Source organism: Alkalibacterium olivapovliticus, from assembly GCF_003003275.1.
Taxonomy (GTDB): domain Bacteria; phylum Bacillota; class Bacilli; order Lactobacillales; family Carnobacteriaceae_A; genus Alkalibacterium; species Alkalibacterium olivapovliticum.
In genome coordinates, this window is the sequence record NZ_PVTO01000011.1 from 1 (window position 1) to 57,671 (window position 57,671).

General features: G+C 37.3%; 47 protein-coding genes (1 of these 47 running past the window's edge). 45 read left to right on the forward strand and 2 right to left on the reverse strand.

The genetic code is table 11. The features are described 5' to 3' along the window. Window positions 1-374: 374 nt before the first annotated feature. The 30 genes from CLV38_RS06775 (at window position 375) to CLV38_RS06915 (ending at window position 33,773) form a co-directional block, all read left to right on the forward strand. Complete coding sequence (locus CLV38_RS06775) at window positions 375-1,268, forward strand: DUF7916 family protein (protein ID WP_106193186.1); 894 nt, start codon at window positions 375-377, stop codon at window positions 1,266-1,268. A gap of 320 nt (window positions 1,269-1,588) precedes the next feature. Next, window positions 1,589-2,443, forward strand: a complete 855-nt coding sequence (locus CLV38_RS06780; protein WP_170068838.1) for a metallophosphoesterase — start codon at window positions 1,589-1,591, stop codon at window positions 2,441-2,443. Between the two features lie 125 nt (window positions 2,444-2,568). Next, window positions 2,569-4,833, forward strand: a complete 2,265-nt coding sequence (locus CLV38_RS06785) for a hypothetical protein (protein ID WP_146129000.1) — start codon at window positions 2,569-2,571, stop codon at window positions 4,831-4,833. A 408-nt stretch (window positions 4,834-5,241) separates the two neighbouring features. Next, window positions 5,242-6,096 (forward strand): metallophosphoesterase, encoded by an 855-nt coding sequence (locus CLV38_RS06790; protein WP_106193194.1) that lies wholly within the window; start codon window positions 5,242-5,244, stop codon window positions 6,094-6,096. A 388-nt stretch (window positions 6,097-6,484) separates the two neighbouring features. Then, window positions 6,485-7,477 carry a glycosyltransferase family 2 protein gene (locus tag CLV38_RS06795; protein WP_106193197.1) on the forward strand — a complete coding sequence of 331 codons (993 nt, stop codon included), beginning with the start codon at window positions 6,485-6,487 and terminating at the stop codon, window positions 7,475-7,477. Between the two features lie 1,264 nt (window positions 7,478-8,741). Further along, the gene (locus CLV38_RS06800) at window positions 8,742-9,485 is read left to right on the forward strand and encodes a YveK family protein (protein WP_106193200.1); all 744 of its coding nucleotides are present in this window, start codon (window positions 8,742-8,744) and stop codon (window positions 9,483-9,485) included. 17 nt (window positions 9,486-9,502) lie between these two features. Beyond that, window positions 9,503-10,192 carry a CpsD/CapB family tyrosine-protein kinase gene (locus tag CLV38_RS06805; protein ID WP_106193204.1) on the forward strand — a complete coding sequence of 230 codons (690 nt, stop codon included), beginning with the start codon at window positions 9,503-9,505 and terminating at the stop codon, window positions 10,190-10,192. Window positions 10,193-10,280: 88 nt separating this feature from the next. Beyond that, window positions 10,281-11,678: an O-antigen polymerase gene (locus CLV38_RS06810; protein ID WP_106193207.1), complete on the forward strand. Its 1,398-nt coding sequence runs from the start codon at window positions 10,281-10,283 to the stop codon at window positions 11,676-11,678. Window positions 11,679-11,722: 44 nt separating this feature from the next. Continuing rightward, the gene (locus CLV38_RS06815) at window positions 11,723-13,129 is read left to right on the forward strand and encodes a lipopolysaccharide biosynthesis protein (protein WP_146129001.1); all 1,407 of its coding nucleotides are present in this window, start codon (window positions 11,723-11,725) and stop codon (window positions 13,127-13,129) included. A gap of 81 nt (window positions 13,130-13,210) precedes the next feature. After that, on the forward strand, window positions 13,211-14,341 hold the full coding sequence (locus CLV38_RS06820) for a glycosyltransferase family 1 protein (protein WP_106193212.1): 1,131 nt from the start codon (window positions 13,211-13,213) through the stop codon (window positions 14,339-14,341). A 1-nt stretch (window position 14,342) separates the two neighbouring features. After that, window positions 14,343-15,461, forward strand: a complete 1,119-nt coding sequence (locus CLV38_RS06825; RefSeq protein WP_106193214.1) for a glycosyltransferase — start codon at window positions 14,343-14,345, stop codon at window positions 15,459-15,461. A gap of 119 nt (window positions 15,462-15,580) precedes the next feature. Beyond that, window positions 15,581-16,357 (forward strand): glycosyltransferase family 32 protein, encoded by a 777-nt coding sequence (locus CLV38_RS06830; protein WP_106193217.1) that lies wholly within the window; start codon window positions 15,581-15,583, stop codon window positions 16,355-16,357. A gap of 124 nt (window positions 16,358-16,481) precedes the next feature. Continuing rightward, window positions 16,482-17,492 carry a glycosyltransferase family 2 protein gene (locus CLV38_RS06835; RefSeq protein ID WP_170068839.1) on the forward strand — a complete coding sequence of 337 codons (1,011 nt, stop codon included), beginning with the start codon at window positions 16,482-16,484 and terminating at the stop codon, window positions 17,490-17,492. A 402-nt stretch (window positions 17,493-17,894) separates the two neighbouring features. Continuing rightward, entirely contained in the window at window positions 17,895-18,974 is a 1,080-nt protein-coding gene (locus CLV38_RS06840; RefSeq protein ID WP_106193222.1) for a glycosyltransferase family 2 protein, read from the forward strand. Further along, the gene (locus CLV38_RS06845; RefSeq protein WP_106193225.1) at window positions 18,971-19,972 is read left to right on the forward strand and encodes a glycosyltransferase family 2 protein; all 1,002 of its coding nucleotides are present in this window, start codon (window positions 18,971-18,973) and stop codon (window positions 19,970-19,972) included. The genes CLV38_RS06840 and CLV38_RS06845 overlap by 4 nt, the downstream gene beginning before the upstream one ends. A 135-nt stretch (window positions 19,973-20,107) precedes the next feature. After that, window positions 20,108-21,583, forward strand: a complete 1,476-nt coding sequence (locus CLV38_RS06850; protein ID WP_106193228.1) for a lipopolysaccharide biosynthesis protein — start codon at window positions 20,108-20,110, stop codon at window positions 21,581-21,583. Between the two features lie 347 nt (window positions 21,584-21,930). Next, window positions 21,931-22,599: a sugar transferase gene (locus CLV38_RS06855; RefSeq protein WP_106193231.1), complete on the forward strand. Its 669-nt coding sequence runs from the start codon at window positions 21,931-21,933 to the stop codon at window positions 22,597-22,599. Window positions 22,600-22,825: 226 nt separating this feature from the next. Continuing rightward, window positions 22,826-23,722, forward strand: coding sequence for a LicD family protein (locus CLV38_RS06860; RefSeq protein ID WP_106193233.1), 897 nt, complete (start codon window positions 22,826-22,828; stop codon window positions 23,720-23,722). Next, window positions 23,661-24,377: an IspD/TarI family cytidylyltransferase gene (locus tag CLV38_RS06865; protein WP_106193235.1), complete on the forward strand. Its 717-nt coding sequence runs from the start codon at window positions 23,661-23,663 to the stop codon at window positions 24,375-24,377. Before CLV38_RS06860 ends, CLV38_RS06865 begins: the two co-directional genes overlap by 62 nt. Before the next feature lie 139 nt (window positions 24,378-24,516). Beyond that, window positions 24,517-24,810, forward strand: coding sequence for a transposase (locus CLV38_RS06870; protein ID WP_106193238.1), 294 nt, complete (start codon window positions 24,517-24,519; stop codon window positions 24,808-24,810). A 393-nt stretch (window positions 24,811-25,203) separates the two neighbouring features. Further along, a complete protein-coding gene (locus CLV38_RS06875) occupies window positions 25,204-26,238 on the forward strand; it encodes a hypothetical protein (protein WP_106193240.1) in 1,035 nt (344 codons plus the stop codon). Window positions 26,239-26,300: 62 nt separating this feature from the next. Beyond that, the gene (locus CLV38_RS06880) at window positions 26,301-26,858 is read left to right on the forward strand and encodes an ATP-grasp domain-containing protein (protein ID WP_106193242.1); all 558 of its coding nucleotides are present in this window, start codon (window positions 26,301-26,303) and stop codon (window positions 26,856-26,858) included. Next, the gene (locus CLV38_RS06885; RefSeq protein ID WP_106193244.1) at window positions 26,845-27,312 is read left to right on the forward strand and encodes a hypothetical protein; all 468 of its coding nucleotides are present in this window, start codon (window positions 26,845-26,847) and stop codon (window positions 27,310-27,312) included. Before CLV38_RS06880 ends, CLV38_RS06885 begins: the two co-directional genes overlap by 14 nt. A gap of 263 nt (window positions 27,313-27,575) precedes the next feature. Continuing rightward, a complete protein-coding gene (locus CLV38_RS06890) occupies window positions 27,576-28,802 on the forward strand; it encodes an MFS transporter (RefSeq protein ID WP_106193246.1) in 1,227 nt (408 codons plus the stop codon). A gap of 37 nt (window positions 28,803-28,839) precedes the next feature. Then, on the forward strand, window positions 28,840-29,940 hold the full coding sequence (locus CLV38_RS06895; protein ID WP_106193249.1) for a lactate oxidase: 1,101 nt from the start codon (window positions 28,840-28,842) through the stop codon (window positions 29,938-29,940). A gap of 392 nt (window positions 29,941-30,332) precedes the next feature. Continuing rightward, a complete protein-coding gene (locus CLV38_RS06900; RefSeq protein WP_106193252.1) occupies window positions 30,333-31,163 on the forward strand; it encodes a sugar phosphate isomerase/epimerase family protein in 831 nt (276 codons plus the stop codon). Between the two features lie 31 nt (window positions 31,164-31,194). Next, window positions 31,195-31,827: a dihydroxyacetone kinase subunit DhaK gene (locus CLV38_RS14045; protein ID WP_281260046.1), complete on the forward strand. Its 633-nt coding sequence runs from the start codon at window positions 31,195-31,197 to the stop codon at window positions 31,825-31,827. Between the two features lie 83 nt (window positions 31,828-31,910). Beyond that, window positions 31,911-32,189, forward strand: coding sequence for a dihydroxyacetone kinase subunit DhaK (locus CLV38_RS14050; RefSeq protein ID WP_281260047.1), 279 nt, complete (start codon window positions 31,911-31,913; stop codon window positions 32,187-32,189). 12 nt (window positions 32,190-32,201) lie between these two features. Then, window positions 32,202-32,837, forward strand: a complete 636-nt coding sequence (gene dhaL, locus CLV38_RS06910) for a dihydroxyacetone kinase subunit DhaL (protein WP_106193254.1) — start codon at window positions 32,202-32,204, stop codon at window positions 32,835-32,837. A 48-nt stretch (window positions 32,838-32,885) separates the two neighbouring features. After that, the gene (locus CLV38_RS06915) at window positions 32,886-33,773 is read left to right on the forward strand and encodes an NAD(P)-binding domain-containing protein (protein ID WP_106193257.1); all 888 of its coding nucleotides are present in this window, start codon (window positions 32,886-32,888) and stop codon (window positions 33,771-33,773) included. A 68-nt stretch (window positions 33,774-33,841) separates the two neighbouring features. On the opposite strand, the gene CLV38_RS06920 is transcribed toward CLV38_RS06915, so the two are convergent. Beyond that, window positions 33,842-34,615 (reverse strand): DeoR/GlpR family DNA-binding transcription regulator, encoded by a 774-nt coding sequence (locus CLV38_RS06920; RefSeq protein WP_106193259.1) that lies wholly within the window; start codon window positions 34,613-34,615, stop codon window positions 33,842-33,844. A 164-nt stretch (window positions 34,616-34,779) separates the two neighbouring features. On the opposite strand from CLV38_RS06920, the gene CLV38_RS06925 reads away from it, so the two are divergent. Beyond that, on the forward strand, window positions 34,780-35,247 hold the full coding sequence (locus tag CLV38_RS06925; protein ID WP_106193262.1) for an RpiB/LacA/LacB family sugar-phosphate isomerase: 468 nt from the start codon (window positions 34,780-34,782) through the stop codon (window positions 35,245-35,247). 759 nt (window positions 35,248-36,006) lie between these two features. Here the strand turns inward: CLV38_RS06925 and CLV38_RS06930 are convergent. Further along, entirely contained in the window at window positions 36,007-36,933 is a 927-nt protein-coding gene (locus CLV38_RS06930) for an ArsR/SmtB family transcription factor (RefSeq protein WP_106193264.1), read from the reverse strand. Between the two features lie 219 nt (window positions 36,934-37,152). Here CLV38_RS06930 and CLV38_RS06935 point away from each other — a divergent pair, with 219 nt between their 5' ends. From CLV38_RS06935 to CLV38_RS07005, 14 genes are all read left to right on the forward strand, one after another. Then, window positions 37,153-38,451 (forward strand): ABC transporter substrate-binding protein, encoded by a 1,299-nt coding sequence (locus CLV38_RS06935; protein ID WP_106193267.1) that lies wholly within the window; start codon window positions 37,153-37,155, stop codon window positions 38,449-38,451. Between the two features lie 68 nt (window positions 38,452-38,519). After that, complete coding sequence (locus tag CLV38_RS06940) at window positions 38,520-39,407, forward strand: carbohydrate ABC transporter permease (protein ID WP_211295433.1); 888 nt, start codon at window positions 38,520-38,522, stop codon at window positions 39,405-39,407. Then, complete coding sequence (locus CLV38_RS06945) at window positions 39,407-40,240, forward strand: carbohydrate ABC transporter permease (protein ID WP_106193270.1); 834 nt, start codon at window positions 39,407-39,409, stop codon at window positions 40,238-40,240. Before CLV38_RS06940 ends, CLV38_RS06945 begins: the two co-directional genes overlap by 1 nt. 24 nt (window positions 40,241-40,264) lie before the next feature. Then, window positions 40,265-42,046: a glycoside hydrolase family 2 protein gene (locus CLV38_RS06950; protein ID WP_106193272.1), complete on the forward strand. Its 1,782-nt coding sequence runs from the start codon at window positions 40,265-40,267 to the stop codon at window positions 42,044-42,046. 11 nt (window positions 42,047-42,057) lie between these two features. Next, on the forward strand, window positions 42,058-43,290 hold the full coding sequence (locus CLV38_RS06955) for a family 1 glycosylhydrolase (protein ID WP_106193274.1): 1,233 nt from the start codon (window positions 42,058-42,060) through the stop codon (window positions 43,288-43,290). Further along, the gene (locus CLV38_RS06960; protein ID WP_106193277.1) at window positions 43,287-44,300 is read left to right on the forward strand and encodes a glycoside hydrolase family 43 protein; all 1,014 of its coding nucleotides are present in this window, start codon (window positions 43,287-43,289) and stop codon (window positions 44,298-44,300) included. Before CLV38_RS06955 ends, CLV38_RS06960 begins: the two co-directional genes overlap by 4 nt. Before the next feature lie 152 nt (window positions 44,301-44,452). Then, window positions 44,453-45,346, forward strand: coding sequence for a DUF7916 family protein (locus tag CLV38_RS06965; protein WP_106193280.1), 894 nt, complete (start codon window positions 44,453-44,455; stop codon window positions 45,344-45,346). Between the two features lie 270 nt (window positions 45,347-45,616). Next, window positions 45,617-47,845 carry an alpha-galactosidase gene (locus tag CLV38_RS06970; RefSeq protein WP_106193283.1) on the forward strand — a complete coding sequence of 743 codons (2,229 nt, stop codon included), beginning with the start codon at window positions 45,617-45,619 and terminating at the stop codon, window positions 47,843-47,845. A 221-nt stretch (window positions 47,846-48,066) separates the two neighbouring features. Next, window positions 48,067-51,150, forward strand: a complete 3,084-nt coding sequence (locus CLV38_RS06975) for a glycoside hydrolase family 2 TIM barrel-domain containing protein (protein ID WP_106193286.1) — start codon at window positions 48,067-48,069, stop codon at window positions 51,148-51,150. A gap of 440 nt (window positions 51,151-51,590) precedes the next feature. Further along, window positions 51,591-52,922 carry an ABC transporter substrate-binding protein gene (locus CLV38_RS06985; RefSeq protein WP_106193288.1) on the forward strand — a complete coding sequence of 444 codons (1,332 nt, stop codon included), beginning with the start codon at window positions 51,591-51,593 and terminating at the stop codon, window positions 52,920-52,922. Between the two features lie 109 nt (window positions 52,923-53,031). Further along, on the forward strand, window positions 53,032-53,892 hold the full coding sequence (locus CLV38_RS06990) for a carbohydrate ABC transporter permease (RefSeq protein ID WP_106193291.1): 861 nt from the start codon (window positions 53,032-53,034) through the stop codon (window positions 53,890-53,892). Beyond that, window positions 53,892-54,761, forward strand: coding sequence for a carbohydrate ABC transporter permease (locus tag CLV38_RS06995; RefSeq protein ID WP_106193294.1), 870 nt, complete (start codon window positions 53,892-53,894; stop codon window positions 54,759-54,761). The genes CLV38_RS06990 and CLV38_RS06995 overlap by 1 nt, the downstream gene beginning before the upstream one ends. A 107-nt stretch (window positions 54,762-54,868) precedes the next feature. Beyond that, window positions 54,869-55,543 (forward strand): DUF624 domain-containing protein, encoded by a 675-nt coding sequence (locus CLV38_RS07000; protein ID WP_106193299.1) that lies wholly within the window; start codon window positions 54,869-54,871, stop codon window positions 55,541-55,543. 30 nt (window positions 55,544-55,573) lie between these two features. After that, a protein-coding gene (locus tag CLV38_RS07005; protein WP_245920559.1) for a glycoside hydrolase family 31 protein crosses the window boundary here: on the forward strand, window positions 55,574-57,671 show its 5' portion. Its footprint extends 242 nt past the window's final position; 2,098 of the gene's 2,340 nt are visible here — the first part of the coding sequence; the start codon lies at window positions 55,574-55,576; the stop codon falls past the right edge of the window.

The following is a 57,671-nucleotide window of genomic DNA, read 5'->3' on the forward strand; positions in this document are numbered from 1 at the left end:
AACAAACAAGAGAATCGTAAGAAGGTTCATTTAGTTAAAATCTACTTCGAGAACGCACTATTTTGTAGAAAAATTCCCAATTTTTCCAAGAACGATTAATTTATTCAAGAAACCAGCTTAAATTATAGAGGTATGAATTATTCAGGAGATTTCAGGTGTAAAAAAATATAGAAAACCAACTAAACAAGATAACTAAGTCAAAAAGCAGTTAAACTTCTTAAGGACTGTTCTATTCGTTAGAAGTTTTAAAAACTGGTGCATACTTGCTTAGATTAAGCTAATCTAAGCAAAAAAACATTTCATTTTTTATCATTTGAGTATGATATAGCAAAAAGACTATAATGGAATGAGAACATACATCAGGGGGTAATCATATGGTCAAACGACTGTTAAACTGCTACGCAAGTGATTTTGAGAAAATGTCAAAGGAAGATTTGAAACAATCAATTAAAGCAAGTGAAGGCAGAACGATTTTATCGGAGAACGTAGTCAGTGTCTCAGCTTCACCTGGTCTGACGAATTCAGAAATTGCACGAGCATTTGGAGCAGATCTAATTTTGTTAAATGGATTGGATTTGATGCATCCAGAGATAAGTGGGATTGAAAATCAGTCACAGCCTATTAGCTATCTTAAAAAACTAATCGGCAGGCCTGTAGGTGTGAATCTGGAACCAGTGGATGAGTCTGCAGCAATGGCTGAGGATAAACTTGAAATTTCAAAAGGGAGGCAAGCTTTTCAGGAAACATTTGAGAAAGCTAATGAACTGGGATTCGATTTTATTTGTCTGACTGGAAACCCCGGCACAGGTGTCAGCAACACTGAAATTAATAAAGCATTAAAAGTAGCCAAAGAAACATTCAAGGGTCTGATCATCGCGGGGAAAATGCATGGGGCAGGAGTAAGTGAGTCCGTTGTTGACCTGAAAGCTATTGAAGAGTTTATCTCTAATGGAGCTGACATCATTTTACTTCCGGCAGTTGGAACCGTTCCAGGAGTTACATCAGATATGATTATAAAAGCTGTACAGTTAGCTAAAGCTAACAATGTGCTGACACTTTCTGCAATTGGGACTAGTCAGGAAACTTCGGATCCATCTACGATAAGAGACATTGCACTTATGAATAAAATCGCAGGTGTTGACATTCAACATATTGGAGATGCAGGATATGGAGGCATTGCTCCATATCAGAATATTATTGAAATGTCCAAAACCATTCGTGGTGAAAGACACACACTTGCACGTATAGCTGGGTCTAATGAAAGGTAAAAGATGAAGCCAGTAAAATAAAAAAATGCTTTTTCAATGATGGTTTATCCAAAGAAGATTTTACCAAATCAGATTGAAAAGCTAATAAATGTTTTACTTAGCTGTAAGTTTTAAATTCTCTGATTAGGAAGGAAAGAGCGCAAGTAGGGACACAAACTTTCTTGCAATCTCTTCTATAAAATTATTATTAAATGCTATGGAACTTTTTCTATTATCTAGATCAAAAAAAGAGTATAGTAGTATGCATACCGTCAATAGTAGTAAATATAGTTGGCTAGAATTACATTGACAAATAAGTTTTTAGAATTAGGGGTTTAGAATTGAAGAAGTCGAAAAAAAAGGTTTTATTTATTATTCTATTTCTAATAGTGATTATTGCAGGTTATTTATATTGGCAGAATAACTCTATTGAGGTCTCTTACTACAACTTTTCAGATACATCTATTCCAGCAGAATTTGATGATTATAAAATTGTTCAAGTTTCCGATCTTCATAATAAGGACTTTAAAAATCAGTTAACAGAAAAGGCAGAGAATGAAAGGCCTGATATAATAGTTGTTACCGGAGATGTGATTGATCGCAATCGAACGGATATCCCAATAGCAGTAGAAGCACTCGAAGATTTAATTGAAATCGCACCCGTCTATTTTGTAACAGGAAATCACGAAGTAGCATCTGGTGTGTATGATGATTTGAAAATTGAGATGGATCGAATTGGTGTAATCAATCTGGATAATGCTCATGACACTATTAGGATTAATGAGGCAGAACTTGGATTGATTGGAATAGAAGATCCGCTTCTATTACTGTTAGAAGACGTTGAGGCAGCCGGTTCTGCGGATGTTCTTTTACATCAAAATATCGAACAACTCTACGAAGACGTCGATACGGATTATACTATGTTAATGTCTCATCGCGCAGAACTCATGGATATTTATTCTGAGACACCTGTAGATTTGGTACTAACCGGTCATGCACACGGGGGGCAGATCCGATTGCCATTAATAGAAGGGGTGTTTTCTCCTTCTCAAGGATTTTTCCCACAATATACTAATGGTGTATATGAGCAGAGAGAGACTCATATGGTTGTCAGCCGTGGGTTAGGGAATAGTATATTTCCTTTTAGAATTAACAACCGTCCGGAGTTAGTTGTCATTATACTTGAATCAGAATAGCACTGTATTATTTATGAAAGTTCAATATATTATAAATTTGTATATAAAGGATACTGCCAGTCATAATACTAATAAAAATTTAAAATTTTTTAAAGTTAGAGCCACTATTACTTATGGAACGAAAAATGTCATTACAGCGACAGTCCATGTTTTATGATAATGAATCAAACTCTTTCATAGGGGAATGGAAAATTTCCCGCAGTGACTTAAGTGGGGAATGGATACCGGAATACATTGAACATTGGTCAAGCCAGAGTTGGTTTTATCATCAATTTGTTACAGATATAGTGATGGATTCACATATGGTGAATGTTACAGCTGATAGTACTGAAATAGAACAACCTGATATCAAATTGAATAATATTAGAGCAGAAAAAAATGAAGCCCCTATTAATTCTTCTAATACTATTTTTATGGATATTGAAAGTGCTGTTTCAATTGACTATTTTCTATTAACGTTATATGGAACGCATGTAGATCATCCTGTAACTTATAATCACGAAACGGGAGAGTTCCAAGCAGTTATTCACTTGCATGAAACGTATACTGATACTATAGAGTTTAGTCAACTGACGGCTGTTATAGGTAATGACTATTATATTATTGATACAAAAGATGTTGATTTAAGCAATGTCAGTATTAAGCTTTTAGATGCTGAAGATACGTCAGATGATGAAGATGGTTCAGAAGAATATATCGCTCCAGTAATGGATACAGACTCTTTAACTATTCTTGACTCAATTGTAAAAGCCGGAGAGCCTGTAACAATAACTGTTCCGATCAGTGAGTATCATAAGGTTTCTAATGCAAGTATCATGTATGTAACACCACTATCGAACGGATACGTTTCTGTCGACTTTATTTATAATACAGATACAGAATTATTTGAAGCAGTCATAGAAACAAATGAAACGTTAGAAAGTGGATTGTGGAGAGTTGAGAGTATATCTATGTGGGATACTGATTATAACTACTCAGGTATTGATCCTTGGGATGGGGATAGTTATGATATTTTGAAGAAGCTCAGTTTTATTTTAGAGGGTGGAGTTAAATCTGGATACAGACCTTCTCTAGAGTTGGCAGCGATTGATATTGAAGGGTCTAATTATACCCCTGGTGAAACTGTATCGATTAGTGTAGAGACTACTGAAAGCACATATGAGTTCATTACACTTTATTATCGCTTACCAGTCAGCGGTATCTTAATGCCAGTGAACCTTATGTATAATCAAAACTCAGGTAATTATGAAGGACAGGTAGCTATTTCTGAGAATTCAGAGTCAGGTAGATGGTTAATAGAAAAAGTAGGGGCAGATGGTAATGAAGACAGTTTCAAATCAGATATTCGACTATTAGCTGATGGTGGTTTTAGAGTACTAAATACCAGTGTAACTTATCAGATGCCTACCGTCAATCAAGAGAGCTATACAGCTTCTTTTGATGAGAAAACAGGTAGCTTGAGAATTGAAACTGAAGCTACAGATTCTAATTTGGTTAGAACAATGTATGCAACTTATGCTGATCTTAATAATGATGAAATTTATGTTATCCAGTTAGAAAAAAATGGAAACTCTTCTACTTATGTCGGTCAGATTGATTTACCACATGAAGTTGATATCAATTCGTTGATGATGACGAGTATTGAAATAATAGGGTACGAAGGATATGTTATGCGAAGAGTAGTCAGTGATTTTGTTAATCCCTTTGGAGGAGTCGATACTGCCTTTGCAAGTGTTAGCCTAATCGTTAATGAAGAAGACGAGGTAGTTGAGGACGGTGAAGATGTAGAAGATTCTGAAGTGATTGATGAGACAGATGATTCTGAAGAATCTAATGATACATCTGAGCCAGTAGATTCTGAAAATGGAATTCCTGCGGAGGAAGAGACTGATGAATCAGTAGAAACAGATACACCGATTGACGAAGGTGTAGAGGATGTCGATGAACTTGAGAATTCTGAAGAAGAATCAGATTCTTCCGTTGAGACAGACAATGAAGAAGGTACCATTGAAAATGAAACACCTGGAAATGATGGCAACTCTGACACTATTGTTACTGATGAAAATAATAGTGAGAATAATAATGAAACCACACAGCCATCAATTGAAAATAATCAAGATACATCAGTTGAAGAAGAAACTACTGATGAGTCAGCAGCTGAAGAAGGTATGACTGATTCTGGAAATGACGAAGAGAATCAATCGACTGATAAAAGTTCGGTAGACGCTTCTGTAGATACTCCATTGCCCGCTAATACAGATGCTGAAAAGGTCGCATCCAGTGGAATGACTTTACCTAGCACTGCAACTGCAACATGGAGTATCGGATTAATGGGTCTTTTATCCGCTGCAGCAGGTACTGTATTAAAGGTTTCAAAGAAAAAACAATAGATTAGTAAAAACGATAAACTACAATTTGCTGAAAAGACACAGACGAGCTTTACGCTTATCTGTGTCTTTTTCACTTCATCAATGTAAGACGCCATGTCAAATGATGTTCTACCCAAAAATAGAGTATAATAAACCTAATAATACTACGGTCTGTTCAGTATAAATGATATATAAAATTAGGAACTGTAAAACTGTAGATTAGAACGAATTAATACAATTATGAATTTAAACTGAGCGCTGTACTTAATAAAGTATCTTTTCAGCAAATTCATCACCTTTACAATAGTGGTTCATGACGTATATTCTTAGTAAAACTAGGTGGGTAAAAGTCTATTATTTTTGTCGAAAATACAGTATAGTAGTAATATGAAATGAACAATATATCAAACTACTTAGGAGCTACAACTAGTGACAAGAAAACGTATCATATATTTAACTGCAGTTTTTCTGCTTATGATCACAACAGCAGGCTACCTCGTCTGGCAGAATAATGCAATCCAAGTATCTTATTTTGACTATTCAGATTCAACTCTTCCTTCCACGTTTGACGGGTTCAAAGTTGTTCAGGTATCGGACCTTCATAATAAAGATTTTGGAAACCAGCTGATAGATAAAGTCTATGACGAAAATCCTGACATTATAGTCGTGACTGGAGATGTCATTGACAGGACACGTACTGATGTACCAATAGCAGTAAATGCGATGGAAGAAATGGTTGAAATAGCACCTGTTTATTTTGTATCAGGGAATCATGAAGTGACATCTGAAGAATTTGATTTTCTGCAGTTAGAAATGGAGAGAATCGGTGTAATAAACCTCGATAATTCACATGAAGTTTTAGAAATTGATGGTAGTGAAATTGGACTGATTGGAATGGAAGATCCTCTCCTATTGTTGTACGAGGACATCGAAAGAGTTGGATCTGCAGAACTCTTACTTCAGTCAAGACTCGAACAATTATTAGAGGAGTCAGGAACAGAATTCAATCTTTTATTATCTCACCGTGCCGAATTAATGGAAGTGTACGCGGATTCAGCTGTAAATATAGTTTTAACTGGTCACGCTCACGGAGGGCAAATTCGAATTCCTTTTATTAATGGCATTTATGCTCCTTCTCAAGGGTTCCTTCCAGAGTATACTAGTGGGATGTACGAGCAGGGGGGAACATCAATGATTGTAAGTAGAGGACTAGGAAACAGTGTCTTCCCTTTGAGAATCAATAACCGTCCGGAACTTGTTGTTTTGACTTTAGAAGCTAGCTAATGAGTAAGTCTCAAAATAGCAATAGAGTAAAAAGTATTAAGGCATAATTGCCTTGATACTTTTTTTTGCAGTAAAGAGAAGAGGGGATGTGAATCGGAAAAAGGTAATGTTTTAAAGCACTATAATATAATGTCGATTTTAAATGTACGGGTTTTTTAACCATTTTAGTTGTGAAGTTTCTTAATTTGTTGTAGGCTGAATCACTTCAAAGGTTGCACTTAGGTCCTTATAGTAATATAGTTAATTCCAATAAGAGTAGGCATTATTAAATCTTTTTAAGTAAATTTGTCAACAGAAATACTATTACTCCATTTATATGATGAATAAAAGCTGAAAGTCAACGGAACATTACCGGGTGCGTTGAAATACTAAAAAGGAGAGGGACAGTATGAAAATTAGCGTAATACTTCCAATCTATAATGTGGCGGCATTTTTGCCTAAAAGTATTGATAGTCTGGTGAACCAGAACTACGACGATTATGAAATTATACTCGTAAATGATGGGTCAACGGATAGAAGTCGGGAAATATGTGAACGGTATCAAAAAAAATATGATAAAATCATTTTGGTTAATCAGGAGAATCAGGGTTCTGGAATTGCTAGAAATACTGGGTTGCAATTAGCGTCAGGAGAATACATATTTTTCTGCGATCCAGATGATTATATAACGGGAGAATTTTTTCAAAAAGTAGAGGATGTTACGGCCGATTATCCTGATTTGGTAGTATTTGGTTACTGGGATGAATTTACGAACAAAAAGAGAGTGGAGAAAGCATCCCTAACTTTTGACAAAGAAAAGAAAATGAATCAGAAGGAATTTAGAAAAGCCTTTAGTGAATTGTTTAAGATGAAAGTGATGTATACTTTGTGGAATAAAGTATATAAAAAAACGTTTCTTGAAGACTACAACATTTCTTTTGGAAACGCACCAATGGGACAAGACACACGGTTTAATCTGGATGTGTATAAAACAGTACAAGACGTTAAAATCGTACCGGATCAATTTTATCATTATGTACTTGAAAGACCAGGTTCTTCTACTCATAAATACAGAGATAACCTATTAATTCTTAAACTAGAAGAGCTGAAAAAATTGGAAGAATTATTAGTAATTTTCGATAAAGAAGATAAAGATTTAATAAAAATGGTGAAAAGCGATATCTTAGTAAGTAGTTGTAACAATATAGTGAACAGTGAATTACCTTTAAAGAGTAAACAGGAGATAATAGTCAAACTACTGAGTCTAAAAGAGTTTGATAACATATATGACACTAATCATTACATGAATTCTGTAAATAAATTTTTCCTGAGTAGAAAGTATATCAGGCCTTACATTATTTTTAAACAAGTGTATACTTATTCCCAGAATAGAAAAGGGTAATCTTTTTCGGATTATCTGCTATCCTGAATTTAAGCAGATTGCTGAATAGAAATAAAAAAACCAGAAGAAGAAAGACACCATAAGATTTATATACTCTTATGGTGTCTTTTCATTATAGGATTAGCAATGATAGTGGTCACATTTATTTATATATTCACTTGTCACAAATTGTATAAAATCTATCGCAATGCTGCTTCTAAATGTGTGGTATAAATAAAAGGATCAGGAGCAGTTTAAGGAAAGTTAGTCGTTGAAGTTTTCAAACGTTTTTCATTGCGACCCGGCTCACATTACTTATTAAGGAGGGGCTAGAATGCCCATTGTCATTATCTGGTTTTTTCTCAATATAATTATTCTTATATTCAATCATGGTGCTCAAGAAGACCGAAAATCAGGAAATAAATAACCTGATCACTATAATAAAGAGTTTAATACAGAAGCTCCATTTTTTCATTGAGGGTTTTGCTTGCAATTGTTTAAATGAAAAGTATAATGAACTCTATTAATAAGATTGAGTGTTCTAAATATTTAATTGTGATTAATTTATTAGAATGTTCATACTTGACAATTTAAAAGTTTATGAGTAAACTCTTAATTATATTAACCTCACTATAAGAAATCATCTTAGAACACCACATCCTACACTCTATTATATAGGCTAATTCTCAGATTAGTATATATACTTCTCTTAGTTGGATTCCCAACACAGTACACTTTTTCTTTTTTACACAATTATTTATAATAATTATAATCTATTTGTCATCAATTTTATTGTTTTTGTCTTACTTGTCGTACATCCCTCGTTTTTCTTTAATGGATAGTCCACCCTATATCCCAATATATTATCCTACCTAATTCATTGTATAGTCCTATATACAATCTTACCTTAATGTTTCTCATAACATCTCTATTAACACCCTTAATCCTCAAAATTCATCTGAATTTATTTAGTATATCCTTCTAGCTGTATCCTCATTTTTTATCTTCCTTAACTTCTTTTCAAAAATCCTACAGATTTTCACTCTAACATTATTCTTTACACTAAAAGATAGTTGAACCGTTATATCAAATCAGTAAAGTCATACCTTATCTTATAATCTAGTATTTTACGGGGTGATGCTATTTTACTATTCCAGTAATCCAGCATCTTTGTATTTAATGTTAAAATTTAAAGGATCTCGTTTAAACTTTTTGTATTTAGCTAATTTTATATTTAAAAATGTGATATAAGAAGATAGCTTTCCACAGTATAGGAGGAAATGATATGGATGAAGAAATCAGTTTATTAGAGTTTCTAAGTGTTTTAAGAAAGCGGCTTGGATTAATCGTAATAGGTACCTTAATGGGGATTCTTATTTTTACAGTTTATACCTTTTATATTGCGGTCCCTCAATATAGCTCAACGACTCAGTTACTGGTAAATCGTTCTCAGGAAACTAATGTAATTCAAAGAGCGGATATTGAAACTAATGTTCAACTGATAAATACTTACAGAGACATGCTGAGAAGTCCAGCAATATTAGATGGAGTGAGAGAAGAATTAAATTTATCCTATTCTAACCAGCAGTTGTTAAGTCAACTAAATATATCTAGTGAAAATAATTCTCAAGTCTTTTCCATTCAAATAATGGATCCTAACCCAACTAATGCAGCAATCATAGCTAATACAACGGCAAATGTCTTTCAGGATAAACTGAATGAAATTGCAAGTATGGACAATGTGACAGTTTTTTCTGAAGCCAATGCAAGTTCACAGCCTGTAAGTCCTAATCATATTTTAAACGTGTTAATAGGTTTAATCATTGGTGGAGTTTTATCTACAGTTTCTGCACTTTTGATAGAGTTCGCGGATAAAACAGTAAGAGAAGAGTCATTTATTACAGATAAATTAGGATTGATAAATTTAGGCAGTGTATCAGAATTAGTACCAGAAAAAGTAGAAAAGGACACACAGAAGAACAAGCCAGAGAGACTTCCAGACTCTTTAAGTGCACGAACAAAAATTTGATAGGGGATGTAATCATTATGAAGTTTAATAAAAAATCGGGCGAATTGAAAGAAAGGCCCAGATTAGTAGTAAATAATGAAGCAAATTCAGCCACATCAGAACAATTTCGCTCGATTCGGACGAACTTAAAATTTGCTGTAGTGGATAAAGATCTTCAAACCATTGTGGTTACATCAGCTACACCTTCTTCTGGGAAATCTACTATCTCAGCAAACTTAGCGGCAACTTTTGCTTCGGGAGATAAAAAAGTATTGCTGGTGGATGCTGATTTAAGGAAACCAACCGTACACACTACCTTTAATCTGAGTAATCAATATGGACTGACAACGTTATTGTCAGATCGAGAATCTGGATTAAACTCATTTGTTCAAAGCTCACAGATTAACGGATTATATGTTTTAACGAGTGGAATTATTCCACCAAATCCGTCTGAACTGCTTGCATCAAAAAAGATGTCTGAACTGTTATACGAAATGAAGTCCTACTATGACCTTATTATATTTGATACCCCTCCAGTGCTGTCTGTGACTGATTCTCAAATATTAGCCTCAGAAACTGATGGCGTTATCCTGGTTATTCCTATGGGTCAAGTGAAATCTGATGAAGTGTTTAAGGCGAAAACGTCCCTTGAGATGGTCAAATCGACTATACTTGGTGCCATTATGAATCGTGTCGAACTAAATCAAGATACCTATTACTATAGTTGAGCTCAGTAAGCGGGCTTCCAATATTTTAAGTGTCTTTTTAAACTAATAAATTATACGACTAAAAGTTTACAAAGAGGGGGGGATACTATTGAATCAATTGAGTATGAACAGGAAAATACTGATTCCAAATATTCTGCTTGCTGGAGTGCTATTGATTTATGTTCTAACATTCTTTAATAACCTTTCTTCACTATCAATAAATGTATATCTTACTTTTTTTATTAACTTTATAGTTGTTGTAGCAGGCATTTTGAAATGTGAGTTACCGATTTCTTTAAATAAAATTAATTGGTATTTTCTTTTAATATTTTTAGTGATCATTCCCTTCTATCAGTTAACTTCTGGATACGCTCCTCGAAATATGTTTTTAACTGAATACGAAATTATGTTTACTAACGTTTTAATACTGATATGGTGTATTGGCTATTATCTTAGCTATAATATGAAAAATGCCGAAATAAAAGTAATGACAGGCGATAGTTTAGTCTTACCACAATCAAAGTCGTTTTATTTGTTTTTAGTGGTCATTTCTATTGTCTGTCTTGCTTACGAATCTGCAACAACTGGCTTTGCTAATTTATTTATCAGAGGAACATCTGATTTTGACGATGATACATTTGGAATATTAATTTATTTTCTTACACGATCGATCCCTGCTATTAGTTTAGCCATCTATTTATGGACAATAAAAAAGAAAATAAGAATCTTTCCAAAATATCATATGGTTATTATAAGTCTCATTTTATTTGTTGTTACATTTATATTGAATAATCCGGTGACTCTATCCCGTTTTTTGATCGGAGCTATATATATGGGGTTATTGATTAGCCTATTTAATATATCTATTTTCAAAGGGAAACGATTTGATATCTTACTAATCTTTAGTATTGTTATCATTTTTCCTCTTATGTATGCATTGAAATTTTACACATTGGAACAGATGTTTTCTCCAGAATATACTCTTGAAATCAATAATTATAATTCTGTTGACTTTGACGCTTTTCAGATGATAGGCAGGACTATACGATTTGTTGAGACCTATGGTTATCAGTACGGAAGACAATTAAGAAGTGTCTTATTCTTCTTTATGCCTAGAGACATCCTGGATATTAAAGGTATACCTTCCGGACAGCTCGTAGCAACCATTCAAAATGTCTCATACACCAATTTATCCTCACCAATTGTGGCTGAAGGATTCATTGATTTTGGTATAGTCGGAGTCATTTTATACTCATTTGTATGTGGGAAAATAACTAAATTTTTTGATTATAAGACTTACACATTAAAAAAAGATTCGAACAATATTTATTTTATTGAAATTGCCTTTTCCTTTTTGATTGGGTACCTTGTCTATATTTATAGAGGGGCTTTGCAGCCAACATTCTTAAGACTAATGGGTTTTTTCCTTTTCTTAATCGTAATATATGCAGTTAATAAGACCATTCACTTTAAGAAAATTAAACCAATTAAAAATCTGATCAGGTAGTCTATTACTAATCATGATGACTAATTTTGAAAGAAGATGTTGACGTGATAAATACAGTGAAGAAAGATAATTATCTAAAGGCAGGAAGCTTATATTTAATAGGGAGTATCTTCAATAAAGGGATGGTTTTTCTGACTATACCCATCTTCACAAGAATACTGACTATTCATGAGTATGGTGTTATCAACACTTATCTGTCATGGGTTACTATTTTTGTCAGTATATTAGGACTGTCTCTGGATAAAGGCGTTATGATTGGATTCAGTGAATATGAGGAAGACATAGATGATTTCATGTCGACTATAACCATAATTACGTTACTCAACTCAGTGCTTATTTCTTTTTTGATTATAGCCGTTTTTTATTATTCCAATATTAATATTGGATTTAGTCTTATGATATTAGTTATTGCATTGTTCCAGGCAAGTTCCACTGCTGTTCTTAGAAATTATGACATATATTTAAAGTTTAGGTACGAGTATATTAAAAAATCAGCTCTTGAAATATTACCCAATCTGCTTACATTAGTCAGCGCAATTCTAATCATTGTTTATTTTTTAAATAATGAAAAACATTTAGGTAAAATCATTCCTCACTCAAGTTTTACGGTTATTTTTTCTATACTGGTCTTGAATCAGATTTTTAAAAAGAGTAAGGCATTCAACAAGACACATGCGAAGATTGCCTTGAGTGTTTCTATTCCTTTCATATTTCACGGTATGTCGATGACACTGTTGAATCAATCGGATCGAATCATGATCACATCACTAGTCAATGCCTCTGAAACGGGCATTTACAGTCTAATATATAATTTTAGTATGGCGGGTACAGTTATATTTCTATCTTTAAACAATGTCTGGCTACCATGGTTTACAAAAAATATGAAGGACAGAGCAATCGATAATATTAACGAGAAGGCAGCGGTCTTCCTTCTACTTATGACTCTGCCGACAGTAGGATTAATTCTCACAGCACCTGAGTTGTTAAGGATCATAGCCCCAGAAGAGTATTGGGGGGCAGATGTCAGTATACCTCTAATCATCTTATCCAGTTATCTAATATTTATATATTCTTTGTATATAAACATCGAACATATCCATAAAAAATCCAAATCCGTAGCGGTCAATACAATTGTAGCGACGGTCATCAATATAGGACTGAATTATTACATTATTCAACTATATGGTTACCACGGTGCGGCGGCTACAACATTTGTGTCATACCTGATCCTGTTCTATCTGCATTATCGCGGAGCTAGAAAGCTTGAGAGCGAGTTACTTCCATTAAAACTTTTAATTAAGCCTCTATTCCTTATCACCCTTAACGTACTGATTTATTATCTTTTTCTAGATGCATTTAGTGTAAGATGGTATCTGTTAATTTTACAAATGGGATATATTGCACTTTCGAATTTTGATAAACTAACAATTTTCTTCAAGAGAAAAGACTAAAGCACATCAAGTAGAATGGTCGTTGATTGGTCTCTAATTATGTTAATAGTCATGAAATGCTAAGGTGAGGAGATAGGAGAAATGGAGAATCTAAAAGTTGAGTTCCCTGTGCGTATTGGTCATGTTTTAGGAAAAATGAATGGTGCCGGGGTTGAAGCGATAGTAATGAATTATTATCGGCACATCGATAAAAGTAAAATACAATTTGACTTTATTGTAGATAGTGATTCTACTATGATTCCTCACGAAGAAATAAAAGCCTTAGGAGGAAAAATATTTATTGTACCCCCTTATCAGCAGCTTGTTAAGTATAATCATGAACTGATGACTATTTTTTTAAGAAACGATTATACAATTGTTCATTCGCATATCAATGCCTTGAGTGTTTTTCCAATGAAAGTGGCAAAAAAAGCGGGTATTCCTATACGGATTGCCCATAGTCACAGTACTTCAGCTCCAGGAGAAACTAAAAAAAATATCATAAAGAATATACTCAGACCTTTATCTAAAACTTACCCGACGCATTATTGTTCCTGTTCAAAGGGTGCCGGAGAATGGCTTTTTGGTAAAAAAGTGTATCAAAGTAGGAAATTGAATATAGTTAATAACGGAATTGAAATCAAAAAGTTTTTATATAACAGACAAGAAAGGGAAATCTTAAGAGAAGAGTTGGAACTAGACGATAAGTTCGTGATCGGTCATACTGGGCGGTTAATTTTCCAAAAAAATCAGTCATTTCTGATTAAGATATTATCTGAAATCATAACATCTATTCCGAATGCGGTGCTCTTGTTGCTGGGGGATGGAGACGATTATAATAAGCTGTTTAGATTGGCTGAAGATTTAGGCGTCAGAGATAAGATTCTTTTTCTGGGAAATAAGACAGATGTTCACCGTTACTATAATGCCATGGATATCTTCGCCTTTCCATCTCGTTATGAAGGGTTCGGCGTTTCTGCAATAGAAGCACAGGCTTCAGGTATGCCTGTAGTGTTATCTAATAAAGTACCAGAGGAAGCATGTCTCACAGATAACTGTTCAGTTCTCTCTATTGAAGAAGGCGTAAAGCCCTGGGTAGATTTAATTGTTCATTTAAAAGAGAATACAGATAGAAACCAAGACATACACTTTGAGGAGTTTGATATTTCTATTAATGCAGGAATGCTGACAGACTATTATTTCAATATCTCAAAAGAGAGAGTGATGAAATAAAATGAAAAAAATAGGCGTATTTGTCGATCGATGGATGTCTGGGGGAATCGAATCGTATCTCGTTTCAAACTATGAATCAATGGATTTGACACACTTGGATATCAAAATCATCACCACACGAAAATTTAGTGATATTTATGATGAAAGACTAAAAGAAATGAATATTGAAATTATTGAATTACTCAAAGAGGGAAAAGATTCAGAACTGAACAGAACATTCAAAAGTCGCGCATCATTTAAGCAAGTAATGGCTGAAGAAAATTTTGATGTGGTTCACTTAAATATTTATAACGGTGTCTCATTAAGTTATTCTAAACTAGCCTATAAATTAGGTGTGAAGCGTATTATCGCTCATTCTCACAACTCAATGATTGGTAACGTTCGTCTAAAACAGCTGAAAATGGCAGCTCATACAATTGGTAAAGTGAGGTACCAAAAATATATAACAGATTTTTGGGCATGTTCTGATCTAGCCGGGAAATGGCTCTTTTCTTCCCACCACGAAAAAAATATTCGATTGATGAAAAATGGTATCAATGCTGAAAAGTTCACCTTTGACAAAAATAAACGAAACTTGTTTAGAAAAAAGTATGCTCTTGAAGATGATGCACTTGTAGTAGGTAATATAGGAAGACTCAACAATCAGAAAAATCAGATATTTTTGATTGATTTAGCCGATAATCTACGCAATAAAAATATTCAGTTTAAAATGATGATTGCTGGAGAAGGAGAACTTAAAGAGGAACTCGAACAACAAATTAAAGACAGGAACCTGGAAAACAATGTGTGTTTAATCGGAACAATAACCGACACACCAACTTTTTATTCAGGAATTGATTTGTTTCTTCTGCCTTCTTTGTTCGAAGGCAATCCCATAGTCGGGATTGAAGCTCAATGTTCAGGATTGAGATGCTACTTTTCTGACAAAATAACTAAACAATTAAAAATAGTGGAATCTTCTGAATTTTTACCAATTGACTCAACAGATCACTGGGTAGAAGCAATAAGTCGGACTGCCTATATAAAATGTGATAGACCTAAAATGGTTAAGGCAGTAAAAGACAAAAAATATGATATTAAAGATACTTCTTATGAAATGAACAGAGAACTTCTAGTATAAAGCTCATTCTGGAGGGTTGTCATTAACTAACAGGTATTCATCTTATTAATTTTAAATTGATCGATATATTTAGTAATCCTAGTAACAAACAGTATGTTTAAAGGAGGGAGTACAACTTTATGATTCCTAAGGTTATACACTATATTTGGTTGGGTGATACAATGCCAAATGAGTTACAAAATTATGTCAATAGTTGGGAAAAAGCGTTACCTGATTATACATTTATTAAATGGTCCATGTCTAATTGGAATAACGAATCCAAGTATCCGATTGTAAGGGATTGTTTGGCTAATAAAATGTACGCTCATGCTTCTGATATCATCAGACTAGACGTTTTGTTATCGTATGGCGGTATTTATTTAGATACTGATGTCAGTATTCATAAATCATTTGACTCACTTCTTGATACGCCTTTATTTTTGGGAAGGATTTATAGGAATCTTCTAGGATCTGCAGTAATTGGTTCAGAAAAAAATAACCAGTTACTCAAAACTATTCTTAAAGAGTACGAGAATATAACATTAAACGAAATTAAGTATGGAAATAGATTCGATACTAACAATTCTACATTAACTTATTTCTTTTTAGATAATTACAACGATTTTAAACTAGATAATGTTAATCAGACAATGAACGATGGGACGAAAATTTTTAAAAAAGAGTATTTTGAACAACCCTCAGTTAACAGTCATATAAATTATGCTGTTCACCATTACATGGGGAGCTGGAGGAACAAGACAAATAGTGCTTTCGAGAAATTCAAAGTGATTTCCAGGTTTTTGATTCCCCCTTATATTTATGGACAGATCAGTTCAAGTAGAGGGGCGAAAAAAAATAACCGGTTTGATGTCTACAAAAAATCAGCTACAAATCTCAGTCGTGATTTTAAAGAATGAAGACGGAGAAATTGTAAATAACTCTTTTACTATTAACAATTTTCAATATGAAGTAGTTAATCTTGATCCGTTTTCCACTTGATTTTTGCTTAATTATATAATACTGAAGGAAGGTGTCTCTATTGTGATAACTATTAGTTATGTCATTCCTACGTATAACAATCTAACATTATTAAAAAGATGCCTTTCATCTATTCTTCCTCAGCTAGAAAATGGAGATAAGATTATCATTGTCGATGATGGCAGTGAAGATGGAACGTTTGAATTCGTTAAAGATAATTACAAAAAAGATAATATTGTGATTGTGCAACAGAAAAATGCTGGATCGGGAGCAGCTCGAAATAGAGGAATCGCAATGAGTGATACTAAATTCATTTGGTTTATTGATTCTGATGATTATATACTGGAGAGTTCTTCTAATAAAGCAAAGAACATCTTAAAAAAAGAAGGATACGATCTATTGTTTTTTGATTATGTCATCAAAGAAAATAATGATGAAATTGTTAGAAAAATAAACTTGAATCCTAAAATCAAAACAGAGTTGCTTTTAACCATTCACTATCCGTGGAATAAAATAATAAACAAGCAATTATTTGAATCAGTTGAGTTTCCAAAAGACAGAATAAATTATGAAGATCATGGGACAATACCGATAATAATCAGTAGAGCACAGCATATAGGATATGAAAATGACACTTATTATTACTATGATTATAATCACCCAAATAACATTTCAAAGCAAAAAGAGAAAAACGATGATATGTATCTAGCCTTTGCTAACTTAATCAGATACTATAACGAAGGCTTTTTGAAGAACGAAGATATGGATCTTCTGTTTATTCAAACATTCATATTCACTCAATTATTTAACACTCCCAGCTATAAGTTTAAGGATGTTTATCTCAATTCATCTAAAGTTAAACATTATTTATCAGATGCCTTTCCTGGCTGGAAGCAGTCCCCCTATATTAATTTTAACTTTGCTGATCAACATCGTCACGTTATTAATAACTTGAAAATCAAAGTAGGGGTTGGCATTCTATTTAAGTACAACATATTTGGAAGCTCAGTCTTAATATATGCATTAAGACTATATAAAAATGTGTCAAAGAAAATGGGGATAATCTTACACTAAAATAGATTTGACTAAGTCAAGTTGCGTGCATTCAGTATTGATCACCTTCAACTACTCTTCCACATTCTCAACTAAATTTAACCCTACGCAAAATATAAACCTCAAAACAGTTATGTCATTATAATTCCTCCACTCTTTTTTTAGTCTTTCTTCGAAGTATAACCTTCATCTACCTTATTTCATCCACTTTAAACGTATAATCCAATTCTTCTTCTCATTCATTAATCTGAAATTTCAAGCATGATAGTTGTGTGGGAAATAGTCAAATTTAAGTTGTTCAGACCTTCTTTAGTAAGTATATTGCGATAGACCTAACGATAGGTAATTCTATAAACATATTAAGAGAACTCAGTATTATTAATTTCTTTTGAGAAGAATAATTAATAGGTAAGGAGACTTTATATGACAGCAATCAGTATTATCATGCCAGTTTATGATGTAGAAAAATATGTTAAAAAAGCGATAGACACTATCCTTAACCAGACTTATGATGATTTCGAGCTGATAATCGTTAACGATGGAACTAGAGACAATTCCATGATGATAGTTGATACTTTTGCAAAATCGGATAATAGAATAAAAATTATAAATCAAGAAAACAGAGGACTATCTGCTGCAAGAAATGCTGGGATTAAAGTAGCTCGTGGTGACTATATCTGTTTTATTGATAGTGATGATGAAGTAAATAATCAGATGTTAATGATTGTAATGAACGAGCTATTAACTAAGCAACCTGACGTATTAATGTTTGGTATGTATATTGAGAAAATAATAGCCAACGAAAAAAAAATTGATACACTGAAATTGAATAGTCCTAGGAAGGAATGTACTAGGAAAAGCATGAAAGACATTGTACTTGATGATACGCTCATTGAATTAATTGGTTATTCAACTAACAAAATGTACAAGCGAAAGACTATAACAACTCACAATATTCTCTTCAATGAAAAAATTGAGTTGTTAGAAGATATAAACTTTAATGAAAAGATTTTTAGAGTGACTGATAAGTTTATGATTATAGAAGATTGTTTGTATCATTATAAGCGAAGGAATCGAAATTCGTTAGTTAATACCTTTCAACTCCATTATTATGATTTGCAAATGGCCGGAATTCACTCTCGAAGACAAATTTTTGAGAGTTGGGGAATTGATGAGCAGACAATTGAATCACTCATTGCAAAACTTCATATTCGGGCGATAAGAGGCTCCTGTTCAAATCTATTTGTTAATTTAAACAGGCTTTCATTCAAAGAAAAATGTCTCATCATAGATTTAATTCTCCATTGCCCGTTAACCATTGCTCGGATTAAACAGTTCCCCACAGCAAGTTTCCACGATATAGCTTTAAAACTCATTATTAAGAGGAAAAAAAGTCTCACATTAGCGATTATCAGCTTCTTATATTCTTTTAATACTAAAAATAAAAGAGGACTCAAGGGAAACCATTTATCTAAACTGATAAAAAAAGGAGAATTAATATGAGTGTGAAAGTGAGTATAAGTGTAACAACATATAATCAGGAAAAATATATTGAGCAGACTTTGGAGAGTCTATTGATGCAAATAGCTAACTTTGATTTTGAAATTTTAATTAATGATGATGCTTCTTCAGATAAATCTCAAGATATCATAAGGCAATATGAAGAGAAGTATCCGGCTATCATCAAACCTATTTATCAGAGAGAAAATCAATATTCACAAGGGAAAGAAGTCCATTATACGTTCAATTACACTCGTGCACAGGGTAAATATATTGCATACTGCGACGGAGATGATTATTGGACTGATCCTTTAAAACTTCAGAAACAATTTGATTTTATGGAATCTCACTCGCATGTCAGCGCATGTGTTCACGCGGGTAAAGCCGTTAACGAGAAAGGAACCAGGATTCTTTGGACACAACGTGCTGATCAGAAAAACACTTACTTGAATACCGGAAAGGTCATTTCTTCTCAGGGAATGTTTGCTTCGAACTCGCTTTTTATGAGAAATTATTTTACTGGTGACTATAAGGTGCCTGATTGGTTTCACGAAGCTAAAATAACTGACTACCCCTTATATCTTATTTTATCAACTAAAGGAGACCTATATTACATGGATGATATTATGTGCTCCTTCCGTGTTGCATCTAACGGGTCCTTTACTCAAGTTGTTCTAAATGATCCTAATCGGAAAAAAACTCATTTGTATGAAATGATAGATTTACTCGAATCTTTTAACCAAGCTACAAACTCACTTTATGAAAAAGAAATTTCCGATCAGATCAAGCATAACCTATATGATTATGTATCAACTGATATAAACGTGATTAAATCTAATCCAGAGGAGTTTCAGCAGTTATATGATTTAGTGCCTTTAAAAATGAAAATGAAATTAAATGCTAGATATTATGTGCCAGGGGCGGTTAGGTTTTTAAAAAAAGTGAAAGAACCTATTGTAATGGTTTTTAAGCCTAAAGAAGAGTTTTTTATCGAAAGTTAAAAATGAATCTAGAGGGATTGAACCGATATTGAAAAACTATAAAAGTCAGAAATGAGAGCAATCACTTTAAATCAAAAGAGTAACGACACTATATTAACAGTTTAATAAAATCGATTGAAGAATAGAGGAGTTTTTATGAAAAAAGTTGACTCTTCGAAAGAGACGACATTAAGAAAAATGGTTTGGAGTTTTATGGATACTTTCGGATCTAAAGGAATCTATTTAATCATTCAATTAATTCTAGCCAGAATTTTAACACCATCAGATTTTGGTGTAATAGGAATCGTCAGTATATTTATAGTTTTATCCACTGTACTTTACGATAGTGGATTTGCGAATGCATTACTTCGAGAAAAAGAGTCGACGCAAAGTGATTATTCTACTGTATTTCTCTATAATTTAATGGTTTCGACTAGTCTTTATTTTATATTAGTGATCTCATCAGGCATTATAAGTCGTTATTTTGATACACCGCAAATGGGAAATATTATTCGAGTCCTGGGCATAGTCTTAATTATTGATTCAGTTGGGTTTGTCCAGAGAATTCAATTGACAAAAAAACTGGAATTTAACCTATTGATGAAAATCAATATTAGTTGCCCTATAATTTCTGGTGTTGTTGGCATTGCGTTGGCCTTAAACGGTTTTGGAATATGGAGTCTGGTTTTTAAATTGCTTATGACACAAGCACTGCTGGCACTTCTTTATACCATTACGAACCGATGGAAACCATCTTTAGTATTTAGTAAGACGTCGTTTAAGCGTCTTTTCAATTTTGGGTGGAAACTGTTAGCAGCAAAATTGATATCACAGTTTTACGAAAATTTATATGCACTCATTATCGGTAGTGGGTTTTCAATGTCAACATTGGGCTTTTATACTGAAGCACAAAAGTTAAGTACAAGTGCTTCATATTCCATTGAGTCTTCTGTAGAACAAGTCAGTTATCCTGTGTTGAGTAAGTTTCAGGACGATGAGCCGAGACTAAAAGATGCTTTTCAGAAAACGTTTAGAAACACAGTATTTATTATATTTCCTGTGATGTTAGTACTGGCTGCTATAGCCCCAGCCATGTTCAGATTATTATTAGGGGACAATTGGTTACCAGCGATACCCTATTTTCAAATCATGTGTTTTGCCGGGATATTTACGCCACTTCACTCCTTGAATTTAAATATACTTCAAGTAAAAGGACGGTCTGACTTATACCTAAGAAAATCTATAATAGGAAACTTAATTGCAACGATTGTTGTAGGTTCTGTTCTTATATTTAACTTAGGAATTTATGGTCTGCTATGGGGACTTGTCGTTGACTACTTTATTTCTTATTTTAATAATGCTTCACATACTAAACTATTAATCGGTTATTCAATAGTGGATCAGTTAAAAGATATCAGAATAGTTTTTGCAATCTCACTGTTTACTGCTGTTGTTGCCTATTCATTTAATACTATGAACTTTATTAATGACTTTATTTTGATATCAACCCAATTAATGACTAGTGCTTTCATATACCTCGCTCTTTCATATGTATTCAAAATAAAGGAATTAAGTACCGTGTATCTACTTACACAACCCATTCAGAAAAAGATCTGGTTAAAGAGAATTTAACTGATGTACGTCAATCCACTTCGAATTTTTGTTTTATCCACGCCTCCACTAATCATAACCTCAAGCTATATAAGTCATAACCTTTCCTTAAAACAACTCCAATTCAATCAATCCGAGCTCCTATCGAACCCTACCTAAAGATTTGACAGGCTGATACTAATTTTAATGTCACCAACCTCAATAGATTTAGCTTTTGCTCAATGTTCTCTATTTAGCACTATTAAAAAATATACTAATAAGTTTATTTTTTAGAAAATTTCAGCTATCAATGCATCTTTTTTTATCCTTGTTGATTCATCCAAACCAGCTATCATTTTATTTAGATTAAAAGAGAGAAGGGTAACGATATGGAAAAAGAATTTGATAAAAGTTATATGAAAAGAAAGCTCTATTATGATAATCTTGTCTACCTGCCATTTAAAAGATTAATTGATATCACTGCTGCTTTTACAGCACTATTCATTCTATTACCTTTATTGCTTATTATTTCATCATTTTACTTATATGGGGAAAATAAAGGAAATATATTATTTAAGCAAAAAAGAATTGGGTTGAATGGTGATGAATTTTATATTTACAAATTTCGCTCTATGATCGTTGATGCTGAAGAGTGCTTGAAAAGAGACGCCCTTCTATACACTAAATACGTTGAAAATAACTATAAATTAGATCCTGAAGAAGATCCTCGAATAACTAAGTTGGGCTGTTTTTTGAGAAAAACGAGTTTAGATGAATTACCTCAATTTTTCAATGTGATGATAGGGAATATGAGTCTAGTTGGCCCACGACCTGTTGTAAATGAAGAACTTCTTGAATACAAAGATAGAAAAGATGCATTTCTATCAGTTAAACCTGGCATTACAGGGTATTGGCAAGCGAATGGAAGAAGTAATGTTGGTTATCCAGAACGAGTAGACATTGAACTGTATTACGTAGAAAATAAATGTTTAAAGTTAGATATATATATTTTATTTCAAACTTTTTTCAAGGTCCTTTTGAGATCAGGAGCCTATTGATTGAAAGAGGTACAGCGCTATAGAGTGGATTCTAAAGCACTCTTAACTGGAACTGATTACATCTTATGAGTGTAGGCTAATAGCTAATTAGTTATCAAAATGGTATAGAATACTAGTGTTTCAAGCTGTCATGAAAAGGTTGAGAAAAAAAGAAACCACATCAAATAAGCTGAACGAATGGCTATAATATGTTTCTATTTTGTGTAAACATTAAGGAGGAAGCCCCTTGAGAAAGGTCACACTTGATGAACAGAAAACGATCATGTTGGAAATTTTACTTTATATTGATCAAATTGCATCCTTTCATAATCTTAGGTATTCGCTGTGGGGAGGGACTATGTTGGGTGCGGTTCGACACAAAGGATTTATTCCCTGGGATGATGATATAGATATTAGTCTTCCCAGAGAAGACTATGAAAAGTTACTGAGTATTTTAAAAAGTAATAGCAGATATAGTTTATATGAGTATTCATTACAAACTGACTATACATGGGGATGGGCTAAGTTAACCCACACAAGGACTATTGACAATAAGAAAAAGTATTTTAACACAGCTTCTTCCCATGGTATTTTTGTTGATATCGTACCTATAGACGGTTTGCCTAATAAAAACAAAGATATTAAGGTATTAAAAAGAAAACTCCATAGATTGAACTTATTAGTGAAGACTTCCCAATTTCCTTCCTATGCTTCTTCGATACATCTTAAAAGGTCAATTGAAAAACTCCTTTTATTGTTCCCACTGTGTGCTTATTCCAAAGTAACAGGTGGAAAGAAAAAACATATTAAAGAATTAAACAGACTATCTAAATCTTTTACAATAAGAGATTCAAACAAATGTGGACATCTCTTATCTAGATATAAAAAAAACTTAGGATACCCTTCCAGCATTTGGGATAAGATTGATGACTATGAGTTTGAAGGCCATCTTTTCAAAGGAATCTCTGATTCCCACACCTATCTATCATTACTTTATGGGGAGGATTACATGGAAATCCCTTCAAAAGACAAACAAATTATACATGAAGAACATGCATTTTACAGAGTGGATGGTGAGGCAGATGAATATTGCTATGATAATGGCAAGTGGTCAGGGTCAGCGAATGGGCCAGAATATTCCTAAACAGTTTATAAACGTAGAGGATAAACCAATAATAGTCTACACAATAGAAAAATTTCAGAAGCATCCCCAAATTGATAAGATACTGGTAGTTTGTTTAGAAGGGTGGGAAAGTGTTTTAAATGCATATGCACTTCAATTTAATTTGACGAAACTGGAGTGGATAGTGAGTGGCAGCATGGAGAGACAGAAGTCTATCTTAAATGGCTTACAGAAATTAAAAGAAGTGGCAGGTTCGGACGACTTTATCATATTGCATGATGGTGTAAGACCCTTAGTATCTTTAGATATTATTTCTGACCTAATAGTGACTGCTACTAAATACGGAAACGCAATTTCTTCCTTACCTGTGGTAGATCAGATAGTCGTACGAAATGATGATAAGACAACGTCCAAATCTATTCCGAGAGACAAATTGAGAATTGTGACAACGCCACAAGCCTATATGTTGGGAGACATATTGAGAACTTATGAGAAAGCGTACAGTGACGGTAAAGCAATGGCAGGCAATCATTCAATTAATACGCTTATGCATGAATATGGAGAAAAATTATATTTTTCAAAAGGCAGTGAACTTAACTTCAAGTTAACATCTATAGATGATATTTACCGTTTTAAAGCCATTCTGAAAACTGAGAAGGTAGAATGGATTAAATAAAAAAGTATAAGTGATTAAATTAAGCAGTCATTATATTGCAACACTTACTCATGTGACTACTAAAGCACTCTGTTTTTCCTACTTTTCAGATTCAAGACTGATGCATTTGACATGTTTACCACTCTAGGAGGAAATCGCAATGCAAAATCGAAAAAAAAGACGCGTATTTTCATTAGAATTTAAGAAGGAAGTAGTTAAACTGTATAAATCGGGCAAATCAAGAAAAGAAATTATAAATAGTTATAATTTAAGCCCGTCTACTTTTGACAAATGGGTCCAGCAATTTAAGAATGCTGATTTAGAACTAGATACTGAAGAATTTGATTTTTGTGAAGGTGAAGTCAAGGAATTACAAAAGAAAATTATTCAGTTACAAAATGAAAATAAAGTTCTAAGAGAAGCTGCTATGATTTTTGCTCGAAAGACTTATTAAATGTAGAAAAGATACTTCTTTTCAAAGAGCTTACTTGAATATCATCGTATATAAGCTCTTTTTATATCACATATGATTATTTCCTAATGGGTCGTTCAGAAGAATATAAGTGAATATAGTAACATTTGGTTTTAGCACCTCGGTCAATCTTATAACCGTGTACAAACTAATCAGCAATAATTGCGTATTCAAAACTAGTAGAAAATAACTTCTCAATAATCTAATTAACTTCTATATTTTACATGAAAATTATCTGTAGATTATAGCACGTGTTTAAGGCATATAATTTGATATGCCTTAATTTTTTTCTCATGACGTAAAGTCTTCTCCAATAAGAGTTTTATAAAAATATGATAGTATAAGGATAGAACTTCTATTAGGAGGATTTATTACATGACGCAAGAGCAACCAACTCTAACAAGATCTGAACAAAAACAAGCTGAACTAGAAGAACGCGAAGGGCTAAAATCCCGATTACTTGAAGAAGAAGCGCTGCGCCGCGGCCACCAGACAAGACGACTGACGTACGATACAGCCATCATTACGATTAATTCCCAAGACTGTCTGTTTAAAGATATGAATGGACCTCTTTCGTCTGCAGCAAATATGGAGATATGTGATAACAAACATGTCGCTCGGTCACTCCTCAAAGCAAATGGATTGACGGTACCGGCTTCCACTTATGTGAGATTAACTGAGAAAGACAAAATAGAGGACTTTGCCCAAGAGATCGGGTTCCCAGTTGTTATCAAGCCAAACAACTTAGCGAGAGGGGAAGGCGTTTTTACTCATATCGACAGTGTTGACTCCCTTCATACACACCTTGAAAAGTTATCCAAATTAATTAAAGACGAAACGGAGAAAATTCTGATTGAGAAACAGTTTATCGGAGATGATTTCCGGTTCTTCGTTGTTGATGGAGAAGTGCTGGCAACGACTAAACGTGCACGGTCAAATGTCACTGGAGACGGGATTCATACGGTCCTGAAGCTGATTGAGGCTAAGAACAAGCTGCGTCTTGAAAATAGAGACTTAAAGAACTTTCTAATCCCGACTGACCCGGCTAAATTGGGCCGGTTGTTCAGACAAGGAAAAACGCTGGATTCTGTTTTAGACGATGGAGAGTATATTGAAGTAAGGGATGAATCAAACATTGCTAGTGGAGGAGACGGTATCGATTTTCACGAAACAGTCCATCCGACTTTCAAGGAAATTGCTGTCCAGGCAATCCAGTCCGTACCTGGTCTGCATTACGGAGGAGTGGATGTGATTGCTGAGGATATCACGGTAGAGCCAACGGAAGATAACCATGTTGTGACGGAGGTCGAGTTCAGTCCAGGACCATTAAGTATGTTCCCATGGGAAGGACCACCCCGTGATATGGCAGGTCCAATATTGGACTTTTATGAAAAGACACTTAATAGCTAAAAATTAAATAAGAACTAGGAAAATTTTCGAGACTTCTTATACTGAATGAGGAGGGTCATTTCATGTCCAGCAATTATTATGAGCCTGCTTCTATAGATGATGCACAACAGAAACAGGCAGATTATGAACGGAAAGAAGGCTTTAAATCCGTCTTGCTTGAAGAAGAAGCGTTGAGAAGAGGGTACCCTGTCAGACGGCTCATGTTCGATACGATGATCATCACAATAGGAAACAGCGACCTGTTGTTTAAGGATATGAATGGCCCATCTTCGTCAGCTGCTATTCAGGAGATCTGTGATAACAAGTATGTAGCGCGTTCGATTGTATCTGAATCAGGTGTCAATGTGCCGAAGTCTGCCTATATTCGCTTGAATCAGACAGAAGTTTTTATCCAGTTTGCCAGACAGATAGAGTACCCGGTCGTCTTTAAACCCAACAATCTGTCGCGTGGAGAGGGTGTCTTCCTTAATATTGATTCAGACGAGGCTTTGGAGCATCATCTTGCAAAGATAGCTGATTTAGTTCCAGAACCTCAAGAGAATATTTTAATTGAAAAGCAATATATGGGAGATGACTTCCGTTACCAAAAGAGCACGTGCCAGTGTAGTGGGAGACGGTAGACATACAATTCATGAGCTGATCAAACTGAAAAATGAGGTTAGAAAACAAAATAGAAACCTCAAAGAATGTCTGTTTCCAACGGACTGTGACGTATTTAATCGATTAATTAGAGAAGGCAAGTCGCTCGACGCTATTCCTTCTGATAAGGAAGTGGTGATCTTGAGGGATGAATCTAACATTTCTCACGGAGGAGACAGTATCGATTACACAGATGCTGTTCACCCAGATTATCACGAGATTGCACTCAGAACGATCCAGTCCATACCGGGTTTACACTATGCTGGTCTGGATATTATCGCAAAGGATATTACTGAAGCGCCTACGAAAGACAATTATGTCGTAACTCAAGTGGAATTTAGCCCGGGTCCAATCAGTATGTACCCGTGGGAAGGTGAAGCCAGAGAGATGGCTGCTCCAATTTTGGATTATTATGAGACAGTTTATAGTTTCTGACAGGAAAAATAAATTATTGAGCAAGTCTGTAAAGAAACATCAGCGTAACTAGCGGATGTTTCTTTTTTTAGGAATAGTTTAAATGCACCTCTAAATCAGTCTTTAAGAATATAAATTGAGGGAGTTTAGAATACAGATTTTATGCTGACCAAGAATTTGATTGAAGTAAAGCGTTATCTTTATAAACCGACCTGTAAAACACCCTGACAAGAGCGTATACTAGAAGTATTATAAAAAATTTCAAAAGGAGAGGAGTCAGGAATGTGAAGAATAAGAGTATGAAACACTGGATCGTGATGCTGACTCTGTGTGGGATTACGATAAGTGCGATTGGGCTTCCGGTAATGACAAATGGTGTCTTTATCACGCCAATTGCAGACAGTCTGGGTGTGTACCGCGGATCAGTTGCGATGCACAACACGCTGACATTATTTATGAAAGCTATTATGTCATTATATGCAGGCATTCTGATCAAAAAGTACCCATTTAAATTAGTCATCCTGTTCGGGGTTCTCCTGGCAGGTATTTCAAATATCTTACTGGGATTCGCAAATTCTATCCTTATATTTAATATACTGGGAATTGTCAGAGGAATTGGGTCAGGATTACTGGCGTGGGTCCCCGTGACAATCGTCGTAAATGAATGGTTCGAAGAAAAGCACGGGTTAGTGATGAGTATTGTTTTGAGTTTCAGTAGTGTAACGGGTGCTGTATTTTCACCTATTTTCACTAATCTAATTGACACGATCGGCTGGGAACAGTCTTACCAGATCATGGGGCTGTTGATTATTGCCTTTACTATTCCAGCTATAGTCATTCCGTACACCCTTGATCCAAGAGATTCTGGTTACTTACCATACGGTTATGTGGAAGTAGACGAAGAAACAGTCAATAAAAAAGGACGGACGATTAAACGGGAAGATCAGAGAGGCGTTAGTGGGCTGTTATTCGGGCTGATGTTTGCCTTTACGTTGCTTCAAACCATGCTCATTGGCGTTCCTCAGCATTTCCCTGGATTCGCTCAGACGGTCAATCTGACCAGTGGAGTAGGCGCCACCATGCTGTCTTTAGCTATGATCAGCAGTATCGGATTCAAGCTTGGAATGGGCTATATCAGTGATTTTGTCGGGCCCATTAAAAGTACGCTAAGTATGATTTTCCTAGTTGCTGTAGCAAGTTTACTGTTCATCTTTTTCCATACAGAAGGCACCTTATACGCCTCCTCTTTATTATACGGGGCCGTATTCTCGATACCATCAGTTAGTGTCACGTTACTGACAAAAGAATTTTTTGGTCGTTATCATTTTGTCAGGCTGTATCCGATCCTGGCTTTTGCTACCAGTTTAGGTGGGGCTTTATCGATTTCCCTTGTAGGGTATATATTCGACTTCACAGGCTCATACATTCCTGCCTTTATCTTCTCGCTGGCGGTCAATCTTGTGAACTTTGGGATTTTATGGGGTATGGTTAGATTATACAAAAACAAATAAGTGAATGCTTAGTCAATAAGAATTAAGGAGCTGTCATATGAGTCAGAATCAGGCAACTTACACTGCACCTTCAAAAAACCAGTCACTGGACATCGTTAATGTTTACGACCTAGAGCAGCAAGCCAGTCAGATCATTCCAAAAGGAGGGTTTGACTACATTGCCGGCGGAGCAGGGGATGAATATACTTTAGATCAGAATATTACGTCATTTAACCAAAAACGTATTCTGCCACGTGTTCTCGCAGATGTCGAAAACCCTGATACACGAACGACCCTATTTGGAAGTGAACTCCCCTCGCCGATTATCATGGCGCCTATTGCAGCTCATGGTCTCGCTCATGAAAGTAGAGAAGTGGGAACTGCTAAAGGCGTATCTGATTATGGAACGATACTGTCTATCAGCACCTATACGGGATCTGAGCTTTCAGAAACCTCTAAAGTCATGGGGGACACACCCAAATGGTTTCAACTATACATGAGTAAGGATAACGAAGTGAATAAAGCCATCATTGATGATGCGAAAGCAGACGGCGCTACAGCAATTGTGTTGACCGCAGATGCGACTGTTATGGGCAACAGAGAAAAGGACAAGCTGAACCAATTTGTGTTCCCATTTGATATGCCGATTGTGTCGCGTTATTTGAGAGGCTTTATCGAAGACAGGGCGCTCAATAATATTTATCTGGAATCCAAACAGAAAATCAATACAGACGATGTCAGATTTATTGCGGAGTATTCCGACATGCCGGTGATTGTTAAAGGCATTCAGGCGCCGGAAGATGCTATAAAAGCAATCGATGCTGGTGCGGCAGGGATTTGGGTGTCGAACCACGGGGGACGTCAACTAGACGGGGCGCCAGGCTCTTTTGAGACATTGGCTTTGATTTCTGAAGCTGTATCAAAACGCGTACCTATCATATTTGACAGTGGGATAAGACGGGGTGAACACATTTTTAAAGCACTGGCCATGGGAGCGGACTGTGTCGCGATAGGCCGGCCAGTATTATATGGACTGGCGCTTGGAGGAGCAAAAGGCGTCACGTCCGTTTTTGAGTATTTTGAGAATGATTTAAAACGAGTCATGCAGTTGGCTGGAACGCAGACAGTTGAAGATATTAAGAAAACCGCTTTAGTTTAAATATAAAGCTAGCCTTTACCGCAGAATCTGTAAAAAGATTCGCTGGTGAAGGCTTTTTTTAATTAACTGGACATCATTCGTCACAAAGGACTTCTGCTGATTCCTAAGCGTAATACTGTTTTGGTCTTTTAATAATTTTCTTCTTCCATAACTAGGGAGATAGATCTTCAAGGGTTACGTTTCCTCTATTTGCATAATAACAAAACCGTCGATGTGTTTTATTATTATTTGTTGTCGTTTGTTGTCGTTTGTATTGACAGCGATTTCAATAATCGGTATGATAGAGCTAAGATAAACGGGCTGTTAGAACTGCTTTTTTCATAAAATGTAAGCCGTTTAATTGTGATTTTATTACCACTACTTTTTTAATAGAGTGTATAGGAGGATGAAGAATGACCATAAAATTTGGATGCCAGGGATCGACATGGGTGCTCAATTATGATATTGAAGCGGACGTGATCGACCAGTTAATGGATGACGTACAAAATGCGGGGTTTGAAGGAATCGATATTCAAGTTGCTTTGCTGGGGAAATACAGAGAACACCCTGAAAAACTGAAAAAAGAACTGGACAACAGAGGGTTGGAACTGGCTGCCTTGACTTTACCGACGAGCTTTAAAGGTGGAGAAGAAAGTGATGCCGAGCGTAAAGATTCAGAATACTATATGGATTACTTAAAGCATTTCCCTGGAGCGCTCTTAAACGTTCCATCTCGAGTAGAAGAAAGTCGAGATAATCTGGAACAGAGACAAAAAGAGATTATAGAAGGTGCTAACAAGCTGGGAAAACGGGCTAAAGCGAAAGGGATCATAACCTCTATCCACCCGATTTCCTATGAAACATCTTATTTCAGGTTCAAGGATGATTACGACAGACTTCTTCAGGGATTGAATCCTGACGATATGGGTTACACACCTGACGTTGGCCATTTAACCTTTGGTGATATCGATGCTGTTGAACTGATCAAGGAATATCGTCCACTCATCAGACACGTCCACTTCAAAGACGCGACTTATTCTAAAGAGTGGAAAAAAATGGGGACTGGCGATATCGATTTCAAGGGCTGCGTTCAGGCATTAGTTGATACAGATTATGACGGATGGATCATGGTGGAAGAAGAAACAGAACTGGCTCAGAAAGAAACGCGTAAAGTGATTAAAGATATCAGTGATTACGTCAATAGAGAATTGAAACCGATTATTGAAGCTGGTAAGCAAACATAAGTATTTCGAAACTATATGAAGAGGTGATTCGATGAAAAAGTTAATTAATAATCCTGATCAGGTCGTTGAAGAAATGATCGAAGGGTATGCTTTAGCTCATAAAGATTCAGTAAAAGTGCTGGAAAATAAACGGTCGATCGTATCTACTAAAGAGACGATCGATAAGAAAGTCGGTATTCTGATTGGAGGCGGATCCGGACATGAGCCTGCATTCTTAGGTTATATTGGCGAGGGAATGGCTGATGGCGTAGCAGTGGGAAATATATTTGCTTCTCCACCTCCCTCACCCATACTGGAAACGACAAAAGCCATTGATAAAGGTGCTGGAGTCGTTTATTTGTATGGGAATTATGCTGGAGACGTTATGAACTTTGGAATGGCAGCTGAATTGGCTGACATGGAAGGGATTACTGTCAAGTCTGCCTTAACTTCGGATGATGTGGCTTCAGCTCCACTTGAAGAAAAAGAAAAACGCAGAGGGATCGCAGGCGAATTTTTCGTGTTTAAAACAGCCGGAGCAGCTGCAGACAAAGGATATGATATCGACGGGGTCGTGCGTATTGCTGAACTGACAAACAACAATACACGCTCGATGGGTGTTGGATTATCACCGTGCTATCTTCCTCAAACGGGCGAACCAAGTTTCGAGCTGGGTGAAGATTAAATGGAACTGGGCTTGGGACATCACGGTGAACCAGGAATTAAAAAAGTCCACTGGGTACGGCCGACGAAGTAGCGGACGAACTAATGACACGTATTATGGAAGAACTGAATGTGGTAGATGAAGAAGTAGCCGTTCTAGTGAACGGACTGGGATCAACGCCACAAATGGATCTGTACATTTTATTCAGACGAGTAGAGCAGATTTTAAGCGAAAAAGGGATTACAATTTACCGTTCTTATGTGGGAGACTACATTACCTCTCTTGAAATGGGTGGCGCATCGATCACTGTAACGAAACTGACGGACGAGTTGAAAGAGCTGATCGATCATCCAGTTGATTGTCCGGCATTTACACAAAAATAAGGGGGAGACCAATTGAAACTTAAAGCAGATGATATAAATGCATACCTTAAAGCCGTTACGAAAAAAGTTGAAGAAGAAAAGAATTACCTGAGTGAACTGGACCGAAAATTGGGGGATGGGGATCATGGCGTCACGATGTCGATCGGATTCACTGCAGTTGACAAGAAAATGGATGAACTGAAGGATGAACAGAAAATCAAACCGATTCTGACCAGTGCCGGCATGAGTTTTCTCGATGCAGTCGGCTCATCAGTTGGGCCACTTTATGCCAGCGGCTTGTTAAAAGCAGGAAACAGCGTCGGCGACAAGGAAGAGCTATCTGATGAAGACATCGTTACATTGTGGAGCAGTTTTGTTGATGGCGTTGAACACCGTAGCGGGGCTAAAGTTGGCGACAAGACGATTCTGGACACCCTTATTCCTTTCAGAGACAGCCTGACTGACTCGACAGACACTACAGACGTTTTAGAGCAATTCAAGGAAGCAGTAGAAGCAGGAAAAAAAGGGATGGAAGAGACTGAACAAATGCAGTCAAGTATCGGTCGATCCAGTCGATTAGGTGAACGGTCGATCGGGACTAAAGATCCTGGTGCAACCTCAGCGTATTTGATCATTCAGGCATTTTTGGATTACATGCAATCTGTTTAATCAACAGGGACGTATAAAACTCAGGAAGACTAATATGGAGGCTAATGAATGAATACAATCGGATTTATCGGGTTAGGTATCATGGGGAAACCAATGACTTTGAATTTAATCAAAGCGGGCTATTCCCTGTATGTGGCTGATCTCAATGAACGTGCAGTAAATGAAGTCTGTAAAAAAGGAGCCATCAGTTCTTCTTATGCAGAAATGACTGAAAAGTGTGAGGTTATTATCCTGATGCTGCCTCATGGGAAAATCGTGATGGATGTATTGTTTGGACCAGAAGGATTGTCCAGTCACTTGAAGGCGGGATCTTTAGTGATCGACATGAGTTCCATTTCACCGGTCGAAACCAAATTGTTTGCAGAAAAACTGGCCCTACAGAATGTGTCGTTAGTGGATGCACCGGTCAGTGGTGGAGAACCTAAAGCAATAGATGGATCGATGGCTATCATGGCAGGTGGAACTGACCAGGACTTTTCAAGAGCTTTGCCTTATTTTGAAGTAATGGGCGGAAACGTCGTACACATGGGAGACGTCGGGACAGGATCAGCAACCAAACTAGTCAATCAGATTATGGTCAGTATCCATTTAGGCGCATTGTCTGAAGCGGCGATCTTTGCCAGCAAATCAGGCATTGATTTAAACAAAATGTATGAAGCCATCAGCAATGGACTGGCCGGAAGTGCTGTCATGGATGCCAAGATTCCGATGATCGTAAACCGGGACTTTGAACCAGGTGGAAAGATGGCCACCAATTTCAAAGATTTAAGGAACATTAAAGATGCTGCTAATGCACTGAACGTTCCATTGCCATTGACTTCAATGGTAGAGGATATTTTTAGAGGACAGATAGCGAATGGCAATGGAAATAAAGATCATTCCTATATTTTAAATTATTATGAACAGACAGCCAACCACACGATCAGACATGATTAAACCTTAAGATAAAAAAAGAAGACAGCATTAGTCAGCTGTCTTTTCTTTTATAACGGCGACTAATCTTTTTAAACTAAGTGTATAGAACTGTCCGTATACTGTTGTTTTAAAGAAGGGTCAATGGTCTTTAAATTTGTAATGAACAAATCGACGTCTTTAGAAGAGGCAAAAGAGGCGATTGAACTTTTTTCCAGTTTTGAACTATCGATCAGAGCATAGACTTGTTTAGCTTCTTCAACCATTTTACGTTTCAACTCGACTTCATATAAGTTGAAATCGGTCAGGCCGTCAGCCAGACTGAATGCGTGAGCAGATAAGAATGCCATATCGATATTGACTGATTTGAGGATATGGCTGCCTAACACACCCTCTATAGCATTGGACGTACCTTTGACGACTCCGCCTATAATGATTGTGGTGATGTTGGGATTGGTCTTCAGTAAGTTCACATTATTTAAACCATTTGTCAGGATCATTAAGCGTAAAGAGGAGTCATTGATTAAAAGAGCGAGCTCATAAGCTGTGGAGCTGGCATCAAGAACGATGCAGCTGTCGTTTTGTATATAATCAAACGCTTTTTTCGCAATCTCAACTTTATATTTGTGATTCTCTTTCTTTCTAGACTGGAAATTTTCTTCTATTTTAGCTTTAGATGGGGAAGATTGAATAGTTGTAGCGCCACCGTGCGTTCGAATCAACTGTTTGTTTTCATTTAAATAGTTCAAGTCCGACCGAATAGTGGCAGGAGAGAACTTTAACAGGGAAGTCAGTTCATTGACCGTTACTGAACCCTGATCATTTAATACCTCGATTATTTTTTTGTGTCTGTCTTCAGTAAACATGTCGGTTGACCTCCTAGAGAAGTGTAGCAGTTAGTATATTCATTATAATGTATTTACGAAGGAAAATAAACGAAGGTGACAATAAGATTAAAAAAAACGACTAAACTCAATAAGAAAAGTGAAGTTTCGACAAAACTAAACAATAAAAGAAAAGGATGATAAACATGTTAATCGGTATTGGTGCGGATCATAATGCTTTTGACGCTAAAGAAGAATTGAAAACATATATTGAAGAACTGGGCCATGAAGTAAAAGACTACGGCTGTTATTCTGCTGATGATGTGGATTACCCCGGGATCGCTTTTAAAACGGCTGAAGGCGTCATAAACGAAGAAGTGGAAAGAGGGATTCTTATTTGTGGTACTGGAGTCGGAATGGCTATCTCAGCCAACAAAATTAAAGGCATCCGTGCAGCACAAGTCCATGACCCTTATTCCGCAGAGCGTGCGCAGTTAAGCAATAACGCTCAGATCATAACGTTCGGATCAAAAGTCATTGGGGTGGAAGTCATGAAGCTCTTGACGAAAGAGTATTTGTCTCACACATTCCAGGGAGGAAACTCAGGCAGAAAAGTGCAGCAGATCATTGATAAGGAGCAAGATAATGATTTAGGTTCCGGCTCGTCATGTTAAACTGAGAAAGTTTAATAGCAATATCTTAGAACACCCATGCGTTTCTTTTTGAAACTTATGGGTGTTTTAATTTGAAACAGAAATACATTTTACTGTTTCAAATTAAAACAGTATTTGGATAGTGATTAACTGATTTCACGCTTAAAGTTAATTAAGATATTACATATACAAAGCACTATCTGTATATAATAGTTTGCAGATTATAAACAGATAGTTTTCAAATCTGGTTGTGATGAAAGAAATGGAAGGAATTGAACTTTAATGAAGACAGCTACGATTTATCAGATTTAAAATTAAATTCTAATTGAGCGTTTGTGTATAAAAATTAAATATGAATTAAGAAGAGCCTGGACTATCGATCCAGGCTCAATGGGACTAGTTCATACTGCTATCGACATAAGAACTAGTCACTAAAGCGCTATTGAGACCAGTTAATATTACTAAATTGAAGGAAGTGGTTCCAAAAGACGTATTGAAACTAGTTCTTTAACGATATCCTAATTAACTGGTCACTAAATGAGTTTTGTGACTACTTCTGTCAAAATCCATTTAGGAACTCACCTCAAAATCACTATAGTGACTAGTTAAAGAGTGTTAGAGTCTGCAACTAGTCTCAATAGTCTAAAGATAGTAAATGTAACGAGTACTAAAGTGTTAAATGTAAAATCAAGCGAACTATATGTTTCATTAAACTCCTAAAAAATACACTCCCACAAAATATTCTAGTGAGAGTGTATTTTTTAGGAGATGGTATTTTTTTCAGACAGTCATACTCTCATCAGTCTGAGAATAATAAACTGTACTGATAATATCTTGATTATGATTTCCAAAATTTTTCCCGAATAGTGTCAATCCACCAGCATATTTGGCGTCATCATCAACAGCTATTTTCAGTTTCATTAAGGGCTGAGTGAAATCAATGTCCTTAAGTGTCACATCAGATATAGAATCACCATCAATCAACGTTTCATTCTTGTTGATGCGTAATATTTTCAGCAGACCATATTGACTATTCTCTTTGGGCCACCAGGCAGGGGTCATGCGACCGCGAACATCCGAAAAATTACCGGGCACAGTCCATGTACCGATGAGCGTATCATTCAGGTAAAAAGAGATGTCTGAAGGCCAATTATTATTAGATACAGGAAATTCAGATGATAATTCAAGACTGATTTCCAGAAGTTCCGGTTTTTCAGTTTCAGATAGTAAGTTCGGAAATTTGTATTCCACAAATCCTTTTGAGAACCACAGCATGTCGGCATTCATTCGTTCCGCATTCATAAAGTGTTTGGGATCATCTAAATTCCCCACATAATGATCTTTAGTAGCTAAACCACAGGTGGGCTCAACATTAAAATCGGTAAAATGGCCCACTCTGATATTAGTTTTATGCTGTTCGAAATGGGGATATAATACCCGTGGAAAGCGAATGAAGAGCTGATCTATAGCTAATGAACACATTTTCTGACTTCCGGCTTTCCCTGGTATGCGTTCAGTTTTTATTATATTTGCTTTCTCAAGCTGTTTAATATGACGGGTAACTATAGCGCTTGACATATAGAGTTCATTTGCCAGTTCCTTTATGTTCCGTTCACGATCAGCAAGCAGATTGACGATTTTCAAACGTGTATCGCTGGCTAATGCCTCAAAAATTGCCAGGGACTCAGTTGTTGTGCTGACTTCCATTGTATTCCTCCCATTAGTAACCTTTTAGTTAAGTAAATAACCTCTCAGTCTAACTAACTCACTCTAACCTGTACTCTTTGGTAAATCCATTATATAAAAGAAAGAAAAGGCTTGCAAGGTTTATTTAAAAGATATATTCTGAGTTTGTAAACGAAAGCCAAATATAAAATGGCATTTAATTAACTGATTAGTTAATTAATAAGATCAGGAGGAAACAACATGAAAAAACTATTAATGGGCACACTTTTATCAACTGCAGTACTATTGGCGGCATGTGGAAATGGAGATGCAGATACAACTGGGGATCCGGAAGAAGTACCAGAAGAAGCGGCAGATGCGACCGTTATTCGTTTCTTAAATGGGTTCACCGGTGGGGACGGAGCATTCATGAAAGAGATCGTTGACAATTTTAACGATTCGCAAGAGGCGTATTTTGTTAATGAATTTCAGGAACCGGAACATTATACTCAATTTAGAACAGGTGATTACGAGTTAGTCGTTATGCATGGTGTGAATTTGGAAACCTATAGTGCTGATGGACTAATCCAGCCCATTGATGGGATATTAGAAGATGTTGGTATGAGTATGGACGATTTTCATCCAGCTGCTGAGGATTTAGTTGGTCTGGAAGAGGGTCATTACGGTATTCCTTTAGACATTCACCCGTTAACAACCTTTTACAATAAAAACGTAACAGAAGAAGCACCGGAGACATATGAAGACCTTGTAGCTTTAAGTGCAGAATTGCAGGCAGAAAATGAAAATATGTATGCAATGGGTATTCCGGATTCTGGTTTGATTGAATTTTATACTTTAACATTGGCAGCACAAAATAATGTAGATTTGCTGTCTGAAGATGGACGCTATCTTGATTTCGCTCAAGAGGATCTGGCAGATGCTTTGTGGATCTTACACAACATGATTTATGAAGACAATATTTCACCGGCAGGGCTGGGTATTGATGGCGAGTTCCACGCTTTCATGCAGGATACTGAAGGCGATTCAGGCGGTAACCAGACTGCAGTGGCATTGACTGGTCCGTGGTATTATCAGGCTGTAAGTGATGCCTATGGTGATGATCTAGGTATTGCCTCCATCCCTCAATTAGGTGATCAGGTAGCCGTATACGGAAATTCACATGTTATCAGTCTAGCAGCAAGTGTTGAAGATGAAACGATGCTGGAAGGTATCTCAGCCTTTATGGAATTCCTGTATCAGCCGGAAAACTTATCTAACTGGGCAGCGTCTGGACAAGCTCCGCTTCATACGGAAACAATGAATTATATTGAAGAAAATGTAGACGAGTACCCACTACCTTACCAGAACCAGCAGATGTTTGATGATTATGTCGCTGCACCGGCTGTCTATCAGTTCGGAGAACAAATCAGATACATGAACGAGACCGTCATTGGACGTATTGTACGAGAAGAAAATCTAACACGTGAAGAATTAATGGAAGAACTGGAAAACGCTACAGGTGTAGCTCAGGAAATAGCTGATACAGCGCCTGATCAATAGAAAGTAGAGTGGGTCTTTCAGTTAAGTCTTGGACTGACTGAAAGACCTTTTTCTTAGGAGGAAAAATCTTGAAAATTTCTAAAACAGTATCATCGCTTATGTTTTTACCCTTTTTACTCTTTTTTATTCTTTTCTGGATGATCCCATTCCTTTACGGACTTTATGTCAGTTTTCACAGCTGGACAGTTTCTGGAGGAAACGGTGGATTTGTTGGATTGGATAATTATATTCGTATTTTAAGTCCTGGCAATATGTACCATGATTCGTTCATGAATGCCTTGGGGAATACATTATACTTTGTAGTCATCAGTTTAGTACCATTAGTAGTCTTTGCATTACTGCTGGCATTGCTGATTGAGAACATTCCTGGAAAACTAAAAGTGTTCTTCAGAACAGTTTTCTTCATATCTTATGCCGTTTCTGTAACGGCCGTATCTGCTATTTTTAAATGGTTGTTTACAGGGAATGGCGGGTATATCAATAATGTACTGCAGGGATTTGGACTTGATTCTATTGGATGGCTGAATAATCAGCCCTATGCATGGATAGCTGTACTAGCAGCGACAGTCTGGTGGACAATCGGTTATAACATGATACTGTTCGTTAATGCACTGGATGAAGTGGATGACAGCTTATACGAAGCGGCTTCTCTTGATGGTGCTAACGCATGGCAGCGATTCTGGAATGTCACTTTTCCATCAATTAAAGGGGTATTCGTGTTTGTCACGATCATAACCGTCATTGCGTCATTCAACTTATATGGTCAGACGTTACTTATTACTGAAGGTGGGCCGGCCAGAAGCACGATGTCATTGACGATGATTATTCAAAACACGATATTTAGTCAGAATAATCTCGGAATGGGATCGGCAATGGCTATATTAATGGGAATTATTATGGTGTTTATTACACTGGTTCAATTTTTGATCGGATTCAGAAAGGATGACAATGCATAATGAAACAGACAAAAAAAGTAAAAGTCATATTAGTTATCATCGCATCCATTATTTCTCTTATATTTATATTCCCATTGTTCTGGATGTTTTTCACCTCGTTTAAAGGCATGGCCGAGTCTATCAGCAGTGCCCGTTTACTGCCTCGAAACTGGACGACTGGAAACTTTGTGGAACTCTTTACTGTTGATGCGGCCAGTGCTCCTATTATGAGATGGTTATTTAATACAGCTTTTATCAGTATAGGGGGAACTGCACTGGTAATCATAACGAATACGCTGGCTGCTTATTCCATAGCTAGACTGAATTTACCGGCTAAGCGCTTGTTCATGTTTATTATCGTTGCTTCCATGACCGTTCCCGGAATAGTTATTGTCTTCCCTCGTTATTTCAATTTTAGAGATATGGGACTGCTGGACACATTTGCTCCGCTCATACTTCCTTATGCAGCGAGTACGCTTGGTGTCTTTTTAATCTACAGCTTCCTTCGCAATTTCCCGAGGGATTTAGAAGAAGCGGCTTATATTGATGGAGCAAATCAGCTTCAAATATTAAGGCATGTGGTCTTTCCTTCTATAAAACCAGTGGTAGCGACCTTATCTGTCATTACATTCATACTGATTTATAATGATTTCCTTTGGCCATTACTGGTTACGAATTCAGCTGAAATGAGAACAGTAACTGTTGGAATTGCCAATCTCGTTCAGGGTGCGAATTTTGTGAACCCCGGGAAAATGATGGCATCGACCTTAATTGCAACAGTACCAGCTCTGCTGATATTTATATTTGCAAACCGGTACTTTGTTAAAGGAGTCAATTCTACAGGACTAAAATAAGATAATTGAATGAGGAGAGACATTATGAATAGAACAGAATACCCTAGACCCCAGATGGTTAGAGATAAATGGACAAATCTTAATGGCGAATGGCAATTTGCTTTTGACGATGAAAATAAAGGGTTGTCAGAAGAATGGTTCAAACTCGATCAGATAGCTGATCAAACTATACAAGTTCCTTTTGTGTATCAATCAGAATTGAGTGGTATAAATAATCAGGATAATCATGAAATCGTCTGGTATCAGAAGAAAGTGACTATTCCAGAAGAGTATAAAAACAAGGAACTGATTTTACATTTTGGAGCTGTTGACTATGTTAGTACTGTCTTTGTAAATGGTCATAAAGTAGGTGAACACAAAGGAGGACATACGTCGTTTTCATTTAATATCACTCCGTTTTTGACTGAGGAATCTGCGACCATCGCTTTACGCGTATTCGATCCCAGAAAAGAAGAGTCGATTCCCAGAGGAAAACAAACGTGGGAGGATGAACCGAACTCTATCTGGTATACCAACTCGACTGGTATATGGCAGACAGTCTGGATCGAAGCAGTCAGCAGTCAGCATATACAGTCACTTCGATTTACTTCAGATATTGATAAAGGACAGATCAACTGTAAAACGATTTTCAATCAATACTTAAGTGATGTTGAACTGGAATATATGATTTCATACAAAGGAGAACAAGTACTGAAAAGCCGGTTTGAGGTATCTTCTTCCTCTCACAATGTAACGTTTGATTTACATCAGGGATCAATATTCAGAACATCTCATCACGACAATGGCTGGCATTGGACGCCGGAAGATCCTAATCTTTTTGATATTGAAATCAAACTGATTCATGGGGGAAATATAATCGATAAAGTATTGTCTTATTTCGGTATGCGAAAAGTCCATACTGAAAATGGTCAGATATATTTAAATAATAAGCCTTATTATCAGAAACTGGTATTAGATCAGGGCTACTGGCCGAAATCATTAATGACAGCACCAAGTGACGAAGCGCTCAAGAGAGACATTGCCGTAGCAAAAGAAATGGGCTTCAATGGCTGTAGAAAACACCAGAAAGTAGAAGACCCTCGTTTTTTATATTGGGCAGATCAGATAGGCTACCTCGTATGGGGTGAATCAGCTTCAGCACATTACTTTGATGAGACAGCGGTACCTTTGATCACTAATGAATGGCTAGAGGTAATGGAACGAGATTACAATCATCCTTCAATCGTTGCATGGGTGCCATTTAATGAAAGCTGGGGTATAAATGATATTGGAAGAGACAGGCAGCAGCAGCATTATACTCAGGCCTTATACCATCTGATTCATTCAATAGATACGACAAGACCCGTAATCTCAAATGACGGATGGGAAATGACAGAATCTGATATTGGCGCCATTCATCACTACGGACACGGGGAAATGAACGATACAGATAAATACGCCAGATTTAAGCAGGATCTGAAAACCAAAGACGCTATATTGCAATCTAAACCTGCTGACCGGGCTATATACGCTGACGGCTTTGAACACCAGGGAGAGCCTATTCTGCTGACGGAGTTTGGAGGAATTGGGTATAAAAAAGATGATCAGGATGGCTGGGGCTATTCTTCAGTTGATAACGATGATGCGTTTATTTCTGAATATAAACGCGTTCTGGAGGCCGTTTATGAATCAGAAGCACTAGCCGGTTTCTGTTATACCCAACTCTATGATGTTGAACAAGAAATCAATGGGTTGTTGACCTATCATCGCGAACCAAAAGTAGAGACAAGTATTATCAAAGCAATTAATGACAATGATTCAATGTAGTGGAGGTCACTATGAAAAATGATCAATTTAAATGGGCAGTTGGAATAGAAAATACATTCGTTACTCAAATCGCTAAAGGAGAACGGGCACTAGATGAATATGAGTTGACTCAACATTACGATAACTGGGAGGCTGATTTAAATCTTGCTCGTGAGTCTGGAGCAAGTATGATCAGGTACGGGATTCCCTGGTACAAAGTTGAACAAAATCCGGATGAATTCAATTGGGATTGGACAGACCAAGTAATGGGCTATTTCAAACGTCATCCATCTCTAACACCTATTATAGATCTTGTTCATTATGGGACACCGCATTGGTTGACAAACGAATTTGCAAATGGACACTACCCAAAGATGGTCGCCCGTTTTGCAAAGGCATTTGCTGAAAGATACGGTGAATTTATCAAGTATTATACGCCTTTAAATGAACCATATGTCACGGCAGAATTTAGTGGACTGAATTCTGTCTGGCCACCTTATCTTGAAGGGCTAGCTGGTTTCTATCAGATCATGACACAAGTATCAAAAGGGATTATATTAACTCAACAAGCGATTAAATCAGTTGTGACAGATGCTGTATTTATACATGTCGATGCCACTAAGCGTTATGTTACACATGAGGAGAGGTTGAACTCCGAAGTTGTTTTATGGAATGAGAACCGATTTGTTATGTGGGAACTAGTGCAGGGATGCATCAACAGTGAGCATCCACTTTACGACTTTATGATTACCTATGGTGTAACACCTGAAACACTGGAATGGTTTTTAAGCCATCCTGTTGAACCCGACATTGTTGGCTTAAATTATTATCCTCAGTTCAGTGTTCACAGCATTTCCAGAGATTCCAAAGGGCATATTGTCTTCCCTCATGTCATGGGAACAGGTAAAGACTTTAAAGAAATAGCAGCAGAAGCATTCAAACGCTACAAGAAACCCGTTATGATAACTGAGACAAGCTTCAGAGGAAGTGAAGAAGAGCGTATTTCTTGGCTTAATAGTATTCTTGAAGCCTGTAAAGAACTGAATGAGGAGGGGATCCCCATAGTTGGATTAACCTGGTTCCCATTTTTTGACTTAGTGGACTGGGGCTACCGCACTTCTGGAAAGTCAGTGGAAGATGAGCTTCTGCCTTTTGGTCTTTATTCATTGGAGAGCAAAGATGGAAAGTTGAACAGAAAAAAGAATCGAGTTGCAGATGCATTTGAAGACTTAATTCGCTATCATAATGAAGGAGGCGAACGATGAAAAAGGTCATTTTTTCGTTAGCACTAGCTCTGTTTATATTAGGAGGATGTGATCAATTGGAAAATAATCAGGAAAAAGTCACGTACCAGAACCCAGTAGGAGAAATGCTTGATATTGGAGATCCTTATGTTTTGAAAGTTGAGGATACGTATTATATGTATGCAACTTCAGTCCCTCATGCAGGTTTTAGAGTATGGGAGTCACGTAATTTAGTCGACTGGGAAGAAGCCGGAATGGCTTACGACCATAGAGACCACGAAGAAAAATGGGCACAATATGACTTTTGGGCACCTGAAGTCATTGAACATAACGGGACATTTTACATGGTTTACAGTGCCAGAGATTATACGGGCAGTCTGAAGATGGCTATTGCAACCAGTGATTCTCCGACGGGTCCATTTACAGATGCAACTGTCGGCCTTATCGATCGTCCTGGATCGTTTATCGATGGGCATATTTTTATAGACGATGACGGAACTCCCTATCTTTATTATGTAGAAGACAATCACGAGAACATTATAGATGGAAAGCATATCAGTCATATTTATGTTCAGGAAATGACAGAGGATTTACTTCATGTTACGGGAGAACCACACTTTATCCTTGAACCAGATCAGGCATGGGAAAACCCGGACGGCGACTTTCAGTGGAACGAAGGCCCATTTGTTGTAAAGCACGAGGATTTATATTACCTCATGTATTCGGCTAACTTTTATGCCAGTTCTGATTATGCCATTGGGTATGCAGTTTCAGATAATCCGATAGGGCCATTTGAAAAAAGTGAATCGAACCCGATTTTATCGAAAGACATGGAAAACGGGATATCCGGTCCGGGACACAATAGTGTGACAGTGGGTCTTGATGATGAAACGTTATATGCGGTTTATCACATTCATACAGATCCGGAAAACCCTAGTGGAGATAGAAGACCAGCTATCGACCGATTGTATTTTGAAGACGGAGAGATGAAAATAGAAGGACCAACTAGTGATGAACAGGAACTGAGATGATTCAATGTGAGGCTACCTTAGCGGGTGGCCTTTTTTTCAAAAAAAGGTTATTAACAGAGAAGATATTATTAAAAAGACGAATCTAACACATTGATTTTATAGTAAGGAATGATAAGCTGTAAGAGATTACAATAAGAAAGGACTGTTAATATATGGCTAAAAGATTACTGAGTTGCTATGCAAGTGATTTTAAAACAATGACTAAAGAGGAACTTAAGCTAGCAATCAAAGCGAGCGAAGGACGAACTATATTATCAGAAAATGTTGTCACTACATCAGCATCTCCGGGACTGACAAATGCTGAAATTGCACGCGCATTCGGAGCAGATTTGATTCTACTTAATGTGTTGGATCTATTTAACCCTGTAATCAATGGCCTTTCTGATACAGATCAGCCGATCAAACGCCTTAAAGAAATGACAGGTCGTCCAGTAGGCGTAAATCTTGAGCCTGTTGATAGCAGCGCACAGATGAATGAGGACCAGTTACAGATAAGTAAAGGGAGAAAAGCCTTAAAGGAAACCTTTATCAAAGCAAATGAATTAGGCTTTGATTTTATTTGTCTGACAGGAAATCCAGGGACTGGTGTTAGCCATAAGGAAATAATAGAAGCCTTGAAAATTGCTAAGCAGACGTTTAATGGGGTGATTATTGCTGGTAAAATGCACGGATCAGGCGTTTCAGAATCCATTGTGAGCTTAACGGCTGTAGAAGAATTAATCGAACATGGAGCAGACATCATTTTACTACCTGCTATTGGAACAGTACCCGGGGTGTCTCTAGATGATATCAGCAATGCAGTGAAAATAGCTCGCCAGCAGAATGTCCTGACAATGTCAGCTATTGGTACGAGTCAAGAGAGTGCAAGCCCAGAACTTATAAGAGAAATCGCATTAAGCAACAAAATAGCTGGAGTGGATATCCATCATATTGGAGACGCGGGTTATGGAGGGATAGCGCCTTACCAGAACATCCTAGAACTATCTAGAACCATTCGAGGGGATCGTCACACTATTGCCCGAATTGCAGGATCAAATCTTAGATGAAAAAAGTCTGGTGCAGTGCGAGTTAAACGGTACCAGCCCCCTTACTAAAGAGTGAAATCATTACTTGTATAAAGCTGCAAAATACAGAGTAAAAGAGATTTGAGCACTATTTATCAATGTATACCATTGCCGAGGTGTGGTGTAATAATCAATAATATTCATCAAAAGGAATTTTTCTAAAAAAAATGCTGAAGCAAATTCAAGTTAGTATTGAAAATTAGTAAATTTAGTGTAGACTGTTTAGTAAACGTTTACAAAGAGGAGATTATTATGGATATTCTGTTTAATAGAGAGACATCTAGTTTTCACCTATTCAATGATCTGGTCAGTTACCAGCTTTCAGTAAAAGAAGATAAATATGTATCACATGTCTATTGGGGAAAGGCAATTGGAGGCAACAATTCCAGAAGTGAATTCCCTTTGTACGATCGTGCTTTTTCTGCAAGGCCCAGTGGTGCACAACAGCACAATTATTCAATGAATACACTGCTTCAGGAATACCCTGGCCATAATAATGGGGACTACAGAGAATCTGCTTTTGAAGTAACGTATCCAGATCAGTCTTTCTCAACACAATTTGAGTATCAGGACTATGAGATCATTGATGGGAAACCGGCTATAGAGGGGTTACCGCATACTTATGTTAAACATGCTGCAGAAGCTAAAACATTAAAACTGACATTAACCGATACAACCGGTTATTGCAAGGTCGAATTGTACTACACCATTTATGCTGATTATCCAATCGTGACGCGTTCTGTCAAACTGTTCAATGAAGGCAATCAGCCAATCGAACTGAACAAACTATTGAGCATGTCTTTGGATTTTGATCACTCGAATTTTGAATGTATTCAACTGCCGGGTGCCTGGGGAAGGGAACGTGATCTGGTCAGGCACCCTATTTACAGAGGCGTTCACAAAATTGATTCTAAACGTGGAACGACCAGTCATACTTATCAACCGTTTCTAGGACTGGTCGATCCTTATACTACTGAACATACCGGGGATGTCTATGGCTTTCATTTTGTGTATTCAGGCGAATTTACAGCGAATTGTGAAGTGAACGAGTACGATCAGACCAGAGTCCAGATGGGGATCAGTCCAGAACACTTTAAATGGCAACTGCAGCCTTCTGACTCTTTTTCTTCGCCAGAAGTAGTTATGTCTTATACAGATAGTGGATTGAACGCGTTCTCACAACAACTCCACTCTTTTTATCAATATCACCTGATCAGAGGGAACTATCAATTTGCAGAACGTCCAGTCCTTCTTAACAACTGGGAAGGCACCTACTTCGATTTTACAGAAGAGAACATTCTGGAAATGGCAGATAAAGCAGTAGAACTGGGTATTGAACTGTTTGTACTGGACGACGGATGGTTTGGTAGACGTGACGACGACACGACATCACTTGGCGATTGGTATGTCTATGAGAAAAAACTGCCTAATGGGATGAAGAGGCTGGCCGAACAGATAAAAGGAAAAGGCCTTAAATTTGGATTATGGTTCGAGCCGGAAATGGTGTCTGAAGACAGTAATTTATATAGACAACATCCTGATTGGGTTTTGAAAGCCCCTGGCAGATCAGCTTCGATTGGCAGAAACCAGTATATCCTCGACTTTACGCAGCAAGCTGTTCGAGATTATATTAAACAGCAGATAACTAAAGTGTTAGATGATGCCCCAATCGATTACATCAAATGGGATTTCAACCGGAACATGACCGAAATTGGTTCTCAGGAGGCATCTGTAAGGGACGGTGAAGTAACGCACCGTTACATCCTTGGCTTATATGAGTTACTTGAAGAGTTAACGGCGGCCTATCCGGATATTTTATGGGAAAGCTGTTCTGGAGGAGGCGGGAGATATGATCCAGGGATGCTCTATTATATGCCTCAGACCTGGACATCTGATAATACAGATGCAGTAGCCCGACTTGAAATTCAGACCGGTACAAGTCTAGTCCTCCCAATCAGCTCTATGGGTGCTCATGTTTCTGCTGTGCCGAATCATCAGGTCAATCGTATGACCACCCTTGATATGCGAGGGGATGTTGCGATGGCTGGTAATCTGGGCTATGAACTGGATCCGACGCTGTTAACTGAAAGCGAAAAAAAGAAGGTAACAGATCAAATTGCCTTTTACAAAGAACATAGACAGCTGATCCAGTTTGGTGACTTTTACCGCCTGAAATCCCCTTTTGACTTGGGTAATGAGACAGCCTGGTTATTTATTAATAAAGAAAAGTCAGAAGCCCTTTTCTTTTATTATCTGATTCTGGATAAAACTAATAAGGTTAATCCACGCGTGAAGTTAAAGGGACTATCTCCTGACAGAAAATATAAATTAATGGGTGAAGATACCGTTTATTATGGATCTGAACTGATGAATAAAGGTGTCTATATAGAACCGCCTTTATCTGATGAAGAGGTACAAGGGAGTTATCAAATAAATGGTGACTTCAGAAGTTTCAAAGTAACCATTACTGCAGTCAATTAAAACTGACGTTTAATTTAACGGATGCAATAGAGGATTAACACCTATGAAAAGTGGGTGTTAATCCTTTTTAGACAGGTAATAAACCAGTTTTCGGCGGCATAAAGCCCTCCAGTAAAACGATTTACTATATTTAGTAAAAAAGTTTATAAAAACGCTTGCACTATTGATTCATTTTTCATATAGTATGTATATAAATGAAAAGGATTTCATGGCGTTAGGCCATGTGGAAAGGTGGGATTATTATTCATAAGTATTACTTGGATCAGCAGGTTTTGGGTAAAAACAAGATGGGAGAATCGGCCTATCATTTTACCTATAGAAGTAGTGAAGAAGCAAAAACATATAATCGGCAGCTGTCCAAAGGATTTCAGTTGTTAAACGGGGAATGGAAGTTTCATTACAGTCGGTTTCCTGAGGTACTAACAGAAGCGTTTTACACGTCAGATTACGACGATTCTAAATGGAATACGATCCGTGTTCCCTCTAACTGGCAGCTGGAAGGGTATGGGAAACCGCATTATACAAATGTTCAGTACCCCTTTCCGATAGATCCGCCACACATTCCTTCTGAAAATCCAACTGGAATTTATAGAAGAGCATTTTATATGAACGATTTGGATGATCAGACGTTTCTAAGATTCGAAGGTGTTGATGGAGCCTTCAATGTCTGGCTTAACGGTCAGTATGTCGGCTATTCGACCGGCAGCCGAACCGCAGCACAGTTCGATTTATCTGAGGTCATTAAAGAAGGACAAAACACTATCGTAGTGAAAGTCACTAAATGGTCAGCTCAGACTTACTTAGAAGACCAGGATATGTGGTGGCTTTCCGGTATTTTCAGAGATGTTTATATAAAAACTGCAGGTAAAAAAGCCATAGAAGATTATACAGTGACAACAGCTTTTGATAATCAGTATAATAATGCAACTTTGTGTGTTGAGTTGAGTCTGACGGAAGAATCTGTGGGGAGCAGTCTAACGTTTACTTTGTCAGATGATCTCCACTCGCTGTTTTCAGAAGAGATCAAGGTTACAGCCAGAACAGTCACTTTCAGCAAAGTTATCGAGAAACCAGAACAGTGGTCAGCTGAAGCACCCCACTTATATGATTTGCTTATTCAATTAAGTGATGACAGCGGACCAGTATCCATAGTTCCTCAAAAAGTAGGCTTCAGAGAAATCAGATTGCATAATGGTCTTATCGAAGTTAACGGGAAACCTGTTTTGTTCAAAGGGGTCAATCGTCATGAGTTTCATCCTGATTTGGGTCGTTACGTTCCTTACAGCACGATGATTGAGGACATTAAGCTGATGAAATCACACAACATCAATGCAGTCAGAACCTCTCATTACCCAAGTGACCCGCGTTTTTATGACTTATGTGATCAGTATGGCTTATATGTTATTGACGAAACAGACATTGAGACTCACGGCTTTGTATTCGTTAATGACTGGGATCGACTCAGTGACAGCGATGACTGGACGGAAGCCTATGTTGACCGAATTAGGCGGATGATTGAGCGGGATAAAAACCATCCTTCAGTGGTCATCTGGTCACTCGGTAATGAATCAGGTTATGGGAAAAATCATGTGAAGATGGCTGAATGGGCCCGGAAAAAAGATGATACCCGATTGCTTCACTATGAAGGCGAAACACGGTACCTTCTAGAACGGTCGAATTTTGAGCCGAAACAGTCAAATAAAAGTGCAGATATGTTTTCTACAATGTATACAGATGTAGAAACACTGGAAAAACTGGGTAAGCAGACTGGTTTAGATCAGCCTCATATTTTATGTGAATTTGCGCATGCGATGGGAAATGGACCAGGGGGATTCAAAGAATATTTGGAATTGTTCTACAAGTACCCACGCCTTCAGGGAGGATTTGTATGGGAGTGGATCGATCAGGGCATAAGAGCGATCAATGAGGATGGTGAGGAATTCTTTGCATATGGTGGCGATTTTGGTGAAGACCCACATGATGGCAATTTTGTCATAGACGGACTCATTTTCCCCGATAGAGAACCTTCACCTGCTTTAACTGAATATAAAAAGGCGATCGAACCAATCAAAGTAGAGGCAATCGACTTGAATGCTGGAAAAATTAAAGTGACTAATCGTTATGATTTCATTCCATTAGATCATGTGTATGGTCTATGGGAACTAACAGCTGGTGAAAAAGTTATTCAGAATGGATTTTTCAAAACGGATGGAATAAATCCTCAAGAATCTGAAGAATTTGAGCTGAAAATAGAAACAATCGACACCAACGAACCGGTTGATCTGACTATTCAGTTTGTACAGCGGTATGCGACAGAGTGGTCCGACATTGGCCATGAGGTAGCCTGGAGTCAGTTCAGAATCAGTGAAGGGGACAAAACAAAGGGAGTACTTACAGCTAGTCTAGAATCAGAGCCTCTTGCAGTGAAAACTGAGTCAGAACTGATCACCATCGAAAACTCAAAATTCAGCGTTACGTTTAACCAGTTTGAGGGACTTTTGAAAGAATATAGTTATAATGGCAATCGGTTAATTACAAGCGGACCTAAACAGAATTTCTGGAGAGCACTGACAGATAATGATCGCATCAGTCATGATGAGTTCAAGTCGTCAAATACCGAGAAACACTGGAAGCAGTTCGCAGTCGATAAAATGCAGGAACGGATTGAGTCATTCTCAGTCGATCAGGTCAATGAGACAGAAATGTCGATTACAGTCAGCAGTACTCTCGCCCCGCCAATAGTTGAGTGGGGGTTCAGAAGTGAAACGACGTACACTATCTTTGAAAATGGACGAATTGATATAACTGTCAGCTCAAAAAAATATGGTAAAGGCAGTCAGACGCTTCCTAAGATTGGTTTGCAGATGATGATTTCGAAAGAACTAGCCGATACAAAATGGGCTGGTAAAGGTCCAGGTGAATCGTATCCGGACATTATCCTTGCTGCGAGAGACGGGGTGTGGGAAAGAGCAACCGATGAGATGACCACACCTTACATCATGCCCCAGGAAAGTGGGAATAGAAGTGATGTCGATTGGGCAGCTTTTTATAACTCTAGAGGTGAAGGGCTTCTAATTGCTGGAGAGGTATTCAATTTTTCAGTCAGTCAATATACCACTCGAGATCTGGATAAAGCCATGCATAGAACAGAACTCGTTGCAGGGGACCAGTATGAATTGACTATCGACCATCAAGTAAATGGCATCGGCTCTTCAAGCTGCGGCCCAGGCGTATTGGAACAGTATCAGTTGAAGAATGAAGATTATGCCTATACCGTTTCCATCATGCCTTATATCCATCATTAACTAGTATTAGATATCCTTTGTATGTGGTTTAGAAGTCCTTTGATTTTTTAATATAGTGTTCAGTCATGATTGCCATATTCTTTACAACGATTCCGACGGCGATCATTTTCTTCGTACTGCAGAAACATTTTGTAGCAGGGATGATAGGCTCGATTAAATAACGATTTTTATAAACAGGCGTGCAGGGAAGGGTCTCTTTCTCAGCACGTTTTTTTTTCTGTCGTTTTTTAAATGAAGTAACCTCAAGTTATTCATTTTTAGTCTGTTGTTGCCATAAAACAGAGTGTGAGTGCAAGGAATACGACTCCGCTTAACACATTTGTTACCGCTATCAGAAAGAGTGTGATTAATTGAATTAGTTTATCTTTTGCTATATATTGAACCTGTAACCACTTACATAATCATGTAGGTGAAGGGAAAATATAAAAGGAGGAAAAACAATGAGCACTCGTCATTATTTTTATAAAGGAATCGTCTTGCTATCTGCTGCCGGTCTTTTGGCTGCCTGTGGTAATGAAGGGGATATTCCAGGAACTGATGGAGGAACAGATACAGGAACCGACAACGACAACGGAGGCAATGGAGATGACGTCAGTTTGGCTATTATGCAGGGGAAAGTTGAATTTAATGCCCAATTTAACGAGCTGGCAGAGATGTATATGGATGAAAATCCCAATGTATCAATTGAAATCACATCAGTGGGTGGAGGAACTGATTATTTCACTCAGTTGACAACTCGATTTGGTGCAGGTGATGAACCGGACATTTTCAGTGTAGCCGGGCCGAATGAAATGGAGCAGATGGCGGATTATATGGCTGATTTATCTGATACAGATGCAGCCGGCGCCGCCCTTGACGGTATGCTGGATACTGTTACGGATGATGACGGATCGATCAGTGCATTACCTTATAACATTGAAGGTTACGGTTTTATCTATAATAGAGAGATATTTGAAGAAGCTGGCATCGATCCAGAGGCTATTTCCACTTATGAGGATCTTGAAGAAGCCGTACAGACCATCGACAGTCAGCTGGATGAGCTGGACATACAGGCAGTTTTTGCTTTACCAGGAGCAGAAGGATGGGTAATGGGAGACCACCTGGCAAACGTCTTTTTAGCGCATGAATTTAATGAAGATGTCAATGAAGCATACAATGCCGAGACGCTTGAATTTGAACGAGGAGATGAATTTCAGCGTATGCTTGATCTTCAGGCTGATTACTCAATGGAACCTGTCTTAAGCCTGGATTATTCTCAACAGGTAGAAGAGTACTTCTCTCTAGGACAAGTCGCTATTATTCAGCAAGGGAACTGGGTTTATCCAACACTTGAACAGATGGATCCTGAATTTGCTGAAAATGGCGTAGGGATGATGCCTATTCCGCTGGACGGTCATGAAGGACAACTGCCTGTTGGAATACCTAACTACTGGGCAGTCAATGACAATAATGACGACGCGACTGTACAGGCAGCTAAGGATTTCTTAGACTGGATGTATCTTTCAGATGAAGGGAAAGAATTTGTCATCAACGAGTTTAACTTCATTCCAGCGTACGAAGGATATGAAGACATGGAAATCGGTGACCCGCTGTCACAAGTCGTTTATGATTATTCACAAAGTGGGGAAACCATCGGATGGATTTTCAACGGGTATCCAACAGGATATACTAACAATGAGTTCGGCCCAAACTTGCAGGCTTACCTCGGGGGCGAAATGACTTGGGATGAAATGATCGACAATTCCATTGCAGGCTGGGAATCTCTTCAATAAATAGAGGGAAGGGGCCATTTTTCGAAAGTGTAAATGGCCCTATTTCTTTTTTTATTAAACAGACTATCGGTATTTCTTACACTATCACTTTTAGAAAGGATTAATACGTATGAGAAATAAAGAACTCAGTTTCTGGCTGTTTATTACACCAGTCGTTTTAAGTTTGTCTCTGGTCGTTATCCTGCCTGTTTTTTTAGGTTTCTTTTATTCATTTACAGACTGGAACGGATTAACATTCAATCAGTTTATAGGCTTTACTCATTATAGACGCCTGCTTGATGACAATCAGTTTAGGCAGTCCCTCTGGTTTACATTCAGATTTGCATTTGTCAGTATTATCGTGCTGAATGTTATCGGTTTAAGCTTAGCCATGCTCGTAACCAGTCAGTTAAAATCACGAAATATCTTACGAACTATATTTTTTATGCCGAATTTAATCGGGGGTCTTATTTTAGGGTTTATCTGGCAGTTCATCTTTATTAGAGTATTTTCTGCTTTGGGTGATTTTACAGGGATTCAAGGCCTCATGGGATGGCTGTCTACACCGGCTACTGGATTTTGGGGATTGGTGATCTTGACGGTCTGGCAACAAGCTGGGTATATCATGATCATCTATATTGCTTATCTTCAGGGCATTCCAAAGTCACTCATTGAATCAGCTAATATCGATGGAGCTTCTCCATTTCAAAAATTTAAATACATCATTTTTCCTTTAATAGCACCTGGGTTCACAGTTTCCATGTTTTTGACCTTGTCCAGTTCATTTAAGATTTATGATCAGAACTTGTCACTGACTGGTGGTGGACCATATAATTCAACCCAAATGGTCGCTATGAATATTGTCGATACAGCCTTCTCAAGCAATCAGATGGCATACGGGCAATCAAAAGCCGTTATTTTCTTTATTATTGTGGCCACCTTCTCATTGTCTCAAGTGTACTACAGTAAGAAACGGGAGGTTGATTTATAATGAAGAAAAACGATGAGAAAGACTCTACTAAAAAATTGAGGAAAAAGAAAACGAAAAAAAGAGATAAAAAGCTAATCATTTTAGAAGTGCTGGGACTTCTGCTGGCACTGGTATGGATTTCACCATTTTACCTCATGCTGGTGAACAGTTTTAAAGTCCCCCGTGAAATTTTTGCGAATGTCTTAAATTTCCCGTCACAGTTTAGTTTAGATAATTATGTCATTGCGTTTGAGGATCTGAATTTTATCCGTTCGTTTTTTAACTCGTTACTTATTACGATAGTTAGTGTAGCCATCATCATTTTGTTTTCATCAATGGCTGGTTATGCACTGGCTCGAAATAAAAGTCGTTTAAGTGGTGCTATACTGTTGATTTTTGTTGCGGCTATGCTGATTCCTTTTCAGTCGGTTATGATTCCATTGACGGCTACGTTTGGCAGAGCAGGTATGCTGAACAGAGTCGGTCTGATATTCATGTATCTGGGATTCGGTGGTAGCCTCGCTATCTTTTTATATCATGGTGCGATGACTCGGGTCTCCATTTCTCTGGATGAGGCGGCTATTATTGACGGAGCCAATAAGTTCCAGATTTTTTTCAAGATCATATTCCCCTTGCTTAGTCCTATATCTGTAACGGTAGCTATACTAAACGTGATCTGGATCTGGAATGACTATCTGCTGCCATCACTGGTTTTGAGTCGACAGAATGAAACGATCCCGATCAGAATGTTTTATTTCTTCGGTCAATATACCAGACAGTGGCATCTAGCATTAGCCGGACTGACGATTGCGATCATTCCAGTTATCATTTTCTATTTCAGTGCTCAAAAAAGTATTGTCGAAGGCGTTTCAGAAGGTGCAATTAAATAATCTGACGAAGCTGCCTGGATCTTGTATCATAGAGGAAACAGGCAGCTTATTTGTTTGACCTGATCGGTTTTGACGATATAATCAAGTTAACAAAGGGGGAATGATCATTGGGAGAAAAATTGTATCTGATAGTGTATGAATTTTCGAAACTGCTGCTCAGTTTTATGTTGATCAATGGTTTGTGGATTATAGTCAATGTCCCAATTCTGATTCTTCTGATACAATCAGCAGTGACAACTGAACTGTCCAGTTTACTTATATTATTGCCATTGACCTCTTTACTCCTGCCTTTTATTTTTTTCCCGGGATTGCAGGCTGTTATCAGTTCTGTCAGGGCAGTTATTAGAGAAGATGCCTACGGACATCCTATCGATTTTTTCACATTTTATAAAGCTGGATACAAAAGCAGTTTTCTTATAGGAGTCGGCTTTAGTGGAATCATTACAGCGGTAGGACTCACACTTTATATGAATAGAGAGGGACTGATCCTAATCAATACGGTCCTGGTCGTTATTCTGTTCTACACAACTATCCTCACATTTTACAGTTTATATTTGGATGCCCATTATAAAATGCCTATTAGCTGGATAGTCAAGAAAGCTATTGTTTATATTATAAAATCACCGTTTTATACAACAGCCGTCTTTCTGGCCTTTATCCTAATTCAGTATATTATGGTGACGGTCAGTTTGATTCTTTACATCCTGTTTGGACTGACATTGACAATCTATTTTAGCTATTATCTTTTTTTACGCAGACTGGAAATAAAGAATAAGAAATAACAGACAGAGACCTAGCATTGGGGGAGACAAATGACAAATGAAAAACTTATGCCGTTGAAGGACAATATAATACAAGGATCCCGTTACCGATTTACATTGATTACTGATAAACTGCTGCGAATGGAATATTCAGAAACGGGATTGTTTGAGGATAGGGCCACCCAGTTAGTCATGAACAGACAGTTGGGAGAGGTCACGTTCGAGTTAAAAGAAACGAATGGCACGCTCGAAATCATAACAGATACGTTTCATCTTTTCTATGTTAAAAATGAGGCCTTTTCACCAAAAAACCTTCATATAGATGTACGCTATAATTATTCCAATTATACTAACCGCTGGTATTACGGTCAGAAAATCAATACACTCAAAGGTTCATTACGGACACTGGACCGAGTAGATGGTGCAGCAGAACTTGAAGAAAGTATCATGGGTAAATTCGGATACGCAGCACTTGATGATTCTGACTCGTTTGTTTTTGATGACGACAAGGCTATTAAGGTAAAAGACAACCCTCATACAGATGTGTACTTTTTCTCCTATGGACGCAATTATTTTGAGGCCTTAAATGATTTCTACCGTTTGTCCGGCTTTCCGCCGTTACTTCCCAGGTATGCACTAGGGAACTGGTGGAGTCGATACTGGAAATACTCAGAGACATCATATCTGAACCTGATTGACAAGTTTAAAGACGAGAATATTCCGCTTGCCGTCAGTGTTATTGATATGGACTGGCATCTGACGGATATACCCTATAAGTATGGGAGTGGACGGACGGGGTACACCTGGAATAAACAGTATTATCCTGATCCTAAACGGTTTTTGGGTAAGTTGCATGATAAAGGACTGGCAACGACACTGAATGTTCACCCAGCTGATGGGATCAGAGCCTTTGAGTCTCAGTACACTAAAGTAGCTGAGAGACTGAATTTGAAAACTGAACTGGAGGAGCCGGCAAAATTCGACTTGATGGATGAGAACTTCAGGGACGTATACTTTGAGGAAGTGCACCATCCTATAGAAGAAGAGGGAATTGATTTCTGGTGGATCGACTGGCAGCAGGGAGAATACAGCGCAAGTGACATCGATCCATTATGGCTTCTGAACCACTATCATTATCAGGATCTTGAGGAGCGAGGCAAAGATGCGTTGATCCTATCCCGCTATGCCGGTCCAGGCAGTCACCGTTACCCTGTCGGCTTTTCAGGCGATTCTGTCATTTCCTGGAAGTCTTTGAATTTTCAGCCTTATCTGACAGCGACCTCAACGAATATAGGCTACACTTGGTGGAGCCATGATATCGGTGGACATTATAAAGGGTACAAAGATGAAGAGCTTGTTCAAAGATGGTTTCAGTTTGGAGTGTTCAGCCCCATCAATCGACTGCACAGTTCTAATAGTGCTTTTTCCAGCAAGGAACCGTGGAATTACAGCCCATCTGTCAAAGCCAATATGATCAAGTTTCTCCAGATGCGACATGCTCTTATTCCTTATATTTACACCTATAATGTACTAAATAATGAGGAAGGGACGCCATTGATTCGTCCAGCCTATTATCACTACCCGTTAGAAGATCATAGCTATGATGTTAAAAATGAATACTTCTTTGGAAGCGAACTGCTGGTGCTTCCCATTACCTCAAAAAAAGACGACGAGACACTTTACGGTAGTGACATTATTTATCTACCTAAAGGGGATTGGTTTGATATTTTTAATAACTTCAGGTACAAAGGTGAAGCCAATCTCCGCATTTATAGAGAACCGGATGAGATGCCAGTATTTGCTAAAGAAGGCAGCATTATTCCTCTGGATGCCAATCCGACCAGCACAACATCCACATCATTACCGGACTCGCTGGACTGGTTAATCTACCCTGGTGAAACAAATTGCTTCCATTTAATCGAAGATCATGAGGGCTCAAGAGCAACAACTGAATTTAATCTCGATTATGAAGTAGAGACTATATCTATAAAAGTGACTGGAGCGTCTAGCGTAATACCTGAGAAACGACAGCACACCATTCATTTCAATGCTTCAGAAAAAGTCAGTGTATCGGTAGTAAACGGAGTGGAAATAGTGGATGAGTCTTACTCTGAATCTTTAAAAAGAACCTCAGTAACACTTACTGTTA

Excerpts from the sequence above, each read along its gene's own strand:
- CLV38_RS06775 (WP_106193186.1), top strand. The coding sequence starts at position 375 with ATGGTCAAACGACTGTTAAACTGCTACGCAAGTGATTTTGAGAAAATG.
- CLV38_RS06785 (WP_146129000.1), top strand. The coding sequence starts at position 2,569 with ATGTCATTACAGCGACAGTCCATGTTTTATGATAATGAATCAAACTCT.
- CLV38_RS06795 (WP_106193197.1), top strand. The coding sequence starts at position 6,485 with ATGAAAATTAGCGTAATACTTCCAATCTATAATGTGGCGGCATTTTTG.
- CLV38_RS06800 (WP_106193200.1), top strand. The coding sequence starts at position 8,742 with ATGGATGAAGAAATCAGTTTATTAGAGTTTCTAAGTGTTTTAAGAAAG.
- CLV38_RS06805 (WP_106193204.1), top strand. The coding sequence starts at position 9,503 with ATGAAGTTTAATAAAAAATCGGGCGAATTGAAAGAAAGGCCCAGATTA.
- CLV38_RS06820 (WP_106193212.1), top strand. The coding sequence starts at position 13,211 with ATGGAGAATCTAAAAGTTGAGTTCCCTGTGCGTATTGGTCATGTTTTA.
- CLV38_RS06825 (WP_106193214.1), top strand. The coding sequence starts at position 14,343 with ATGAAAAAAATAGGCGTATTTGTCGATCGATGGATGTCTGGGGGAATC.
- CLV38_RS06830 (WP_106193217.1), top strand. The coding sequence starts at position 15,581 with ATGATTCCTAAGGTTATACACTATATTTGGTTGGGTGATACAATGCCA.
- CLV38_RS06840 (WP_106193222.1), top strand. The coding sequence starts at position 17,895 with ATGACAGCAATCAGTATTATCATGCCAGTTTATGATGTAGAAAAATAT.
- CLV38_RS06845 (WP_106193225.1), top strand. The coding sequence starts at position 18,971 with ATGAGTGTGAAAGTGAGTATAAGTGTAACAACATATAATCAGGAAAAA.
- CLV38_RS06850 (WP_106193228.1), top strand. The coding sequence starts at position 20,108 with ATGAAAAAAGTTGACTCTTCGAAAGAGACGACATTAAGAAAAATGGTT.
- CLV38_RS06855 (WP_106193231.1), top strand. The coding sequence starts at position 21,931 with ATGGAAAAAGAATTTGATAAAAGTTATATGAAAAGAAAGCTCTATTAT.
- CLV38_RS06865 (WP_106193235.1), top strand. The coding sequence starts at position 23,661 with ATGAATATTGCTATGATAATGGCAAGTGGTCAGGGTCAGCGAATGGGC.
- CLV38_RS06870 (WP_106193238.1), top strand. The coding sequence starts at position 24,517 with ATGCAAAATCGAAAAAAAAGACGCGTATTTTCATTAGAATTTAAGAAG.
- CLV38_RS06875 (WP_106193240.1), top strand. The coding sequence starts at position 25,204 with ATGACGCAAGAGCAACCAACTCTAACAAGATCTGAACAAAAACAAGCT.
- CLV38_RS06880 (WP_106193242.1), top strand. The coding sequence starts at position 26,301 with ATGTCCAGCAATTATTATGAGCCTGCTTCTATAGATGATGCACAACAG.
- CLV38_RS06895 (WP_106193249.1), top strand. The coding sequence starts at position 28,840 with ATGAGTCAGAATCAGGCAACTTACACTGCACCTTCAAAAAACCAGTCA.
- CLV38_RS06900 (WP_106193252.1), top strand. The coding sequence starts at position 30,333 with ATGACCATAAAATTTGGATGCCAGGGATCGACATGGGTGCTCAATTAT.
- CLV38_RS14045 (WP_281260046.1), top strand. The coding sequence starts at position 31,195 with ATGAAAAAGTTAATTAATAATCCTGATCAGGTCGTTGAAGAAATGATC.
- CLV38_RS14050 (WP_281260047.1), top strand. The coding sequence starts at position 31,911 with ATGACACGTATTATGGAAGAACTGAATGTGGTAGATGAAGAAGTAGCC.
- CLV38_RS06915 (WP_106193257.1), top strand. The coding sequence starts at position 32,886 with ATGAATACAATCGGATTTATCGGGTTAGGTATCATGGGGAAACCAATG.
- CLV38_RS06920 (WP_106193259.1), bottom strand. The coding sequence starts at position 34,615 with ATGTTTACTGAAGACAGACACAAAAAAATAATCGAGGTATTAAATGAT.
- CLV38_RS06925 (WP_106193262.1), top strand. The coding sequence starts at position 34,780 with ATGTTAATCGGTATTGGTGCGGATCATAATGCTTTTGACGCTAAAGAA.
- CLV38_RS06930 (WP_106193264.1), bottom strand. The coding sequence starts at position 36,933 with ATGGAAGTCAGCACAACAACTGAGTCCCTGGCAATTTTTGAGGCATTA.
- CLV38_RS06935 (WP_106193267.1), top strand. The coding sequence starts at position 37,153 with ATGAAAAAACTATTAATGGGCACACTTTTATCAACTGCAGTACTATTG.
- CLV38_RS06945 (WP_106193270.1), top strand. The coding sequence starts at position 39,407 with ATGAAACAGACAAAAAAAGTAAAAGTCATATTAGTTATCATCGCATCC.
- CLV38_RS06950 (WP_106193272.1), top strand. The coding sequence starts at position 40,265 with ATGAATAGAACAGAATACCCTAGACCCCAGATGGTTAGAGATAAATGG.
- CLV38_RS06955 (WP_106193274.1), top strand. The coding sequence starts at position 42,058 with ATGAAAAATGATCAATTTAAATGGGCAGTTGGAATAGAAAATACATTC.
- CLV38_RS06960 (WP_106193277.1), top strand. The coding sequence starts at position 43,287 with ATGAAAAAGGTCATTTTTTCGTTAGCACTAGCTCTGTTTATATTAGGA.
- CLV38_RS06965 (WP_106193280.1), top strand. The coding sequence starts at position 44,453 with ATGGCTAAAAGATTACTGAGTTGCTATGCAAGTGATTTTAAAACAATG.
- CLV38_RS06970 (WP_106193283.1), top strand. The coding sequence starts at position 45,617 with ATGGATATTCTGTTTAATAGAGAGACATCTAGTTTTCACCTATTCAAT.
- CLV38_RS06975 (WP_106193286.1), top strand. The coding sequence starts at position 48,067 with ATGTGGAAAGGTGGGATTATTATTCATAAGTATTACTTGGATCAGCAG.
- CLV38_RS06985 (WP_106193288.1), top strand. The coding sequence starts at position 51,591 with ATGAGCACTCGTCATTATTTTTATAAAGGAATCGTCTTGCTATCTGCT.
- CLV38_RS06990 (WP_106193291.1), top strand. The coding sequence starts at position 53,032 with ATGAGAAATAAAGAACTCAGTTTCTGGCTGTTTATTACACCAGTCGTT.
- CLV38_RS06995 (WP_106193294.1), top strand. The coding sequence starts at position 53,892 with ATGAAGAAAAACGATGAGAAAGACTCTACTAAAAAATTGAGGAAAAAG.